Annotated in this window: 53 protein-coding genes and 1 other RNA gene (2 of these 54 cut by a window edge); 38 read left to right on the top strand and 16 right to left on the bottom strand. The window is 65.5% G+C overall.

Going from position 1 to position 56,594, the window contains the following annotated elements; genetic code table 11:
- Positions 1-261 carry the 5' end (the start) of an ATP-dependent helicase gene (locus UNPF46_RS01865; protein WP_142248842.1) on the bottom strand. The gene continues 2,319 nt to the left of window position 1, outside the view, so the window shows 261 of its 2,580 coding nt (coding positions 1-261); the start codon lies at positions 259-261; the stop codon falls past the left edge of the window.
- A gap of 238 nt (positions 262-499) precedes the next feature.
- On the opposite strand from UNPF46_RS01865, the gene UNPF46_RS01860 reads away from it, so the two are divergent.
- Positions 500-673 carry a DUF1328 domain-containing protein gene (locus UNPF46_RS01860; RefSeq protein WP_018319670.1) on the top strand — a complete coding sequence of 58 codons (174 nt, stop codon included), beginning with the start codon at positions 500-502 and terminating at the stop codon, positions 671-673.
- Positions 674-676: 3 nt separating this feature from the next.
- Here UNPF46_RS01860 and UNPF46_RS01855 read toward each other — a convergent pair whose 3' ends face one another.
- On the bottom strand, positions 677-1,183 hold the full coding sequence (locus UNPF46_RS01855; protein ID WP_100180675.1) for a thioesterase family protein: 507 nt from the start codon (positions 1,181-1,183) through the stop codon (positions 677-679).
- A gap of 85 nt (positions 1,184-1,268) precedes the next feature.
- Here UNPF46_RS01855 and UNPF46_RS01850 point away from each other — a divergent pair, with 85 nt between their 5' ends.
- Both UNPF46_RS01850 and UNPF46_RS01845 read left to right on the top strand, forming a co-directional pair.
- Positions 1,269-2,693: an FAD-binding oxidoreductase gene (locus UNPF46_RS01850; RefSeq protein ID WP_142248841.1), complete on the top strand. Its 1,425-nt coding sequence runs from the start codon at positions 1,269-1,271 to the stop codon at positions 2,691-2,693.
- 51 nt (positions 2,694-2,744) lie between these two features.
- Entirely contained in the window at positions 2,745-3,101 is a 357-nt protein-coding gene (locus UNPF46_RS01845; RefSeq protein ID WP_142248840.1) for a hypothetical protein, read from the top strand.
- Between the two features lie 50 nt (positions 3,102-3,151).
- Here UNPF46_RS01845 and UNPF46_RS01840 read toward each other — a convergent pair whose 3' ends face one another.
- Positions 3,152-4,627, bottom strand: coding sequence for a caspase family protein (locus UNPF46_RS01840; protein ID WP_142248839.1), 1,476 nt, complete (start codon positions 4,625-4,627; stop codon positions 3,152-3,154).
- Between the two features lie 430 nt (positions 4,628-5,057).
- Between UNPF46_RS01840 and UNPF46_RS01835 the strand changes: the two genes are divergently transcribed.
- Genes UNPF46_RS01835 through UNPF46_RS01825 form a run of 3 tightly spaced genes read left to right on the top strand, consistent with a single transcriptional unit; the run spans position 5,058 to position 8,940 of the window.
- A complete protein-coding gene (locus tag UNPF46_RS01835; protein ID WP_142248838.1) occupies positions 5,058-6,089 on the top strand; it encodes a TRAP transporter substrate-binding protein in 1,032 nt (343 codons plus the stop codon).
- Between the two features lies 1 nt (position 6,090).
- The gene (locus UNPF46_RS01830; protein WP_142248837.1) at positions 6,091-7,950 is read left to right on the top strand and encodes a TRAP transporter large permease; all 1,860 of its coding nucleotides are present in this window, start codon (positions 6,091-6,093) and stop codon (positions 7,948-7,950) included.
- Between the two features lie 12 nt (positions 7,951-7,962).
- The gene (locus tag UNPF46_RS01825; protein WP_142248836.1) at positions 7,963-8,940 is read left to right on the top strand and encodes an NAD(P)-dependent oxidoreductase; all 978 of its coding nucleotides are present in this window, start codon (positions 7,963-7,965) and stop codon (positions 8,938-8,940) included.
- 224 nt (positions 8,941-9,164) lie between these two features.
- On the opposite strand, the gene UNPF46_RS01820 is transcribed toward UNPF46_RS01825, so the two are convergent.
- A complete protein-coding gene (locus UNPF46_RS01820) occupies positions 9,165-10,331 on the bottom strand; it encodes an ABC transporter substrate-binding protein (protein ID WP_142248835.1) in 1,167 nt (388 codons plus the stop codon).
- Between the two features lie 326 nt (positions 10,332-10,657).
- Between UNPF46_RS01820 and UNPF46_RS01815 the strand changes: the two genes are divergently transcribed.
- The 4 genes from UNPF46_RS01815 (at position 10,658) to UNPF46_RS01800 (ending at position 18,275) form a co-directional block, all read left to right on the top strand.
- The gene (locus tag UNPF46_RS01815) at positions 10,658-13,048 is read left to right on the top strand and encodes a bifunctional diguanylate cyclase/phosphodiesterase (RefSeq protein ID WP_245448505.1); all 2,391 of its coding nucleotides are present in this window, start codon (positions 10,658-10,660) and stop codon (positions 13,046-13,048) included.
- A 224-nt stretch (positions 13,049-13,272) separates the two neighbouring features.
- Positions 13,273-14,580, top strand: coding sequence for an MFS transporter (locus tag UNPF46_RS01810; RefSeq protein WP_142248834.1), 1,308 nt, complete (start codon positions 13,273-13,275; stop codon positions 14,578-14,580).
- Between the two features lie 153 nt (positions 14,581-14,733).
- The gene (locus UNPF46_RS01805) at positions 14,734-17,316 is read left to right on the top strand and encodes an EAL domain-containing protein (protein WP_142248833.1); all 2,583 of its coding nucleotides are present in this window, start codon (positions 14,734-14,736) and stop codon (positions 17,314-17,316) included.
- A gap of 110 nt (positions 17,317-17,426) precedes the next feature.
- A complete protein-coding gene (locus UNPF46_RS01800) occupies positions 17,427-18,275 on the top strand; it encodes a hypothetical protein (protein ID WP_142248832.1) in 849 nt (282 codons plus the stop codon).
- Between the two features lie 74 nt (positions 18,276-18,349).
- Here UNPF46_RS01800 and UNPF46_RS01795 read toward each other — a convergent pair whose 3' ends face one another.
- Positions 18,350-18,961 (bottom strand): TetR/AcrR family transcriptional regulator, encoded by a 612-nt coding sequence (locus UNPF46_RS01795; RefSeq protein WP_142248831.1) that lies wholly within the window; start codon positions 18,959-18,961, stop codon positions 18,350-18,352.
- Between the two features lie 133 nt (positions 18,962-19,094).
- Here UNPF46_RS01795 and UNPF46_RS01790 point away from each other — a divergent pair, with 133 nt between their 5' ends.
- The 4 genes from UNPF46_RS01790 to UNPF46_RS01775 all read left to right on the top strand — a co-directional run bounded on the left by UNPF46_RS01790 (position 19,095) and on the right by UNPF46_RS01775 (position 25,806).
- Positions 19,095-20,327, top strand: a complete 1,233-nt coding sequence (locus UNPF46_RS01790) for a cytochrome P450 (RefSeq protein ID WP_142248830.1) — start codon at positions 19,095-19,097, stop codon at positions 20,325-20,327.
- A 143-nt stretch (positions 20,328-20,470) separates the two neighbouring features.
- Positions 20,471-24,085 carry an AsmA family protein gene (locus UNPF46_RS01785; RefSeq protein WP_142248829.1) on the top strand — a complete coding sequence of 1,205 codons (3,615 nt, stop codon included), beginning with the start codon at positions 20,471-20,473 and terminating at the stop codon, positions 24,083-24,085.
- Between the two features lie 315 nt (positions 24,086-24,400).
- Positions 24,401-25,519 (top strand): DUF2336 domain-containing protein, encoded by a 1,119-nt coding sequence (locus tag UNPF46_RS01780; RefSeq protein WP_174719247.1) that lies wholly within the window; start codon positions 24,401-24,403, stop codon positions 25,517-25,519.
- A gap of 44 nt (positions 25,520-25,563) precedes the next feature.
- On the top strand, positions 25,564-25,806 hold the full coding sequence (locus UNPF46_RS01775; RefSeq protein ID WP_142248828.1) for a hypothetical protein: 243 nt from the start codon (positions 25,564-25,566) through the stop codon (positions 25,804-25,806).
- A 123-nt stretch (positions 25,807-25,929) separates the two neighbouring features.
- On the opposite strand, the gene UNPF46_RS01770 is transcribed toward UNPF46_RS01775, so the two are convergent.
- Positions 25,930-26,427, bottom strand: coding sequence for a GNAT family N-acetyltransferase (locus UNPF46_RS01770; protein WP_142248827.1), 498 nt, complete (start codon positions 26,425-26,427; stop codon positions 25,930-25,932).
- A gap of 217 nt (positions 26,428-26,644) precedes the next feature.
- Here UNPF46_RS01770 and soxC point away from each other — a divergent pair, with 217 nt between their 5' ends.
- The 4 genes from soxC to UNPF46_RS01750 all read left to right on the top strand — a co-directional run bounded on the left by soxC (position 26,645) and on the right by UNPF46_RS01750 (position 29,279).
- A complete protein-coding gene (soxC, locus tag UNPF46_RS01765; RefSeq protein WP_142248826.1) occupies positions 26,645-27,916 on the top strand; it encodes a sulfite dehydrogenase in 1,272 nt (423 codons plus the stop codon).
- Positions 27,903-28,451, top strand: coding sequence for a c-type cytochrome (locus UNPF46_RS01760; RefSeq protein ID WP_100180658.1), 549 nt, complete (start codon positions 27,903-27,905; stop codon positions 28,449-28,451). The genes soxC and UNPF46_RS01760 overlap by 14 nt, the downstream gene beginning before the upstream one ends.
- A 76-nt stretch (positions 28,452-28,527) precedes the next feature.
- Positions 28,528-28,929 carry a DUF302 domain-containing protein gene (locus UNPF46_RS01755; RefSeq protein WP_502705475.1) on the top strand — a complete coding sequence of 134 codons (402 nt, stop codon included), beginning with the start codon at positions 28,528-28,530 and terminating at the stop codon, positions 28,927-28,929.
- Between the two features lie 32 nt (positions 28,930-28,961).
- Positions 28,962-29,279, top strand: coding sequence for a hypothetical protein (locus tag UNPF46_RS01750; RefSeq protein ID WP_142248824.1), 318 nt, complete (start codon positions 28,962-28,964; stop codon positions 29,277-29,279).
- Positions 29,280-29,344: 65 nt separating this feature from the next.
- Here UNPF46_RS01750 and UNPF46_RS01745 read toward each other — a convergent pair whose 3' ends face one another.
- From UNPF46_RS01745 to ssrA, 8 genes are all read right to left on the bottom strand, one after another.
- Positions 29,345-29,962 carry a class I SAM-dependent DNA methyltransferase gene (locus UNPF46_RS01745; RefSeq protein ID WP_142248823.1) on the bottom strand — a complete coding sequence of 206 codons (618 nt, stop codon included), beginning with the start codon at positions 29,960-29,962 and terminating at the stop codon, positions 29,345-29,347.
- Positions 29,963-30,152: 190 nt separating this feature from the next.
- On the bottom strand, positions 30,153-32,024 hold the full coding sequence (gene feoB / locus UNPF46_RS01740; RefSeq protein ID WP_142248822.1) for a ferrous iron transporter B: 1,872 nt from the start codon (positions 32,022-32,024) through the stop codon (positions 30,153-30,155).
- A gap of 61 nt (positions 32,025-32,085) precedes the next feature.
- Complete coding sequence (locus tag UNPF46_RS01735; protein WP_097663043.1) at positions 32,086-32,361, bottom strand: FeoA family protein; 276 nt, start codon at positions 32,359-32,361, stop codon at positions 32,086-32,088.
- A 124-nt stretch (positions 32,362-32,485) separates the two neighbouring features.
- Complete coding sequence (locus UNPF46_RS01730; protein ID WP_063202285.1) at positions 32,486-32,737, bottom strand: ribbon-helix-helix domain-containing protein; 252 nt, start codon at positions 32,735-32,737, stop codon at positions 32,486-32,488.
- Positions 32,734-32,922 carry a DUF4169 family protein gene (locus UNPF46_RS01725; RefSeq protein WP_018640859.1) on the bottom strand — a complete coding sequence of 63 codons (189 nt, stop codon included), beginning with the start codon at positions 32,920-32,922 and terminating at the stop codon, positions 32,734-32,736. Before UNPF46_RS01725 ends, UNPF46_RS01730 begins: the two co-directional genes overlap by 4 nt.
- Positions 32,923-33,203: 281 nt before the next feature.
- Complete coding sequence (fumC, locus tag UNPF46_RS01720) at positions 33,204-34,652, bottom strand: class II fumarate hydratase (RefSeq protein ID WP_100181554.1); 1,449 nt, start codon at positions 34,650-34,652, stop codon at positions 33,204-33,206.
- 89 nt (positions 34,653-34,741) lie between these two features.
- The gene (locus UNPF46_RS01715; RefSeq protein ID WP_100180653.1) at positions 34,742-35,260 is read right to left on the bottom strand and encodes an SspB family protein; all 519 of its coding nucleotides are present in this window, start codon (positions 35,258-35,260) and stop codon (positions 34,742-34,744) included.
- A gap of 112 nt (positions 35,261-35,372) precedes the next feature.
- Positions 35,373-35,738: a transfer-messenger RNA gene (ssrA, locus tag UNPF46_RS01710) on the bottom strand.
- Between the two features lie 96 nt (positions 35,739-35,834).
- Here ssrA and UNPF46_RS01705 point away from each other — a divergent pair.
- The 12 genes from UNPF46_RS01705 to UNPF46_RS01650 all read left to right on the top strand — a co-directional run bounded on the left by UNPF46_RS01705 (position 35,835) and on the right by UNPF46_RS01650 (position 46,571).
- Positions 35,835-36,440, top strand: coding sequence for a chromate transporter (locus tag UNPF46_RS01705; protein WP_142248821.1), 606 nt, complete (start codon positions 35,835-35,837; stop codon positions 36,438-36,440).
- Positions 36,437-36,967 (top strand): chromate transporter, encoded by a 531-nt coding sequence (locus UNPF46_RS01700; protein ID WP_100180651.1) that lies wholly within the window; start codon positions 36,437-36,439, stop codon positions 36,965-36,967. Before UNPF46_RS01705 ends, UNPF46_RS01700 begins: the two co-directional genes overlap by 4 nt.
- A 94-nt stretch (positions 36,968-37,061) precedes the next feature.
- On the top strand, positions 37,062-37,823 hold the full coding sequence (locus UNPF46_RS01695) for a tripartite tricarboxylate transporter TctB family protein (RefSeq protein ID WP_100180650.1): 762 nt from the start codon (positions 37,062-37,064) through the stop codon (positions 37,821-37,823).
- A 7-nt stretch (positions 37,824-37,830) separates the two neighbouring features.
- Positions 37,831-39,345 carry a tripartite tricarboxylate transporter permease gene (locus UNPF46_RS01690; RefSeq protein WP_100180649.1) on the top strand — a complete coding sequence of 505 codons (1,515 nt, stop codon included), beginning with the start codon at positions 37,831-37,833 and terminating at the stop codon, positions 39,343-39,345.
- Between the two features lie 136 nt (positions 39,346-39,481).
- The gene (locus tag UNPF46_RS01685) at positions 39,482-40,462 is read left to right on the top strand and encodes a tripartite tricarboxylate transporter substrate binding protein BugD (protein WP_100181553.1); all 981 of its coding nucleotides are present in this window, start codon (positions 39,482-39,484) and stop codon (positions 40,460-40,462) included.
- A 169-nt stretch (positions 40,463-40,631) separates the two neighbouring features.
- Positions 40,632-41,426: a thymidylate synthase gene (locus UNPF46_RS01680; protein ID WP_142248820.1), complete on the top strand. Its 795-nt coding sequence runs from the start codon at positions 40,632-40,634 to the stop codon at positions 41,424-41,426.
- Positions 41,427-41,485: 59 nt separating this feature from the next.
- Entirely contained in the window at positions 41,486-41,971 is a 486-nt protein-coding gene (locus UNPF46_RS01675; protein ID WP_100180647.1) for a GNAT family N-acetyltransferase, read from the top strand.
- Positions 41,971-42,483, top strand: coding sequence for a dihydrofolate reductase (locus tag UNPF46_RS01670; RefSeq protein WP_142248819.1), 513 nt, complete (start codon positions 41,971-41,973; stop codon positions 42,481-42,483). Before UNPF46_RS01675 ends, UNPF46_RS01670 begins: the two co-directional genes overlap by 1 nt.
- Positions 42,484-42,635: 152 nt before the next feature.
- On the top strand, positions 42,636-43,772 hold the full coding sequence (gene hflK, locus UNPF46_RS01665; RefSeq protein WP_100180645.1) for an FtsH protease activity modulator HflK: 1,137 nt from the start codon (positions 42,636-42,638) through the stop codon (positions 43,770-43,772).
- Positions 43,769-44,653, top strand: coding sequence for a protease modulator HflC (hflC, locus tag UNPF46_RS01660; RefSeq protein ID WP_100180644.1), 885 nt, complete (start codon positions 43,769-43,771; stop codon positions 44,651-44,653). Before hflK ends, hflC begins: the two co-directional genes overlap by 4 nt.
- 73 nt (positions 44,654-44,726) lie before the next feature.
- Positions 44,727-44,933, top strand: a complete 207-nt coding sequence (locus UNPF46_RS01655) for a DUF2065 domain-containing protein (RefSeq protein WP_142248818.1) — start codon at positions 44,727-44,729, stop codon at positions 44,931-44,933.
- Between the two features lie 144 nt (positions 44,934-45,077).
- Positions 45,078-46,571 (top strand): Do family serine endopeptidase, encoded by a 1,494-nt coding sequence (locus tag UNPF46_RS01650; protein WP_142248817.1) that lies wholly within the window; start codon positions 45,078-45,080, stop codon positions 46,569-46,571.
- 182 nt (positions 46,572-46,753) lie between these two features.
- On the opposite strand, the gene serB is transcribed toward UNPF46_RS01650, so the two are convergent.
- A complete protein-coding gene (gene serB, locus UNPF46_RS01645) occupies positions 46,754-47,659 on the bottom strand; it encodes a phosphoserine phosphatase SerB (protein ID WP_142248816.1) in 906 nt (301 codons plus the stop codon).
- 11 nt (positions 47,660-47,670) lie between these two features.
- Between serB and miaA the strand changes: the two genes are divergently transcribed.
- The 8 genes from miaA (at position 47,671) to UNPF46_RS01605 (ending at position 55,999) form a co-directional block, all read left to right on the top strand.
- Positions 47,671-48,627, top strand: a complete 957-nt coding sequence (gene miaA / locus UNPF46_RS01640) for a tRNA (adenosine(37)-N6)-dimethylallyltransferase MiaA (protein ID WP_142248815.1) — start codon at positions 47,671-47,673, stop codon at positions 48,625-48,627.
- Positions 48,628-49,128: 501 nt separating this feature from the next.
- Positions 49,129-50,904 (top strand): acetolactate synthase 3 large subunit, encoded by a 1,776-nt coding sequence (locus tag UNPF46_RS01635; RefSeq protein WP_142248814.1) that lies wholly within the window; start codon positions 49,129-49,131, stop codon positions 50,902-50,904.
- A gap of 24 nt (positions 50,905-50,928) precedes the next feature.
- Entirely contained in the window at positions 50,929-51,471 is a 543-nt protein-coding gene (ilvN, locus tag UNPF46_RS01630; RefSeq protein ID WP_028137987.1) for an acetolactate synthase small subunit, read from the top strand.
- A 3-nt stretch (positions 51,472-51,474) separates the two neighbouring features.
- Positions 51,475-52,170 carry a class I SAM-dependent methyltransferase gene (locus UNPF46_RS01625; protein ID WP_100180638.1) on the top strand — a complete coding sequence of 232 codons (696 nt, stop codon included), beginning with the start codon at positions 51,475-51,477 and terminating at the stop codon, positions 52,168-52,170.
- A gap of 46 nt (positions 52,171-52,216) precedes the next feature.
- The gene (locus tag UNPF46_RS01620) at positions 52,217-53,092 is read left to right on the top strand and encodes an EamA family transporter (RefSeq protein WP_142248813.1); all 876 of its coding nucleotides are present in this window, start codon (positions 52,217-52,219) and stop codon (positions 53,090-53,092) included.
- Positions 53,093-53,111: 19 nt separating this feature from the next.
- On the top strand, positions 53,112-53,714 hold the full coding sequence (locus tag UNPF46_RS01615; RefSeq protein ID WP_174719246.1) for a LysE family translocator: 603 nt from the start codon (positions 53,112-53,114) through the stop codon (positions 53,712-53,714).
- Positions 53,715-53,847: 133 nt separating this feature from the next.
- On the top strand, positions 53,848-54,867 hold the full coding sequence (gene ilvC / locus UNPF46_RS01610; RefSeq protein WP_100180635.1) for a ketol-acid reductoisomerase: 1,020 nt from the start codon (positions 53,848-53,850) through the stop codon (positions 54,865-54,867).
- A 283-nt stretch (positions 54,868-55,150) separates the two neighbouring features.
- Positions 55,151-55,999, top strand: a complete 849-nt coding sequence (locus UNPF46_RS01605) for an SDR family oxidoreductase (RefSeq protein WP_181769745.1) — start codon at positions 55,151-55,153, stop codon at positions 55,997-55,999.
- A 107-nt stretch (positions 56,000-56,106) separates the two neighbouring features.
- Here the strand turns inward: UNPF46_RS01605 and UNPF46_RS01600 are convergent, their stop codons facing one another.
- Positions 56,107-56,594: the 3' portion of a hypothetical protein gene (locus tag UNPF46_RS01600; RefSeq protein WP_142248811.1), read on the bottom strand. 133 nt of this gene lie beyond the right edge of the window; only the last 488 of its 621 coding nucleotides appear in the window; its start codon lies off the right edge, out of view; the stop codon is at positions 56,107-56,109.

Raw genomic sequence — 56,594 nt, 5'->3', positions numbered from 1 at the left:
CAGGATCTCGGCGGGGCGGGCGCGGCCCTGGCTCAGGATATGGGCGATGCGCGTCGTCAGCACGCGGGTCTTGCCGGTGCCGGCGCCGGCCAGCACCAGGACCGGGCCGTCCAGCGTCTCCACCGCCTCGCGCTGCTCCGGATTGAGCCCGGACAGATATTTCGGGCCCACCGAGGCGCGCGCACGCGCGGCGATGCCGCCGGCTGCGGGCTGGTGGTCTGGTACGGCTGTGATCTTGCTCGGCTCGGTCATGCGAATCATTTGCCCCACGATGGCACCGCAGGGAGGCGGAAGGGAGCCTTCTAACAGGGATTGGTGCCTATATGGGGCGACGAGAACGGGTTTTCCACGTGCGTGGCGGCCCGAATTTGTTCCTGAGGCCTGCGCGAATTTCGCCGCCATGCGTGCGGGAACCATCGTTCCCACGTCGAGATTGTCTGGGCAGGTGGCGCGGGGAGCCGCGCCAGATGCAAACAGACATCAGGACGAGGGTTTGACCATGCTAGGCTGGGTTGTGACGTTTCTGGTTATCGCACTGATCGCCGGCATCCTGGGCTTCGGCGGCATCGCCGGCGCCTCGATCGAAATCGCCAAGATCATCTTCTTCATCGCCGTGGTCCTGTTCCTGGTCTCGGCCGTGGTCGGCCTGGCCCGCGGCCGCAACAGGGTCTAGCGGTTACCGCTTCGAGGGCATCGCCACGTTCCGGCCGATGCCCTCGGGGCGCGCCACGGCGCTGTGGGCCTTGGTGACCGCAGCGATACGCTCCCGAATATCGGGCGGAAACGGCGCGACGCGGCGGGCCTTCATGTCCATGTGCAGCGACATGTTCTCCGACGTCGCCGACAGCCAACCTTCCTCCGCGTGCCGCATCTCCTCGAACGTATGCAGCCGCTTGTCGTCGGCCTCCAGCAGCCAGACCAGGATCTGCACGGGATCGCCGAGGTGGATTTCGCGCAAATACCGCACATGGCATTCGGCGGTGAAGGTCGAGCCGCCTCGTTCCTTCATGTAAGTCGGTCCGATGCCGAGCTCGCTCCAAAGCTGGTCGATCGCCCGGTCGAACATCACGTTGTAATAGGCCATGTTGAGGTGGCCGTTATAGTCGATCCATTGCGGCTCGATCTGCATGATCGAGGCGCGGAACGGCTCAGGCGTCGGGGCGGTGGCGGCACTCTCCGGCATGCTTCATTCCCTAGCTATGCGTCCGGTCGCTTGACTTGACCGGCTTTATGTCCTTTGCCACGGTTCTTCTGTCGGGAGGAATTCCGTGGGTACGACCATCACCAATAATCCGCCGCGGCCGGAGCCGAAAGCCCTCGCGAGCGCGCTGGAGCAGCTTGCCGCACGCTTCGGCAACCGTCTCATCACCTCGCAGGCCGTGCGTGAGCAGCACGGCCATACCACCACCTGGATCCCCAACCAGCCGCCTGATGGCGTGGTGATGGCGCAGGAGACCGCCGACATCCAGGACGTGGTGCGGATCTGCGCCAAGAACCGCGTCCCCGTCATCCCCTTCGGCACCGGCACCTCGCTCGAGGGCCAGGTCAATGCGCCCGCCGGCGGCATCTCGATCGATCTGCGCGACATGAACAAGGTGCTGGCAGTCCATGCCGAGGACCTCGACTGCGTGATCCAGCCCGGCGTCACCCGCAAGGCGCTGAACGAGCATCTGCGCGACCAGGGCCTGTTCTTCCCGATCGATCCCGGCGCCGATGCCTCGCTCGGCGGCATGGCCTCGACCCGCGCCTCCGGCACCAATGCGGTGCGCTACGGCACGATGCGCGACAGCGTGCTGGCGTTGAAGGTGGTGCGCGGCGATGGCGAGATCATCACGACGGGCACGCGCGCCAAGAAGTCGTCCGCGGGCTACGATTTGACGCATCTGTTCGTCGGCGCCGAAGGCACGCTCGGCATCATCTCGGAATTGACCATCCGCCTGCGCGGCATCCCCGAGACGATCGCGGCCGGTGCGGTGTCGTTCGAGACCGTGCACGGGGCCTGTCAGGCCGTGATCCTGGCGATCCAGACCGGCATTCCCGTGGCGCGCATCGAGCTGCTCAATGCCGCGCAGGTGAAGGCCTGCAACGCCTATTCGAAACTGACGCTGCCGGAGACACCGCTGCTCCTGATGGAATTCCACGGCAGCGAGATCGAGGTCGGCGAGCAGTCCAAGGCCTTCGGCGAGATCGCGAGGGACTGCGGCGGCGGCGATTTCTCCTGGACCACCAAGCCGGAGGACCGCACCAAGCTGTGGCAGGCGCGGCACGACGCCTATTGGTCCGTGAAGGCGCTGCGCCCCGGCGACAGCATCGGCGTGGTCGCGACCGACGTCTGCGTGCCGATCTCGCGGCTCGCCGATTGCGTCAGCGAGACCGAGGAGGATCTCAAGCGCCTCAATCTGCTGTCGCCGATCGTCGGCCATGTCGGCGACGGCAATTTCCACTGCTCGCTGGTCTGTGACACCAACGACGCCGCCGAGATGGCGCGCGGCGAGGAGTTCATGCACCGCCTCGTCGAGCGCGCGCAGTCGATGGACGGCACCTGCACCGGCGAGCACGGCATCGGCCAGGGCAAGCAGAAATACCTCAAGGCGGAACTCGGCCCCGAAGCGCTCGATGCGATGCGGGCCCTGAAGAAGGCGCTCGATCCGCTCAACATCTTCAACCCCGGCAAGATCGTGCCGGAGGCGTAGCGCGCAGGCCGAGCGCCGTCTATGCTCGCTCCGTCAGCTACGGAGCGGGCAATGCGCTGGTTCGCGCAAAAGACGCGACAGGACATCTGGGACGAAGCGATCGACGCTCCGCTCGGCGACATCGAAGCCGCCGCGCGCATTCGTGCGATCTGCGATGCCGCCTCCGCGAGCGCGGCAGCTTCCGCGCGGACCGGCGAGCGCGAGCGCTATGACCGTGCGGCCCGCGTCGCGATGGAAATCGCGATGAAGATCTCCGACGAGCTGATGCGTGACGATGCGGTGCGCCGGATCGTCGATCTCTGCATGAAGGCCAATGATCTCAAGACGGCGCAGATCCTGTTTCGCGCGATCCAGGCCGCCTGGGTCCGGGAGGCCGTCCAGCGGGATCATCCGGCGGTGTCGGAGTAGATCCGGCTCGCGGTGCGTGCGAGCCGGTGCGATGTCGATGCTGGGCCGGCTCAGTACCTGCGGTTGTAGTCGCCGCGATAATGATCGCCGCCGCCGCGGCCGCCAATTCCCATGCCGATGCCGATACCAATGCCGACGCCTTGCATGACGGCGCCGGGCGGCGGGCCGGGGGGCGGCGCGCGCTCGTAGATCACTTCGTCCGGCGGCGGCCGGCGCTTCGGCGGCGTCTCGACCACCTTGCGCTTGGGCGGCGTGTCGTCGACGCGTTTCTTGATCACGGGCGCGACGCTGGGATTGATCGGCGTTGCCGGTGCCGCTGGCGTCGAGCACGGGCAGGTCGGGGCCATCGCGACGGCGACCGGGGTCGCCACGGCGGCGACGGGCACGCCATAATTGCGGTTCTGCACGCGCAAGAGCAGCCGGCGCGCGGTCGCAGCGAGGTCGCTGTTGTCCCAGTTGGCGAGATAGGCCTCGAACGAGGCGCGGGTGTTGATGGCGGTGGCACGCTCCCAGGCCAGCATCTGGCGCCGCCGTTCCAGCACGGTGCGCACGCGCGGCGTGCGGGTGTCCTGCGCGTACAGCTCGATATAGGCCTGATACGCCTCGACGGTGTCGTCGGTGATCACGAGCTCATAAGCCACCATCGCAGGCTTGCCCTGCAAGGTCTTGCGCCAGTCCTCGACGCTGCGCGTGCCGCCGGCGAGCGCCATCGCGGATGCGCCGGGAAGAGCGGGCGTGCTGCCGCTGCTCTCGCCGAAGAACTTGAAGTCGGTGGTGAGCGAGGAACTTTCCCAGGGGATCTGCCGGCCGTCAGTCGATTGCGCGACGGCGACGCGGATGCGCTTGAACACCTCCTCGATCGGCAGATTGGGCTGCTTGGCGATGGTCAGCGCCGCCGTGGTGTAGGGGCTGTCGATGCCGGAGCCGTCCTCGGCTTCGGCGCCGGGCGAGGTCGAATAGGAAATGAAGGAGCCGGGCGCGCCGGCCTTGGTGTCGACGATCGCAAGGCCGTGGCCGGCGCCGCTCAGTGCGGGGAACGGGTTGTTGCGGCAGGCGTCGAGCATGAAGATGCGTGCCCGCGTCGGCAACGCGCCGAGCGTGTTGAGCAGGTCGTTCAGGCGCACGCCCTGGAGCGGAATGTCGGCCTCGCGCTTGGGATCGAGATCGACCGGAACGAGATAGTTCTCGCCGTCGATCTGCAGCCCATGGCCGGCATAGAACACCAGCGCGACGGTGTCGGCGCCACTGGCGCTGACCTTGCCGGCGAAATCGGAGATCGCCGTGCGCATCTCGCTCTGCGCAAGATTGGCCGCCGTGGTGACGTTGAAGCCGGCATTGCCAAGCAGCTCCGTCATGCCCTTGGCGTCGTTGGCGGCGTTGGGCAGCTCGGGCACCGTGCGATAGGCGGACTGGCCGATCACCAGCGCGAGCCGCGCCTCGGCGGCGGCGTCGGTAGGGGTCGTCAACTGGGTGAGGGCCAGAATGCCGGAGGCTAGAAATAAACTGGAAAAAACTGGACGGCGCATGGTGTCACCTCCATAGGCAATGCGTGCGATGATGCCACTTTTTCTAGAGGGCCGCCATGAGTCTGTCTGTGCCCTAAATCACGGTTCGGCTGCGGCAAAATGGGGCAGGTTGTCTGTCGGAGCCGGATCCTGTCGTTCTGTGCTCATCCATGTGAATTGCGCATTGATCCATACGACAATTGGATTGATGTGGCCTTTTGCGCGACTGCGCTCGTTGCGACGGATGTCGCCGCAGGTCGATCGTCATCGCAAATCCCAAGGGAATCCTCGTCATCAGCCGTGCTTGCGGGCTAACGCTGCGCGCGCTGTACGGTTCGATGGCTGCCGGGCTGCCGCGCTTGCCTGTGCCGTCGCTTTGGCCATACAGTTCAGGCAACAGGCTGCGGCAACGACCGCGCCGTACAAAAAATAAAGTGGGAGAAGCCGCACCATGACCATTGTGCCTGCGAGCCGTCGCGCGTTCATCAAGTCATCGGCGGCGGTCACCGCCGGTCTCGTGCTCTCTCCCGCCATCGTCGGCCGCGCCGAAGCCGCGACGCTGAAGCTGAAATGCTCCTCCTCGCTGCCGAACGATCCCAAATTCGCCAACGGCCGTGTCTACTACGACAATCTCGTCAAGAACCTGAAGGCCAACGGGCTTGGCGAGCAGATCGAGGTCGCCTTCTTTCCCGACAACCAGCTCGGTCAGGAGATCGACGTCATCAACTCGGTGAAGCTCGGCGTCATCGATCTCATGGTGTCGGGTTCCTCGATCTCGGCCAATCTGGTGCCCCTGGTCGGCACCTACGATCTCGGCTTTCTGTTCTCGAGCTTCCCGCAACAGACCAAGGCGTTCGACGCCGGCGCGGCCAAGCCGATCGAGGACGCCCTTCTCAAGGGCGGCAACATCCGCATCATCGCCTGGGCCTATAATTTCGGCTCGCGCAGCGTGCTGGCGAAGAAGCCGGTGAAGACCCCGGAGGATCTCGCCGGCCTCAAGATCAGGACGCTGCCCAATCCCGTCATCACCGAATGCCTGCGGCTGATGGGCGCCGCCGCGACCCCGCTGGCGTTCGGCGAGATCTACACGGCCTTGCAGGCCGGCGTGCTCGATGGTCTCGAGCACGATCCGCCGACCATCCTCGCCAGCAAGTTCTTCGAGACCGCGAAATTCTACGCGCTGACGCAGCACAATTTCTCGCCGCTCGCGATCTACTTCAGCGACATGACCTACAACCGCATGGACCCGAAGCTGCGCGAGGGCTTCCTCGATGCGGCGAAGAAGGCTGCGGTCGACACCCGCGCCCACGGCCTTGCGGTCGAGAAGGAAGCGCTGGCCGCTCTGACCGAAAAGGGCGTGACGGTCGCCGAATGCGACCGCGAGGCCTTCAAGAAGCGCGTGGCGCCGCAGATCGAGAACTTCATCAAGGCGCGGCCGGAGTCCAAGGCCGTCATCGACATCATCCGCGCGACGCAAGCTTGAGATGACGATCACAGCCGCCGTGCCCGTCTCGGGCGGCCGCCATGGCAGTGTCGCCCTGCTGCTTCGCTTCAGCGACGCGATTGCGGCCATCCTGCTCGCCGCCGATCTCGTGGTGGTCTGCGTTTCCGTGCTGCTGCGTTTCTTCTTCAACGCGCCGGTCGAGTGGTCGGACGACGTCGCGCGCGGGCTGATGGTCGGTTCGGCCTTCTTCGGCGCGGCGAGCGCGCTCGCGCGCGGCGAGAATGTCGGCGTCTCCTTCTTCCGCGATCTCTTGCCGATGCGGCTGCGCGCGCTGGTCGATGCCGCCAGCGCATTGCTGATCGTGCTGATCTCCGGCTACGTCGCCTACAACGCCATCAAGCTGGGCTCGCTCACCGCCGGCCAGACCACCGGCTCCGGCCTGCCGCTGGAATTGACCTTCTACCCCATGGGCATCGGCGCGCTGTTCATGACGGTCTTCGCAATCGACCATCTCTGCGCGCGCCCGTTCCCCGATATCGTCCGCGGCCTGATCGCGATCGTCGTGGTGACCGGCCTCTATCTCGCCTGGGACTACCTGTCGCCATCCTCGGTGCCGTCGGCGGGCACGCTGATGCTGATCGGCTTCTTTGCGACGCTGTTCGGCGGCTTGCCGATCGGCTTTGCATTGGCGCTGGCCGCGCTCGTTTTCATCTGGGTCGAGGGCGCGCTGCCCGGCGTCATCTTCGCCCAGCAGATGGCGCGCGGCATCGACAATTTCGTGCTGCTCGCGATCCCCTTCTTCATCCTGGTCGGCTACCTCATGGAAGCCAACGGCATGTCGGTCCGCCTGATTGAGCTGTTGCAGCGCGGGGTCGGGCGCATGCGCGGCGGGCTGAACGTCGTGATGGTGGCGTCGATGGTGCTGTTCTCCGGCATCTCGGGCTCGAAGATGGCGGATGTCGCCGCGGTCGGCTCGGTGCTGATCCCTGCGGCCCGCCGCTCCAGGCAAAATCCGGGCGGCGCGGTGGCGCTGCTCGCTGCCTCCGCGGTGATGGCGGAAACGATTCCGCCCTGCATCAACCTGATCATTCTCGGCTTCGTCGCCAACCTGTCGATCGGCGGCCTGTTCGTTGCCGGCCTGTTGCCCTCGGCGCTGATGGCGGCTGTCCTGATCGCGGTGTCCATCATCTTCGGCAAGCGGCCGGACAGGGGCGAGGAGGTCGAGCCGCAGATGCCGGTGTCGGGCCTGTGGAGCGGCGCGATCGCATCCTTCGGCCTGATCTTCATGATCTTCTTCGGCTTCAAGAGCGGCTTTGCCACGGCGACGGAGATTTCGGCCTTCGCCGTGGCTTATGCACTCGTTGTCGGCAGCGTGGTGTTTCGCGAGCTCAGCTTCAGATCGGCTGCGCATAGTTTCGTCCAGGCGGCGACCCGCGCCGGTCTCGTGCTGTTCATCGTCGCCGCCGCGCAATCGCTCGCGTTCACGCTGACCCTGCAGCAGGTGCCGCATGCGGTCGGGGATTTCATGCTCGGATTGTCAAAGACCTCGGGTGTCTGGCTGTTCATCCTGCTGGCGATCGCCGTGCTGATCGTGATGGGCTCGGTGCTGGAAGGCGCGGCCGCGCTGATCATCTTCGGGCCGCTGCTGCTGCCGGTCGCGGTGCAGCTCGGCGTCGATCCCCTGCATTTCGGCGTCGTCCTGGTCATCGCCATGGGCATCGGCCTGTTCGCGCCGCCGCTCGGGCTCGGGCTCTATGGCGCCTGCCTCATCGGCAACGTGCCGATCGAGCAGACCGTGAAGCCGATCATGGGCTATCTCGGCCTCCTGTTCCTCTGCCTGCTCGTCATCGCCTTCGTGCCGTGGCTGTCGACCGCGCTGCCGCGGGCATTCGGCTACTGAAGGAGTTTTGTCGTGAAGGTCCTGCTCGCGCACACGCCGGAGATGCGGCGCAATTACTACGGCGATCGCAGCCTGAACGGCCTGCGCGCGGCCGCCGAGGTGATCCTGCACGAGGGTGACGATCCGCTCGATGCCGCCGGCCTCGTCCGCGCCGCCGATGATGCCGACATCATCGTCGCCGATCGCATGACCGAAGGGCGCGGCGAGATCTTTGCGCAACTGCCGCGCTTGCGGGCCTTCGTCCGCTGTGCCGTCGACATCCGCAACGTCAATGTCGAGCAGGCCTCGAAGGCGGGCGTGCTCGTGACCCGCGCCGGGCCGGGCTTCGTTCAGGCGGTCGCCGAGCTCGCACTCGGCTTCATGGTCGATCTCTCCCGCGGCGTCTCGCGGACCACGGCGGACTACCAGGCCGGCCGCAAGCCGGAGGCGCGGATGGGGCGCCAACTCGCCGGCAGCAGGATCGGCATCATCGGCTATGGCAGTATCGGGCGCTATCTCGCCGAGATCGCGAAGGTGCTGCGCATGGAGGTGCTGGTTGCCGATCCCTTCGCCGATGTCGGCGACAGCGCGATCAGGCACGTCGGCCTGGACGAGCTGCTCGCTGCGTCCGATTACGTCGTCTGCCTCGCCATCGCCAACGAGCAGACCGAGAACCTGATCGGCGAGGCGGCCCTGGCGCGCATGCAGAAGCACGCGTTCTTCATCAATCTCTCGCGCGGCAATCTCGTCGACGAGGCCGCGCTGGCGCGTGCGCTGCTGGAGCATCGCATCGCCGGCGCCGCGATGGACGTCGGCCGCGCGCCCGACCAGATGCCGACGCCCGAGCTGGCGAAGCTGCCGAACGTGATCGCCACGCCGCATGTCGGCGGCCTGACGCCGCAGGCGATCGAATATCAGTCGCTGGAGACCGTGCGTCAGGTCGAGGCCATCGTCAAAGGCGAGGTTCCGCCGGGCGCCGTCAACGCCGACCGCTGGACGCGGCGGCCCTAAAGCCGATCCCAGCCGACAGCACCGCTCTCTCCGTTCCCTCCCCCCTTGTGGGGGAGGGGCAGGGAGGGGGTGCCACACGGGGATTCTCTCCGTCACGCACTGACCGGTGCATCGCTAGCAACAAGCACCTTTTCCTGGGCCACCCCTCTCCCTAGCCCTCCCCCACAAGGGGGGAGGGAACGCACTTCCGTCGGGGCGCTGGTGGAGTTTCATCGGAACAGACACTACAGCCGGTCCACCGCCTTGAACGTTCCGTCCTTCTGGATCACCGTCAAAAACACTTTCGGGGGCGTATCGATCATGCGCATGCCGACGGTGACGATGCTGCCGCTGATGTCGAAGCGCCCGACATCGTTGATGGCGCGGAGCAGGCCCGCGCGGGTCGGTTTCGGCCCGGCCATCTCCAGCGCCGCGGCCGTGAGCCGGCCGGAGAGATAGCCTTCCAGCGACACGAAGTCCGGCGTCAGCGTCGGGTCGAACGCCTTCTGCGCCGCCTGGTAGTCGGCGACGAGCCTGAGCGAGCGATCCCATGGAAACGGCACGACCTGGGAGACGATGACGCCTTCACCCTCGGGGCCGAGCTCCTTGGCAAGCGCATTGGCGCCGACGAAGGAGACGTTGACGAAGGTCGGATAGAAGCCGCTGCGGTGCGCCAGCTTGATGAACTCGGCGCAGGGCCCGTAGGTCCCGACCATCACGATGGCCTCGGGTTCGGCGCGCTTGATCGTCCGCCAGGCGGCCGTGACCGCGCGGGTGTTGCGCTCGAACGTGCCTTCGGCGGCGAGCTCCAGGCCGCGCTTGGCGAGCGCGCGCTTGACGCCGACCAGACCGTCGCGGCCGAAGGAATCGTCCTGGTAGAAGATGGCGATGCGGGTGAAGTGGCGATCCTCGGTGAGGTGCTTGATCCACGCTTCGGCCTCCGCGCCATAGCTCGCGCGGATGTTGACGACGTTCGCGAGCTCGAGGTCGCGCAGAAATTCAGCGCCGCTGAACGGACCGATGAAGGGAACGTTCCTGGCGCTGGTGATCGGAATTGTCGCCATCGCGGTCGGCGTGCCCACGGCGCCGATCAGCGCAAACACCTTGTCGTCCTCGATCAGATGCAGCGTCTGCGACACCGAGCGGTCGGGATCATAGCCGTCGTCACGGCTGATGAGCTGAAGCTTGCGGCCGTGGACGCCGCCTTTGGCATTGATCTCGGTGAATGCCGCGACGATGCCTTGCCGCATTCGCTGTCCGAGCGCGGAGGAGGGGCCTTCCAGCGCGGCGGCCTGGCCGAACAGGATCGCATCCTCGGTGACGCCGGCCTCGTCGCCTTTCGCCGGGAGCATCGCTGTGGCCAGCAATGCGATGGTCAAGGCGAGATAGGTCGCGGATCGCGATCGTGTCATGAGAATGATTGCCGGATGCTCGATGCCGTTGCAGGAACGATAGGTCTGCGAGGCTGAACAGGAGGCTAACTCCGTGCCGTGGGGAGGCTCCGTAAGACTTCGGGGAAAACCGGCAACTTATCTCCAGACTCCGGTAATTCGCAGGGCAATCGTTAACTAAGCCGAGCAATGCGGAGCCGCCGGGTTCCGAAATTGTGCAGTTCTTAACCGCGGCCTTGTTCCGATAGCCGCGCCGGTACCTCAACCAGAGGTTCGGTTCGTCGCGGATAGGGGACGGCGGCTTCAAGATGGGCGATCGCGATCGGAACGATCAGGATCGGAGACGCATGACCGGATGGTGGCGTGTCGCGCCGCTGCTCGGACTCTATCGCCCTGCGCTCGTCGCTATCGCCGTCGGTCTTCTGTTCTCGGTTGCGGGCGCGGCCGCCGTGGCGCGGTGGGAGGATCGCGTCAACAGGATCGAGTTCGAGAACGCGGCCGAGACCGAAGCGATCGTCATGCAGAACGGCATGGGCGAATACATCTCCCGGCTGGTCGCGCTGCGCACGCTGTTCGAATCGACCAACGACGAGGTCACCCGCAGCGAATTCGAGACCTTCAGCGCCCGCCTGTTCGAGCGCCATCCCGGCATGCTGCGCATTGCCTGGCTGCCCCGCGTCAACCGCAAGGAGCGCGCCGAATACGAGGCCGCGGCGATCTCCGACGGCGTCTCCGGCTATCGCATCAAATCGCTGCAGGGTGAGGGCTTCGCGACCGCGCCGCAGAGCGATGAGTATTTCCCGGTGTTCTACTCGACCCAGCCGAAGACCTCGACGGTCTACGGCATGGACTATGCCACCGTTCCGGAGCGCCGCGCGGTGCTGGAGCGCGCCCGCGACAACGACAGGATTGCGGCCCTTCGCACCCGCCTGTTCGAGCCGAAGGAGGGCGGCCGGCTGCCCGACGTTCTCGTTGCCATTCCCGTCTACGCCAAGGGTACCTCGCGTGAGACGGTTGCGGACCGGCGCCGCAATCTCGCCGGCTTCGTGGTCGGCGTCTTCGACCTGCCCCTGCTGATCCAGGGCATTCGCGTGACCACCGGTGCAAGCCCGGCGGTCAGCATGAACGTCTATCCGCCCTTCACGGCGCAGATCGTCAGCCTGGAGCAGATGCTGCCGGATTATTCGTCGTCGGCCACGGCGCCGCGGTCGATGCGGGATGTCGCGCGGGCGCTGCACTGGTCGGGCAGCCTCAAGATCGGCGATACCGATTGGCAGGTGCGTGCGGTGCCGACCGCCGGCGGTCCGCTGGAGACGACTTACGATCGCGCCGGCGCGGTCCTGGTCGTCGGCATGCTGCTGACGCTGTCGCTCTCGACCTATCTCATGCTGGCCAGCCGGAACTCGCGGCGGCTGTCGCTGGCCAACCGGCGGGTGCTCGAGCTCGCCCAGACCGACACCCTGACGGGACTGCCGAACCGCGCCTACTTCCTCACCCGGCTCGACGAGATGAACAGCCAGCTCGGCGTGCGGGGCCTGCCGTTCTCGATCCTGATGCTCGACCTCGACCGCTTCAAGAACGTCAACGACTCGCTCGGCCACGGCGCCGGCGATGCGCTGCTGCGCCAGGTGGCGCAGCGGCTGAAATCCTCGGTGCGCGCGAGCGACGTACTGGCGCGGCTCGGCGGCGACGAGTTCGCCATCATCCAGGAAGCTGGCGAGGATCAGCGTGCCTGCTCGACCGAGCTCGCGGCGCGGATCGCCAAGCTCCTGACCGAACCGTTCCACCTGCCCGGTCACCGCGTCGAGATCGGCACCAGCATCGGCATCGCCATCGCGCCGGATCACGGCAGCGATCAGGAGCAGCTCCTGAAGAAGGCGGACCTTGCGCTCTATCGCTCGAAATCGGCGGGCCGCAACTGCTTCACCATCTACGACGAGGCGATGTCGGCCGAGCTGGAGGCCCGCAACACCCTGGAGGGGGATCTGCGCGATGCCATCGCGCAGTGCCAGCTGGAGGTGCATTACCAGCCGTTCATCGACGCGCTCAGCGGTGCGCGGCGCGGCTTCGAGGCCCTGGTGCGCTGGCGCCATCCGACGCGCGGCCTGATCCCGCCGGACCAGTTCATTTCGCTCGCGGAGGAGACCGGGCTGATCGTGCCGCTCGGCGAATTCGTGTTGCGGCGCGCCTGCGCGGATGCAGCCGGCTGGCCCTCGGACCTCGCCGTCGCAGTCAACCTGTCGCCGATCCAGTTCAAGGAAGCCGAGCTGTTCGAGGTAATCTGCGCGGCGCTCACCGATTCCGGACTGTCGCCGCAGCGGCTCGAGATCGAGATCACGGAATCCGTGCTGCTGGAGCGCGGCGTCGAAAATCTCGCCTTCATGCAGCGCCTGAAGCAGCTCGGCATCGAGCTCGCGCTCGACGATTTCGGCACCGGCTATTCGTCGCTGAGCTATCTGACGACCTTCCCGTTCGACAAGATCAAGATCGACAAGTCCTTCATCAGCAACCTCACGCATCAGCCGCGCAGCTCCGCCATCATCTCCTCGATCGTGACCCTGGCGCGCGGGCTCGACATGTCGGTCACCGCCGAGGGCGTCGAGACCCGCGAGGAATACGAGCGGCTGAAGGCGCTCGGCGTCAATTTCGCCCAAGGCTATCTGTTCGGCCGCCCGCAGCCGATCGAGCGGATCCTGTTCGACGCTCCCGTCAAACGGTCGCGGCGCGACGCCGCCTGAGCGCATCGCCTTCGCGCACCCGGAATAAGAGGTCGTCATGCCCGGGCTTGTCCCGGGCATCCACGTTCTTGGTGCCAAGTAGCGAGACGTGGATGGCCGGGACAGGCCCGGCCATGACGCTGTGGAAGCGTCTGCATCTCGGTCAGCGGTCACGCGCGAAAATCGCTTGACCCGGATGGCCCCGGATGGTCGGTAGAACCATCTAGGGGTGAAACAATCACATCATGCGGCTTCCGTTCTTCTACGGCTGGGTCGTGGTCGCCGTGACCTTCGTCACCATGGCGATCGGCGTCAACGCGCGCACCGCCTTCTCGCTGTTCTTTCCGCCCATCATCTCCGAATTCGGCTGGGAGCGCGGCGTCACCGCCGGTGCGTTCTCCTTCGGCTTCGTGGTGTCGGGGGTGGTCAGCCCGCTGATCGGCCGCCTGATGGACCGCGCCGGTCCGCGCGCGGTGATGGAGCTCGGTGTGGTGCTGATGGGCGGCGGGTTGCTGCTCGCGCCGCTCACCAGCGCGCCCTGGCATCTCTACGTCACCATCGGCGTCATGGTCGGCGCCGGCTCGGTGTGTCTCGGCTATTCCGGCCAGTCGCTGTTCCTGCCGAACTGGTTCATCCGCAAGCGCGGCTTCGCCATCGGCATCGCCTTCGCGGGCGTCGGCATCGGCTCGGTGACTCTGCTGCCATGGGTGCAGCACATGATCGAACAGACCGGCTGGCGCACCGCCTGCACCGCGATGGGCCTGCTCATCCTCGTCGTGCTGGCGCCGGTTAATTTGCTGCTGCACAAGCGCCCGCAGGACATCGGCCTCGAACCGGACGGCGATGCCGCTCCGGCTGCGGGCGGCGCGCAGCCGGTCTCCAACGTCGTCGATCCCGATTGGGTCAATACCGACTGGACGCTGAAACGCGCCGTCGCGACCGCACGCTTCTGGTGGATCGCGGTCGGCTATTTCTCCGGCCTGTACATCTGGTACGCGGTGCAGGTGCATCAGACGAAATTCCTGCTCGACATCGGCTTCAGCTCGTCCGTCGCGGTGTGGGCGCTCGGCATCGTCAGCCTGCTCGGCATTCCCGGCCAGATCGTGCTGGGCCATGTCTCCGACCGCATCGGACGGGAGTGGGTCTGGGCGATCAGTTGCGCGGGCTTCGTCATCTGCTTCGCCGCGCTGATCGCCTTGAAGTATCAACCCTCGCTCTGGCTCGTCTACGCCATGGTGTTCGCGCAAGGAGCGCTCGGCTACGGCCTCACCTCGATCATGGGCGCGGTGGTGTTCGAGATCTTCCAGGGCAAGCACCAGGGCAGCATCTTCGGCACGATCATGCTGGCGGCGCTGGCGGGCGGTGCGGCCGGACCGTGGGTGACCGGCCTGCTCTATGATCGCGCCGGCGACTACACACTCGCCTTCGGCATCGCGATGGTCGTGAGCGGATTGTCGGCGCTCGCGATCTGGCGGGCATCGCCGGGGAAGGTGCGGGCCGTCGCCGGCCGACTGCCCAAGCTCGAGGCGGGAGCCGGCGGAGCAAGCCCGTAGAACTTCCTGCCAAATGCCGTGGCACTTCTTCGCGCAATCTTAAGCATCCCGCATCTTGGTAGGCCGCTACCGGAGTGCGCCAACTTCTTGGACACCACCGCAGCGCTAGGCTCGTGACATTGTCATATCTTTGAGATGTTCCTGGGTCGAATGATGTCCGCTCGCGATTGCCATGCGATCGAAATGCCGGAAGTCCTGTTGGCTGCGCTCGATCAGGCGGACGACGGTGTCGTCATCGCCGGTGAGGATGGCCGTATCGTCCACTTCAATGCCGCGGCCGAGCGGATCTGGAAGCTCGCCCGCGCCGACGTGCTCGGCGCCGACGTCGGCATTCTCACCCTCAAATGCCTTCAGGCCGATCGGGCCGCGGAGTTTCGCGATGAGATCAGCCTCGTACGGCGCGACGGCAGCCGGGTCCGCGCGGCCATATCGCTGTCGTCCATCGTGCGCGAGGGCGCGACCTACCGCCTCGTATTCGCGCGCGACGTCACCGGCGAAGCCGAGCGCCGCGTTAGAATCGGGCTTCTTCATGCCGTCTCCGACCAGACCAACCGGGCCGTGATCATCGCGGACACCGACCAGAACATCGTCTACGTCAACTCGGCCTTCACGACGCTGTTCGGCTACACCAGCACCGAGGCCGAGGGCCGCCGTGCAGGTGAGCTGATCGCCGGCTGCCACACCGACCGTAAGGCGGTCGCCAAGCTGGTCCAGCACCTGATGCGTGGCGGCCGCCGCTGCGAGGTCGAATTGCTCGCCTACGACAAGGACGGCGAGGAGATCTGGGTCTGCGCGCGGATCGACGCGTTCCGCGACAAGAAGGGCCGGGTCAAGCACATCTTCGCGCTGCTCGAGGACATCACCGAGACCAAGCAGCTGCGCTCGCTGCAGCAGCTCATCATGGGCTCGCTCGCGGACGAAGTGCCGATTACCGACATCGCCGACAGGCTCTGCCGCCGCGTCGAGGAGATCGCGCCCGATGTGGTCTGTTCGCTGCTCCACGTCGACGCTGCCGGCCTGATCCACCCGCTCGGCGGGCCCTCTCTGCCCGAGGATTATTCCCGCGCGCTGGACGGTGTTGCGATCGGCCCCAATGTCGGCTCCTGCGGCACCGCTGCCTTCTACGGCGAGCCGGTGCTGGCGACGGACCTCGAGACCGATCCGCGCTGGCAGCCCTACAAGGCGATGCCGCTCGCGATCGGCCTGCGCGCCTGCTGGTCGACCCCGGTCAAGGCCAAGGACGGCCGGGTCATTGCGACCTTCGCCTTCTACTACCGGGAGCCCCGCGCGCCGAGCAATTGGCACCGGCGCATCGTCGACGCCTGCGTCAACCTCGGCGCCTTCGCGATCGAGCGCAAGGAAGCGCGCGCCGAGATCGCGCGGCTCGCCTATCACGACATCCTGACCGGGCTGCCGAACCGCGCGCAGCTGCGCAACCTGATCACCACGGCGATCGATGCCTGCCCGACCGGCAGCCACGTCGCGCTGGCCTTCCTCGACGTCGATCATTTCAAGGACGTCAACGATACGCTCGGTCATGCCGCCGGCGACGAGCTCTTGATCCAGCTCGCCCAGCGCCTGCGCGAGCAGATCGGCCCAGAGGACATGCTGGGACGCCTCGGCGGCGACGAATTCGTTATTCTGCTGCCGCAACGCAATGCCGAGAGCGCCGAGCGCGTCGCGGCCGGGATCACCGAAGCGCTGGCCGCGCCCTTGCGGCTCGGCTCGAAGCTGATGCAGATGTCGGCCAGCATCGGCATCAGCCTCTATCCTGATCATGCGACCGACATCGACACGTTGATGCAGCAGGCCGACGCCGCCATGTACATGGCCAAGCAGGCGGGACGTTCGACCCATCGCATCTTCAGCGCCGAGATGAACGGGCTCACCGAGCAGCGTCTGGCGCTGATCGCAGCGCTCCGCCGCGCCATCGCGGAAGGCGCGCTGAGCCTCAGCTACCAGCCGCAGATCCGCAGCAGCGACGGCGCGATCCACGGCGTCGAGGCACTGGCCCGCTGGCATGATGCCGTGCTCGGCGACGTCTCTCCGGCAAAGTTCATCCCGCTTGCCGAGGAATGCGGTCTGATCGAGCAGATCGGCCTGTGGTCGGTGCGCGAGGCCTGCCGGCAGATGGCGAACTGGCGCCGCGCCGGGCTCAACATTCCCTGCGTGTCGGTGAACCTGTCGCCGATCAATTTCCGCAGCGTCACGCTGGCGGCGCGGCTCAAGGACATCCTTTCCGAATACGATCTGCCGGCGGACGCCTTGATGCTGGAGATCACCGAAGGCGCGTTCATGCAGGACAGCGTCGCCGCGCTCGAGACGATGAATGCGATCCGCGAGCTCGGCGTCGGCCTCTCCGTGGATGATTTCGGCACCGGCTATTCCAGCCTCAGCCGCCTCGCGCATCTGCCGATCCGCGAGCTCAAGATCGACCGCAGCTTCATGCGCGACATCGAGCGTGACGCTGGCGCACTTGCCATCGCCACCGCCGTGGTGCGCGTCGGCCAGGGCCTCGGCATGACGGTCGTCGCCGAAGGCGTCGAGACCGAGGGCCAGCGCAGGACGCTGGCCGAGCTCGGCTGCGACGTCGTGCAGGGTTTCCTCTACGCCCCCGCGCTTGCTCCCGTCGCCTTCGAGCGCTGGCTGATCGAGCACTGCGCCGAGCAGGCGAGGGCGATGCTGGGACGGCTGGAGGTGGCGGCGGGCGGGGATGCGGTGAGGCGGTCGGCGTAGGGCGCTTTCAAACCTTCGTTAGCGCGCCAGACGGCCGCACCGACAGTAGCTATCCGCCGGCCGGTAATGCTAGGATTGCAGCTGCAGTCCTTGCAATTTTTGGTTGGATCGTGGAATTCCTTCGGAATCGCGCCAAGACGTTCGTTGTTCTCGGCTGGGTCTTCTTTGCGGTGTCGATCCCGATATGCCTGTCTATCAGCGTGGGCGCGGGAATCAGTAGATTTTATTTTCCAACGCATCCGGGGGCTACGCTGAATGCGTTTGACGCTAGAGCCTCTAATCTGGTTCTCGTTGCTGGTGCTCTTGCCGCTGTGGCATCGTCGATCGCACTTGCCCTGAAATTCCGTGCCACCGCGTCCCTTTTGGTTCTTGTGACTTGGGGCGCGGCCGTTGCTGGCACACAGGTGGCTCGCTCGTTTGTGAAGCCCGGACCGGAATACTTCGAACGGCACGTCGGTTCGGAAGTCTTCTTCGTGCCTTGGCAATACGTTCCAGCGGGACCAGGAGCGTCCGTCAGAGAAATCTCAAACGAGAATGGTTTCTCTGCCGCACTCTGTCTGCCCAGTCTCAAGGGGCGGGCCGAGAATGATTGCACCTTCATTCGGCAGCTCAGTGTGTTGCCAGACGGGGAAAGCATTGCTGATTTCGATTTGGAGAATTGGCGCAAGCATCGGATCGAAATGAGTCCCGGTCCAGATCGCAGCGGGTACCAATCTTTTAGTTTGAGCTACACGGCGCAACCTGGCGGGCCTACGCGAATCCAACATTACCTCGCCCGCCTCAACCCCGACGGACAGCTTACGCGACTTGTCGTTTGCCGGCTCGAGGACGAAAAGTCCTGCAGGCACCACGCGCTGGTGGGTAAGTATTGGCTTGGGTACGACGCAGGCCTTTCAGAAGCTGACGATGCGCTCGACCGCAAGCTGGCGGCCCTAATCGAGTTGTGGCGGCGCAAGTAGCATACGGCCGGATCCGGCAGACGGGGTCCCGGGCCTCGCCGCTCGAACGTCTGGTCGAAGCGGTTGCCCTATCCTCACCCCGACGCCAGCCCCGTCCTCCGCCGCAGATCCGAGATCGCGCGCAAGAAGCTGTCGGCCGGCGTCGTCTCCGGATCGATCAGCCGGTGCAGCCGAAAACCGTCTTCCAGCGCCAGCACCACCGATGCCATCCACGACGGGTTGAGATTGCTGTTCCTGCCGTTGCTCTTCAACGTCGCCTCGACGATGTCGGCGATCAGCTTGCGCCGCGCGCGCAGGCGTTTCGCAAGGTCGGGCCGGCGCTTCTCGGCGCGCGCGACGAACAGGATCATCTCCATGTGCAGCAGCGGCGAGCGGCCGAGCGGATCCTGCTTGCTGCGGTCCATCGTCTTCAACGCCGCGATGAAGTCGTCGAGATTGTCGTGCTGGGCGAGGATGTCCATGTTGCGCCGGATCGATTGCTCGACATGGTCCTCGAGCATGGCGATGATCAACTCGTCCTTGCTCTTGAAGTTCGAATAGAACGCGCCGCGGGTGAAGCCGGCGGCCGCGGCGATCGCCTCGATGCTGGCGCCGCCGATGCCGTCCTCCTCGAACACGCGCGCGGCCGCCTCGAACAATTTGTCGCGCGTATCGTCCCTGGTCGGCCTGGTTCTCACCCTTGACATCGGAGCAGGGTAGGGCAGAATGCAACTCGATACAACAATGTATCGAGTTTAAGAATTCCAGGGATGGTTACGCCGGGCCGTTGGGGCTGTGCTCGTCGTATTCGGGTCATGCGGCAACCGATTCGAGGTCACCATGAACGAGCACGTGCAAGGCGCCGGCGGCGCACCGCTGTTCAACCCGTTGTCGCCGGATTTCATCCGCGATCCCTATCCGCATTACGACCGGCTGCGCACGGTCGACCCGATCCATGTGACGCCGTTCGGCCAGTTCGTCGCCAGCCGCCATGCCGACGTCAGCCTGGTGATGCGTGACAAGCGCTTCGGCAAGGATTTCGTCGACCGCTCCAAGCGCCGCTACAGCGACAAGATCATGGACGAGCCGGTGTTCCGCAGCATGAGCCACTGGATGCTGCAGGCCGATCCGCCCGACCACACCCGCCTGCGCGGCCTCGTCGTGAAGGCCTTCACCGCGCGCCGGGTCGAGGACATGCGGCCGCGCATCCAGCAGATCGTCGACCAGGCCATCGATGCCGTGATCGACCGCGGCCACATGGACCTGATCGAGGATTTCGCCTTCCGCCTGCCCGTCACCATCATCTGCGAGATGCTCGGCATCCCCGAGGACCATCGCGAGGTGTTCTACAAGAGCTCGCGTGACGGCGGCCGGCTGCTCGACCCCGTGCCCCTCACGCCGGAGGAGATCAAGAAGGGCAACGAGGGAAACCTGATGGCGCAGATGTATTTCCAGCAGCTGTTCGAGCTGCGCCGCAAGAATCCCGGGGACGATCTCACCACCCAACTCGTGCAGGCCGAGGAGGATGGCAACAAGCTCACCAATGAGGAGCTGACCGCCAACATCATCCTGCTGTTCGGCGCCGGCCACGAGACCACCGTCAATTTGATCGGCAACGGCCTGCTCGCACTTCACCGCAATCCCGACCAGCTTGCGCTGCTCAAGGCGCGTCCCGAGCTGATGGAAGGCGCCATCGAGGAATTCCTGCGCTACGATTCCTCGGTGCAGATGACCGGACGCGTCGCGCTGGAGGATATCGAGGATCTCGGCGGAAAGAGGATCCCCAGGGGCGAGACCGTGCTGTGCCTGCTCGGCTCGGCCAACCGCGATCCGGCGGTCTATCCCGATCGCCCCGACCGGCTCGACGTCACGCGCCAGAATGTGAAGCCGCTGTCGTTCGGCGGCGGCATCCATTTCTGCCTGGGTGCCCAATTGGCGCGCATCGAGGCCGAGATCGCCATTGCAACGCTGCTGCGGCGGCTGCCCGATTTGCGCATCGAAGACGTCGAAAACCCGGAATGGCGGCCGACCTTCGTGCTGCGCGGCCTCAAGCGGCTGCCGGCGAGCTGGTGAGGCGCCCCACCCGTTAACCTCCGCGCGCAACAGTCGCTGTGACTTCGCCACACTTCCCCCTATATAAGGGGCTGTTCCGGCACGCCTGAAGTCCACGAAGGCCAGGGTTTGGTCCGGGTGCCGGTTTGGCCGAGGGGAGACCCGTGCAGACGACGCTGCTCGGATTGGCGATTGCCTTCATCATTGCGCTGCTGGCCGCGCTGATCGGGCCTTACTACGTCGACTGGAACCAGTTCAGGCCCCAGTTCGAGGCGGAGGCTGGCAAGATCATCGGCGTACCGGTGCGGGTCGCGGGTGAGCTCGACGCGCGGCTGCTGCCGGCGCCGACGCTGCGGCTGCGCCAGGTCACCTTCGGCGGCAACAACGATCTCGGCCGCCTGCGCGCCGACAAGCTCGACGTCGAGTTCAGCCTCTCCTCCCTGATGCGCGGCGAATGGCGCGCCACCGAGCTTTCGGTGGGCGGCATGGCGGTGGATCTCGGCCTCGATGCGCGCGGGCGGGTCGATCTGCCCTCCACCGCGAGCGGCACCTTCAATCTGGCCTCGCTCGCCATCGAGCGGCTGAACCTCACCGGCCGCATCGCCCTGCACGATGCCGCCAGCCGCTCGACGCTGGAGCTGAACGACATCACCTTCTCCGGTGACGTCCGCTCGCTCGCGGGCTCGGTGCGCGGCGACGGCGGCTTCACCGCCAACGGGGTGCGCTATCCGTTCCGCGTCTCGTCCGGCCCGAGCGCCGACGGCAACGCCACCCGCCTTCACCTCAACATCGATCCCGGCGAGCGCGCCATCCTCGCCGATCTCGAAGGCGTGCTCGCCTTCGACAATCGCCTGCCGAAATTCGACGGCGCGCTGACGCTGGCCGTGCCTGCGGTGAGGAAGGCCGGCGAGACGGGGCCGACGCCCTGGAAGCTCACGACCAAGCTCAAGGCCGATCCCGCCGGTGCCAAGTTCGAGCAGATCGACGCGAGCTTCGGCACCGAAGACACCGCGCTGAAGCTTGGCGGCGTCGGCGATATCAGGTTCGGTGCCTCGCCGCTGCTGCGCGCGGTGCTGTCGGCGCGCCAGGTCGATGCCGACAGGCTGACGGCCAAGGACGACGCCGAGCCGCTCCGTATCCTGCCGGCGCTGCGGGCGGGACTCGCCGCCATTCCGCAGGCGCCGATCCCGGCGCAGATCGAGTTCAACTCCGACCAGATCATGCTCGGCGGCCGTCCGCTGCAGAACATCACGGCCGAGCTTCACACCGACGGCAGGTCCTGGACCTTTCAGCGGCTGGAGCTGCGCGCCCCCGGCATGACGCAGCTCTCGCTCAACGGCGCGACGCCGGGCGCCGACAGTTTCAGCGGCCGTCTCAGTGTGGAATCGTCGGACCCCGATACGCTGGTGGCCTGGCTCCAGGGCCGCAGCGAGATCAACCGCCGCAGCACGCGGCCGCTGCGCCTCGCCGGCGACGTCACGATCGCAGCCAATCATCTGGCCGTCGACAGGCTGAAGGCCGACATCGAAGGCGGCACTGTCGAGGGCCGCATCGCCTTCGTGCAGACCGGCGCGAGCAAGGGCTCGCGGATCGACGCCGACCTGAAGGCCGACCGGCTCGATCTCGACGCCGCCGCAAGCTTCGTGCGCGCGCTCGCCGGCCCGCAAGGCGAATGGCCGGAAGAGGCGAAATTCTCGCTCGACGTCGGCCGCGCCATCTCTGCCGGACAGGAACTGCGGCCGTTCGCGGCCAGGCTTGCCTACAGCCCCGCAGCGCTGTCGCTGGAGCAGCTGCGCTTCGGCCAGGCCGGCGGCGTCACCACCGAGGCGAGCGGCAGCTTCGACCGCGCCAAGGTCACCGGAAAGCTCGCGCTGAAATCCTCCGCCAATTCGCTGCGCGAGCTCACGGCGCTGCTCGAGCCGTTTGCGCCCGCGGTGCGCGCGCGGTTCGATGCCTTGCCGTCGCTGCCCGGCGCCACGCGCCTCAAGCTCGACCTCAGCCTCGACAGGAATGCCGAGCATGCCGATCGCAGCAATGCCCGCGCCGTGCTCGATCTCGACGCGCCGCAGCTCAAGGCGACCGCGACGCTGGCCGCGCAGACGCCGGCCGCCGCCATTGGCGGCATCGACCTCGATCGCCTGCGGAGCAGCGACTTCACGCTGGATTCGAAAGTCTCGACGCCGCAGGCCGGCGCCCTGCTGGCGCTGCTCGGGCTCGATCGCTTGGTGGCCGCAGGCGAGGGCGCTTCGCAAGTCGAGGGCAAGCTGACCGGGGCCTGGCGGCGGCCGCTGCAATTGAATGCAAAGCTCAGCGGCGGCGGCCTCGATGCCGACGCGCAAGGCAGCGTCGAATTGTCGGAGCCGAAAGCCAGCGTGAACTTGCGCGTGCGCAACGTCAATCTGGCGCCGCTGCTCGGCACCAGCCTGACCGACAAATCGGCGCAGAACGTCAGTCTGTCCTCCCGCGTCGGCCTCTCCGGCAACCGCCTGACCTTCGATGATCTCGACGGCAATGCGGCCGGCTCGCACCTGCGCGGTCATCTCGCTGTGACGCTCGATCAGGATAGAAGCGTCGACGGCGAAGTCGGTCTCGATACGCTCGATCTTGCGCCGGCGCTCGCGATGGCGATCGGCGCAGCCGGGCATGATACGGGCGAGCCGTTGAGTGCAGGGCTCATCACCGGCTGGCGCGGCCGGGTCGCGTTCCAGGCGTTGCGCGGGACGTTGCCCGGCGGCCTCGAGCTGCGCCCCTTTGGCGGCACGATCCGCAGCGACGGCCAGTCGCTCGCGCTCGATGCGCTGAAGGGCGGCCTCGGCGGCGGCGAGATGTCCGCGAGCCTCGATGCGCGCAACGGCGCCAATGGGCTGGCGTTGAGTACCCGCATCGAGCTCAGCAACGTCGATGCGGCGACGCTGCGCTACCGCGATCTCGCGCTGCCCAAGGGCCGGGCCTCGGTGCAGATGGCGCTGACCAGCCAGGGCCGCAGTGTCGCAGCGCTCACCGGCGCGCTCGCCGGCAACGGCACGGTGACGCTGGACTCCGCGGAAATCAGCGGCCTCAATCCGCGCGCCTTCGAGATCGCGATCCGCGCCAGCGATGGCGGCCAGGTCAGCGACGACAACCGCTTGCGCCAGCTGGTCGAGCCCGCGCTTGCCGCCGCACCGATCGCGGTGGCCTCGGCGCAGATCCCGTTCACGATCCGCGACGGCCGTCTGCGCGTCGGCGCGACGCCGCTGGAAGCGAAGAACGCCCGCGCCATCGTCTCCGGCGGCTACGACATTCCCGCCGACCAGGCCGACATCCGCGCCAGCCTGACGCCGATCATGACCGGCCTCTCCGGCGCCCCGCCGGAGATCCAGCTGTTCGCGGCGGGGCCACCCGACAAGCTCAATCGCACCATCGACCTTGCGCCGCTGTCGTCGTGGCTCGCGGTGCGCACGATCGACCGCGAGACGCGCCGGCTGGACGCGATCGAGCGCGGCGAACCGCCGCCGGCGACCGCGGCGCTGCCGACGCTGGTGTCTCCGGAGGCCGCGCCCGAGCAGGCTCCCGCCAACGTGCCGCTGCCGGGCCAGGATCCGCGCCGCATGCCGTCGAAGCCGAAAGCCGCACCGACGCCGAAGGCCCCGCAGGCCGCGCCCGCCGCACCGAGCCCGCCGCTCGCCAGCCAGCAGCTCGCACCGCTGCCCCCGGCCATCGACGTGAAGCCGGCCCCGGGCCCGCCGCCCGCAAAACCCAAGCCGAAGCCGCCGCTGGTGCTGACGCCACAGAATCCGTGAGGCGCCCCCGTCATGCCCGGGCTTGTCCCGGGCATCCACGTTCTTATCACCGTGCGGCAAGTCGTGGATGGCCGGGACACGCCCGGCCATGACGCCGGAGAGGCATCGGTGCTTACAAGCCTGTTCGGCGCACCTTTCGCAGCCCCTAACCCATTCCCTCGCATTTGAATGAATTCTGCCCGGCAAAACTGATTTGCCGATTTTACCGAATTCTCGCGTTTGATCTCTAGCTTCAGTTCCCAGAGGAATCCGCTGTCCCGCCACGAGCGGCAGGACGGCTCGCCAAATAGCTCGCCAAGAACTGGGGTGATCGAGATGAACGGGGCGAAATCGCTTCTACAGGATCTGGACGACGCGATCGCGCGCGGCAGCGACGAAAGCCGGGCGAGGGCGTTGTGGCATGCGACCGACATTCTGATCACCGGCCGCTACAGCGACGACGAGATCAGCATGTTCGGCGACGTCATCGGACGGCTCGCCGACGAAATCGAGGTCGCCGCGCGGGTGCAGCTGTCGGAGGTGATGTCAGCGTGCGATCATGCGCCGTTCAACGTCATCGAAAAGCTCGCCCTCGACGACGAGATCGAGGTCGCCGGTCCCGTGCTGCGCGACTCCAACCGCATCGACGAGAAGATGCTGGTCGAGAGCGCCATGACCAAGGGGCAGTCGCACCTGCTCGCGATCTCCCAGCGCAAGTCGATCGGCGAAGCCGTGACCGACGTGCTGGTCAAGCGGGGCAACCAGGAGGTCGTGACCTCGGTCGCCAAGAACGAGGGCGCGCGCTTCTCCGGCTCGGGCCTTCTGCACATGGTTCGCCGCGCCGAGGGCGATTCGATCCTCGCCGAGCAGCTTGGCCTGCGCAAGGACGTGCCGCGGCACATCTTCCAGCAGCTCATCTCGAAAGCCTCGGAGGACGTCCGCCGCCGCCTCGAGTCCGAGCGGCCCGAGATGATGGCGCAGATCCAGAGCTCGGTGACCGAGCTCACCGGCGATCTTCAGTCCAAGTTCGGTCCGTCCTCGCGCAGCTATTTCGTCGCCAAGCGCGTGGTGACGACGCAGTACCGGCAGGGCAACCTGAATCAGGATTCCATCTCGAATTATGCGCGGCAGCACCGCTTCGACGAGGTACAGATCGGCCTGTCGCTGTTGTCGTCGCTGCCGGTCGACGTGATCGAGCGCGCGCTGATGGACCGCAACCGCGAGATGATCCTCGTCCTGTGCAAGGCGCTCGACTTCTCCTGGGATACGACGATGTCGCTGCTGTTCCTCGGCGCCAAGGATCACCTGATCACGGCGCGCGACCTCCAGGACAACGAGCGTGAGTTCGGCCGGCTCAAGATCGAGACCTCGCGCAGCATCTTGAAGTTCTACCAGTCGCGCAAGACCGGCACGGGCGCCGATGCGGGCCGTCAGCCCGAGCTCCAGGTTCACTGACACCTGCACCAAGGACCTGCACTAAGGACAGGGGAGTATCTGCAATGTTGCCTCAATTCGGCACTGCCGTTCGCAAGAAGAACCTCAACAGCGCCGTCACCGCCGATCTCGGCGGCGGCGCGCCGGACAAGGCCTCGGTGGACGCGGCCTGGCTCGTGCTCGAAGCCGCCAACGATCTCGGCGACCACGCCGCGATCGAAGCCTGCCGCCGCGTCATCGACGCCGAGCTCACCGGCACGGTGGCCGGCAGCGCGGACGTCGATCTCGTGCTGGGATATTTCCGGTAAGGGCTTTGTAGGGGGAAGGCGCACTTGCGCCGTGCCCACCATTGATCCCGCTCATCGCAAGCCGTGGGCATGCTACGCTTCGCTCACACTGAGAGCTGCGAGTGTGCCACGCCGCTCCTTCTTTCACTGCCGGATGCGGTACATCACACCATCAATGCCATTACGCTTCGTGCTCTTCTCGAGAAGGTAGTTCAACTTCTCCAGCACGCGGCGAGACGCGCCGTTCTCGACATAGACGAGGCCGATCAGGGACGGCAGCATGAGCCGTGACAGCCCGATCTTCGTCAACGCGGTCGCGGTTTCGCTCGCAAATCCCCGACCCCAGAATTCGCGTTTGAACGCGTAGAAAATCTCGATCTCGTCCACGTCGTCGACCAGGATATGGCGGATGCCCGCCCGTCCCGCGAACGCCCCCTCGCGCGTTCGCAGTGTCCAGAGGCCGAACCCGTGCCGGTCCCAATGCGCCATGTTGACGTCGAGGTAAGCCTTCGTCGTCTCCGCCGAACGCACGCCGCCGAGATAACGCGACACTTCGGGATCCTGGTGGAGCGCGACGAGGTCGGCGAGGTGACTTTCATTCAGCCTCCCGGCGGTCAGTCGGTCTGTGACGAAGTGGTCCATGGAATCAGACGGCGGCTTCAACGTTGGTTGCGACCTCGCGTGCGGCGCCGTCATCGGGCGCCAGATATTCCCCAATTGGGCCATCGCGCGAACGAGAGGACCGGTCCCTCATGGCTTCTAACACAACCTAACAGGCAATCTTCGCAGCGTTCGGTCAATGTCACCCCATGAAAGTGGTCGAATTTCGAAAAGGCACGACGACCGACGGGGAGATATCATGACGTCCAAGACATCGAGTGAAAGGCTGCCACGATCCGCGGACGTTTCTCGCCGCGGCTTCGTGGGTGGCTTGTCGGCGGGCCTCCTGGGGGTCGCTGCGAGCGAGGTTGCCCGGGCAGAGACACTGGCCGACGTCCCTGATCGCGCGCCAGGCGCCGATCTCAGCGCGCACAGCGAGCGCTCCCGTTTCGCCAGGCTCGACCGCATTCCCGAGGCTACACCGGGCAAGCGCAACATCGATCCGAGCGATGCCATCAACTCCAAGACGCCGCACCAGAAGCTGGTCGGCAATATCACGCCGACCGATCTGCATTACGAGCGCAGCCATTCCGGCGTGCCCGACATCGATCCCGCGCAGCATCGGCTGCTCGTTCACGGCATGGTGCGGAAGCCACTGGTGTTCAGCGTCGAAGACCTGAAGCGGATGCCCTCGGTCACTCGAATCGTGTTCATCGAATGCACCGGCAATGGATGGGAAAACTGGAAGAAGGCCGATCCGGACCTGACGGTGCAGAACACGCATGGCCTCGTCAGCACCAACGAGTGGACCGGCGTGCCCCTGAAATTCCTGATCGACCTCGTCGCCAAGGACAAGGGATCGACCTGGATGCTGGCGGAGGGTGGAGACGGTGCAGGCGTCGACCGCAGCATCCCGCTCACCGACGAAATCGTGAACGAGGCTTTCGTCGCCTATGGACAGAACGGCGAGCCGCTGCGACCCGCGCACGGCTTTCCGATGCGGCTGGTGATGCCTGGCTTCGAGGGCAACCTCAACATCAAATGGCTGCGCCGCCTCAAATTCGGCAACGCGCCGTGGATGACGCGCTGGGAGACCGCGCGCTACACGCAGTTGCTGGCGAACGGCAAGGCACGGCAATTCCAACTGAGGATGGAGACCAATTCGGTGATCACGCAGCCGTCCGGCATGATGCAGATTCAGCCGGGCTACAACCGCATCTCGGGTCTCGCCTGGAGCGGCCATGGCAAGATCGCCAAGGTCGAGATCTCGACCGACGGCACCCGGACGTGGAAGCAGGCGCAATTGGCTCAGCCGGTATTGTCCAAGGCGCAGGTGCGTTTCCAGATGGATTGGGACTGGGACGGCAAGCCGACCAGGATTGTCAGCCGCTCGACCGACGGGCAGGGCAACGTCCAGCCGGACCGGCAGACCTTCATCGCCGCGATGGGGACCAATGCCCTGTTTCACTACAATGCCCAGCAGACCTGGAGCATCGACGAGGCCGGGAGGGTCCGCAATGTCCTCGCATGACAAGATGTTTCTCGCCGGCATCCTCACATTCGGCCTGCTCGCCGCACCCGCGTTGGCGTTCGACTTCGGCCGTCCGGCAACGCCTGCCGAGATCAAATTGTGGGACATCGACGTCGGCCCGGATGGCAAGGGCCTGCCCGACGGCAGCGGCACGGCAGTGCAGGGCAGGCAGATATTCGCTGACAATTGCGCGGCCTGTCATGGCGACAACGGCCAGGGCGGCATCAAGGATCGTCTGGCCGGCGGACAGGGCACGCTTGCCTCGAACATGCCCGTCAAGACCGTCGGCAGCTTCTGGCCCTATGCGACGACCTTGTTCGACTACATCCATCGCGCAATGCCCTATCCGACCCCGGGCTCGCTCAGCACCGACGAGACCTATGCCGTCACCGCCTACATCCTGAGCCTCAACGGCATCGTTCCAGCCGACGGCAAGGTGGACAAGGAAAGTCTGCCGAAGATCAGGATGCCCAATCGCGACGGTTTCGTTCCACAACCGGAATTCGATCCCGCCAAGCTGTTCCGCAGGAAGTGAGCGGGCGATGAAGCTTCCGATATTGATCAGGATTCTCGTTCTGATCGCAGCGACATGTTCATGGGAGACACAGGCAATGGCCGCAGACGGACTCATCACCATCAGGAGCGGTTTCGGGCCCGAGGACACGATGAAACGGCTGGAGGCTGAAGTGAAGGCCAAGGGCCTCACCGTGTTCGCCCATATTGATCACGCGGCCGGTGCCGCCGCGGTCGGCCTGCCGTTGCGGCCGACCGATCTCATCATCTTCGGCAACGCCAAGGGCGGCACGCCCTTGATGCAGCAGGCGCAAACCGCCGGCATCGACCTGCCGCTGAAGGCGCTGGTCTGGCAGGACGAGCAGGGTGCGACCTGGCTGTCCTACAACGATCCCGCCTATCTCGCGGAGCGTCATGGCGTCGGCGAGCCGGCGAAGGCTGCCGTCGCGGCGATGACCGGCGCTCTGCATGCGATCGCGACCAAGGCCACAGCGCCCTAAGCGTGAGGTGACGGCCGCGCGAGGAGAGGTTCATGAACGACACTGACGGACAACCGGCGTCATCCACGCCGCAAGGTGGCAAACTCACCAGATGGCTGGTCGTTGGGGGGCTATGCGCGATGCTCGTCGCTGCGAGCGTTCTCGGTTATCTCGGCTGGACCAGCACCGATACCAGCGTGCCCGCATCAGGCTATGTCGCGCTGGTGCTCGGCGTCGTGTTCTCGCTGGTCGTCGGCGTCGGCCTGATGGCGCTGGTGTTCTACAGCAGCCGCAAAGGCTATGACGAGCCCGCCGTGCTGATCGAGGAGCCGGAGAGCGAACCGGACGATGGCCAGGCCCGCTCGCGCTGACGGGGAAGTCTACGCAGCTGTGAACAACTGAGTCCCTCGTAACCGCGTCGCGGTGGTTTCGCCGCTCAAGCCGTCTCTCGTTGCCGCAGGCGTCCGATCCAGATCGTGAGCCGGCCGCAGTCCGGGTCTTCCACCACATGGTCGACGACGTCAAAACCATTGCTGTCGAGCAATTGGCGATATTCCGCCGGGGCGAGGCTGGCATGGTAGAGCGGCTCACTCTCGAACGTTCCGATGGCCTCTCCGGCTGATGGACCGCTCGTGAACATCAGCGCTGCACCATCGGCGGCGTGCCGACCAAAGATCGGAAACATCTGGCGCTGTTGCTCGGGAGCCAGATGGAAAAAGCTGTTCCAGGCGAGCAGGCCATCGAATGTTTCGTTCAGTTCCAGGGATCGCATGTCCGAAACATGCCAGGTCGCGCCGGGAAAATGGCTCTTTGCGATGTCGATCATTTCCGGAGCGGCATCGATGCCGGTGACGTCGCATCCGGCCTTGAGCAGATAGCGCGCGATCGGCTCTCCAGTGCCGCAACCGATATCGAGCACCCTGGCTCTTGCAGGAAAATGCGCGATGAAACGGTCGAGCCATTTTCGTTCCGTCAGATCTCGCCCGCGCAGGCGCGCCCACGCAGTGGCGTGTCGGCGATACAGTCCAACGATGTTGTCCGCATCAGAGTTCATTTTCGTTCCGCCTGACGCAGCCGCTCGCGACACAGGCAGCTGTCGCTCGCGGGCCGTCGTCGCTGTTTTGGGCGATGGGTCAATCGGGTTGCCGTCAACGCCCGACGACGCCCCCCGCAAGCCATTGATTTTACAAGCCCCGTCTACTGTGCATGGGGTTGTTTTCGCATTTTTTGTTGTGGGAGGGCCGCTAGCCGGCCCCTAACGCCACCGCGACATTGTAGGTGAGCAGGCTCGCGGCATAGGCCAGCACCAGCATGTAGGTGAAGGTCACGGCCATCCAGGTCCAGCTGCCGGTCTCGCGCCGGATCACGGCCAGCGTCGAGGCGCATTGCGGGGCGAAGATGTACCAGGCCAGCATCGACAGGGCGGTGGCGAGCGACCATTTCGTCGCCAGCACCTGGCCGATCTGCTCGGCCGCTTCCTTGCCGCCCTCGATCGCGTAGACGGTGCCGAGCGCTGCGACCGCGACCTCGCGCGCCGCCATGCCCGGGATCAGCGCGACCGCGATCTGCCAGTTGAAGCCGACGGGCGCGAGCAGCGGCTCCAGCGCCTTGCCGATGATGGCGGCGAGGCTGAAGTCGATGGCGGGCTCGGTGGCACCCGCCGGCGGCTGCGGGAACGAGGCCAGGAACCAGATCAGCACCATCATCGAGAAGATCGTGGTGCCGGCGCGCACCAGGAACATCTTGGCCCGGGTGTAGATGCCGATCACGATCGATTTCAGCCGCGGCATCTTGTAGTCCGGCAGCTCCAGCATGAACGGCGCCGGCGCATAGTCGCGCAGCATGAAGAACTTGATCAGGAACGAGACGGCAAGCGCGCTGAGGATGCCGGCGGCGTAGAGGCCGAACATCACGAGGCCCTGCAAATTGATGAAGCCCCAGACGTCCTTGGCCGGAATGAAGGCGGAGATGATCAGCGTGTAGACCGGAATGCGCGCCGAGCAGGTCATCAGCGGCGCGATCAGGATCGTGGTCAGCCGGTCGCGCTTGTTGTCGATCACGCGCGTTGCCATGATGCCGGGAATGGCGCAGGCGAAGCTCGACAGCAGCGGAATGAAGGCGCGGCCGTGCAGTCCGGCGCCGCCCATGATGCGGTCCATCAGGAACGCGGCGCGCGCCATGTAGCCGAAATCTTCCAGCAGCAGGATGAACAGGAAGATGATGATGATCTGCGGCAGGAACACGATGACGCTGCCGACGCCCGAGATCACGCCGTTCTGAAGGAAGCTCTGCATCAGGCCGGCGGGCAGGGTGGCGTGCACGAACTCGCCGAGCATATCGAAGCCGGAGTTGAGCAGCTCCATCAGCGGCTGCGCCCAGGCGAACACCGCTTGGAACATCACGAACAGGATCAGCGCCAGCACGACGAGGCCGCCGACGGGATGCAGCACGACCGCGTCGATCCGCGCGGTCCAGGTGTCCGGACGGCTCGGCAGGCTGACGCAGTCGGCAATGATGCGATCGGCCTCGCGCTGGGTCGCGCGCAGCTCGGCGACGCTGAGCGCGCGCCAGCTGTTCGCCTCCGCCTCGGCGGCGAGCTTGGCCGAGATCTCGTCGGTCAGCTTCAGGAGGTCGGCGGTGCCGCCCTTGCGCACCGCGATCGAGGTGACCACGGGCAGGCCGAGCTCCTTGGCGAGCCGGTCGACATCGACCGTGATGCCGCGGCGGGCGGCGATGTCGAACATGTTGAGCACCAGCACCATCGGCCGTCCGGTGCGCTTGAGCTCGAGCAGCAGGCGGATGGTCAGCCGCAGATTGGTGGAATCGGCCACGCACAGCACGAGATCGGGCACGGCCTCGCCGGAGGCCTTGCCGAGCACGAAGTCGCGGGTGATCTCCTCGTCCGGGCTGCGGCCACGCAGCGAATAGGTGCCGGGCAGGTCGACCACCGAGACCTGGCGTCCCAGGGGCGTGACGAAGAAGCCCTCCTTGCGCTCGACGGTGACGCCGGGATAGTTCGCGACCTTCTGCCGGCTGCCGGTCAGGGCGTTGAACAGCGAGGTCTTGCCGCTGTTGGGCGTACCGACCAGGGCGAGATGCAGCAGGGGTAATTCCATGTGATCAAAGGCCTGGCAACGGCTTGGCAAGGGACTCGGGATGAGGCGTCCGGTCGCGGTCTTAAGCGACGATGATGGCCATGGCTTCGCGGCGGCGGACGGCGATCGTGATGCTGTCGACCCGCACGGCGATCGGGTCGCGCCCGACCAGCCCCTCATGCAGGACCTCGACCCGCGCGCCCTCGACGAAGCCGAGCTCGATCAGGCGGCTTTCGAGCTCGATGTCCGAGAGCGCCGAGCCCGCCTGGCGAGCCGAAAGTTGTTGGATGACGCCGGTATAGCCTCGCTGGGCCAGACCCAGCGGCATGTGCGGGCGCGTGTCATTGGTGTCGGTCATGCCCTGTATTTTCAACGCAAGGCAGTGAGGTCAAGCGCGCGCGCTCGCTGAAACCGCACCTTAGAGCGATTTTAAAGTACGGGTGGCGGAGCGCCGTCGAAGGCGCCCCCCGCGTTTGGGTTGGCTACTGGGCCGGGACCTTGTCCGGCTGGGGGGCCATGGCCCGGCTCTTGAAGTAGTCCAGGACGAACAGGCGGATCGCCGACGACAGATTGCCCTGCTGGCGGTTGTTGTCGATCTCGCCGACCAGCTCGGACAACGTCATGTTGCGCAGGCCGGAAATCTCCTTCATGCCGTTCCAGAACGCCTCTTCCAGGCTGACGCTGGTCTTGTGCCCGGCGACGACGATCGACCGCTTCACGACGGGCGACTTCATGGCTGCTCCTCGCGATCGATCTGGTGCTGATCCAGGTGCGCCTTCGCCTTGTCCGCGCGCGTCTCCTCCGCCGACCGTTCCGCCTTCGTGCGACCGAACTTCGTCCGGTTGGCGTCCGCCTGTTTCGCCGAGGCTTCCCGCTCGGCGCGCTTCCTGAAACGATTCAGGTTGATGACGTTCCCCATGCCGCGTCTCCATCATCCGATCCTCTTCAGGCTGGACGAAACATTCCGAAACAGGGTGCCGCGTTGCACCCCAAAAGACTTGATCGCCATTCGCTCGTCCTCGTCAATCGGGCCCTGAGGCCATCAAACGATGAATTTGACCCCCGTCGAGGGGCGGAATGACTGCGTAGCACGCCGTTCCGCCGGAACATTGACGGTAATCAAATCCCGCCCCCAAAGCCGCACATTTCTGGGGCGCCTGGCGTCCGTATCATTACGGATGGCAATCGGAATTCGGAATTTTATCCCGGGCTGGTCATCTTTTCAGGGCGCACCAGGCGATCGAACTCCTCGGCCGAGACGAAGCCGAGCCGCAGCGCCTCCTCCTTCAACGTGGTGCCGTTGGCGTGGGCCGTCTTGGCCACCTTGGCGGCGTTGTCGTAGCCGATCTTCGGGGCGAGCGCCGTCACCAGCATCAGCGAGCGCTGCATCAGCTCGTTGATGCGCTTTTCGTCGGCGCGGATGCCGCTGACGCAATGCTCGGTGAAGGATCGCGCGGCGTCCGCCAGCAGGCGGATCGAGTGCAGCATGTTGTAGGCCAGGACGGGCTTGTAGACGTTGAGCTCGAAATGGCCCTGGCTGCCGGCGACCGTGATCGCCGTGTGATTGCCGAACACCTGGCAGCACACCATGGTCATTGCCTCGCACTGCGTCGGGTTGACCTTGCCCGGCATGATCGAGGAGCCCGGCTCGTTCTCCGGCAGGATCAATTCGCCGAGGCCCGAGCGCGGGCCCGAACCGAGCAGGCGGATGTCGTTGGCGATCTTGAACAGGCCCGTCGCCACCGAATTGATGGCGCCGTGGGCCAGCACATAGGCGTCGTTCGAGGCCAGCGCCTCGAATTTGTTGGCGGCGCTGGTGAAGGGCAGTTTCGTGATTGCGGCAACGTGCTTTGCGAACAGTTTTGCAAAGCGCGGCTTCGAGTTGAGCCCGGTGCCGACGGCGGTGCCGCCCTGCGCCAGCGGATGGAGGTCCTTCACCGCAATCTTGAGCCGGGCGATGCCGCTCTCGACCTGCGCGGCATAGCCGGAAAATTCCTGGCCGAGCGTCAGCGGCGTCGCATCCTGGGTATGGGTGCGGCCGATCTTGACGATCCCAGCGAACGCCTTCTCCTTCTTGCGCAGCGCGCCAAGCAGCTCACCGAGGGCGGGAACGAGATCGGCGTGGATGCGGCTTGCGGCCGCGATGTGCATCGCGGTCGGGAACGAATCGTTCGACGACTGGCTCATGTTGACGTGGTCGTTGGGATGCACCGGCTTCTTGGCGCCGAGCTCGCCACCCAGGAGCTCGTTGGCGCGGTTGGCGATCACCTCGTTGAGGTTCATGTTGCTCTGCGTGCCGGAGCCGGTCTGCCACACCACGAGCGGAAAATGATCGTCGAGCTTGCCCTCGATCACCTCGCGCGCGGCGCGAATGATGGCGCCGGCGCGGCGCCGGTCGAGCAGGCCGAGCTCGAGGTTGGTCTGTGCGGCGGCGAGCTTGACGATGCCGAGCGCGTGCACGAGGGAGATCGGCATGCGATCGGTCCCGATGCGGAAATTCTGGCGCGAGCGTTCGGTCTGCGCGCCCCAATAGCGATCGGCGGGGACCTCGATGGGACCGAAACTGTCGGTCTCGGTGCGGGTCGCGGGGCGGGCGGTCTTTGAGGTCGTGGGCTTGGAGCGGGAAGCTTTGGCCATGAGCACATCCATTCCGCCGCGCGAGGTGCCGCGCGGCCTCTTCATGTGCTCTTCTATATAGGCAGTCTGGCCGGGCGCGACCGTTTCGCGGCCAACCTAGATCATTTCTTGCGGAAACGATCGAGCCGCACCACTTCGGCGCCGCCCTGGTTCGGCGGGGTCGGCTCTTCCGCGGTCTCCGCCTTTTCAGCGGCAGCGGCGGGCACCGATACGGCCGAAGGGGCAGGGGCCGCCGGCAAATTCTCCGGCGCGACCTCGGCGACATCGGACGTGTCGAACTGGAGGCCGAACTTCACGGACGGATCGAGGAAGCTCTTGATGGCGCTGAACGGCACCACCAGCCGCTCCGGAATGCCGCCGAAGGACAGGCCGACCTCGAAGCGGTCCTCGAGCACGGTCAGGTCCCAGAATTGATGCTGGAGGATGATGGTCATCTCTTCCGGATATTGCGCGAGCAGCCGCGACGACAGCTTCACGCCCTCGGCCTTCGACACGAAGGTGATGAAGAAATGGTGCTCCCCCGGCAGGCCATGGGCCGCGGCATCGGTCAGCACCTTCCGCAGCACGCCGCGCAGCGCGTCGCGGGCCAGCACATCGTATCGGATATGATCGGTCGCCATGGTGGTCCTGTTGCATCCCCGAAGCCGAACCAGCCGGCTCGACTCGCCAAGCCGCAATAATATCGCGCCTGACGGGTGAGCAGGAGTCCCCGCCGGGGAAGAAATGAAGCTAAGTGGAGGCTTCTGTTGCCAGGTGCCTCCGAACCCCGCCTAGCGGAGCTTAACCCGCTAGGACTTTAGAGTGGTCTTTCAAACTGCGTTACGCAGCCTGAGCAACCGGAGCAAAGTTGTCGTTGGCAACTATTGCAGTAGCCCGATAACGGCGGAACAATACCGGGAAAAAGTTCGCCCTTTACGCCCTCGTCGATCCTATTTCGCCCCCGCCAAAACCCGCTTTGGGCTAGCCCACACATGGGCTTTGGTGGAGGCGCCGGGTACCGCCCCCGGGTCCGAATGGTTTATTGCGACGACCGTTTATTTCCATAGCCGGCGAACCGGCATCCTCAATATAGGGGGCAAAGGTTTAGAAAAACAGAGGTTTCGAGCGGGAAGGTCCCGGTTCCCTTTGGATAGGTTCGACGTGACCCTGCGCCCGACCTTGGCCGCACCGCAGGCCACGTTCTAAGCTCCTGACATGTCCCCGGATTCCGCACCGGCCGCCCAAGAGCCGGATATCCCCACCGCGCACGCCGCTCCGCCCGGCCTGCTGGACCTGTTTCTGGCCTTCGCCCGGATGTCGCTGGCCGGTTTCGGCGGCGTTTTGGTGTTTGCCCGGCGGGCCATCGTCGAGCAGCACCGCTGGATGACGGCAGACGAGTTCAACGAGACCTTCGCGCTCTGTCATTTCCTGCCCGGGCCCAACATCGTCAACCTGTCGGTGGTGTTCGGGGCGAGGCTGCGCGGCATTGCCGGCGGGGTTGCCGCTTTTGCCGGACTGCTGCTGCCGCCGACGCTGATCATGACGGTGCTCGCGATCGCCTACGCCCGTTTCGGCGACCTCGACGTGCTGCGCCGCAGCCTCGCCGGCATCTCCTGCGCGGCGGTGGGGCTGTTGATCGCGGTGGTCTTCCGCATGATGACGCCGCTGCTGAAGCGGATGGATCCCCTCGCACTGATCCTGATGCTCGGTGTTTTCCTCGCCATCGGCGTGCTTCGCCTGCCGCTTCCGGCGGTGCTGCTGGTCGCGATCCCCATCAGTATCGGCGCCACTTATTTCCTGCGGCGGAAAGTAGCAGCATGAATGCCGAGAACCCGATCTGGGCGCTGATCTCCACCTTTGGACTGATGTCGCTCTTTGCGGTCGGCGGCGCTGCGGCGGCGGTGCCCGAGATGCACCGCATCGCGGTCGAGGTCCATCACTGGATGACCGACAAGCAGTTCTCCGATGCCTATGCGATTGCGCAGCTCTCGCCAGGTCCAAACGTGCTTATCGTGACGTTAATCGGCTATGCGGTCGCCGGAATTCCCGGCGCGCTGGCAGCAACGCTGGCGATGTGCCTGCCGACGGCGCTGCTTGCCTATTATGTCAGCCGGCTGCTGAACAGGCCCAGCCAATCGCGCTGGCCCGGCCTGATTCAGGCTGCACTGGTTCCGCTCTCGATCGGACTGATGGCCGCGAGTGCTCTGATCCTGGTCCAGTCGACCGATCGTACGATTGCTGCACTGCTTCTGACCGCAATGGTTGCGGTGATCGCATCCGTCTCGCGCATCAATCCACTCTGGCTCCTGCTCGCCGGCGGGCTGTTTGGTTTTGCTGGCATTGTGTGATGAAAATGGCTAGGCAGTGATCGGGCGGGGGATCCATTTCCAGCCGATTTAGAACAACAGTGCTCGTGACTTACAGGTCGCGGAGGAGACATGCATGGCCGATACGATGGGCCACTCGGCGACTGCCACTCGAAACACATCGGTGGCACTCGGCTTCTGTCTGCTGGCGATAGCGCCGCAGATTTTCGAATTCATCTGGTCGATAGGGACGATTTTCGGCTGGGGCGCGGGCCGCGGCCCGGCCGCGGTGGTGGTTGCCCACGCCACGGCGCTGTTCGCCGGTGCGCCCGGCGCGCTGATCGGCGCGGCCAGCGGTGACACCAAGAAGGCGTCGTCCGAGGTGCTGCTTGCGCTGATCTACTCCTATCCGCTCCTTGCGGTGGCGATCGTCACGCTGTTCATGACCATCAGGTCGGCCCAGGACTATGTCGGCGGCGTCATCCTGATGGCGCTGGCCCTGTTCGCGCTCTGGGCTTCCAGCGATCTGCAGGGCATGCGCGGCTTCTCCTTCGGCGCCGGCACCGCACCGCGGATGTTCGGCGGACTGCTGGTCGCCTTGTCCGCGGGCATCGCCCTGACCGGTCTTCTGACCGACGGGCCGGGGATGTCCCATTATGCCTGGCGCGGACCGCTGTTCGTGATGGCCGCGATCCTGTTCTTCGCGCTGTCGATCCGCTCGCTCGGCCTCGTGGTCACGGCCTTTGCGAGCTTCATGATCGCGGCGACGGGATCGAACGAGACGCGTTGGGTGGAGGCTGCCATCGTCGGCGCCTGCCTGACGATCGGCTGCGCCATCCTCTTTCCCTACGTGCTCGGGTTGCCGATGCCGATGTTTCCGCGCTTCCTGAACCAGTGAGGGTGTAATGGATATCTTTGCCAACCTCGCTCACGGTTTCGTCGTCGCGCTCTCCCCGATCAACCTCCTGATGTGCCTGATCGGTGCGCTGGTCGGCACGCTGGTCGGCGTGCTCCCGGGCATCGGCACCATCGCCACGGTCGCGATGCTGCTTCCGATCACCTTCGGACTGCCGCCGGTCGGTGCGCTGATCATGCTCGCCGGCATCTATTACGGTGCACAGTATGGTGGTTCGACTACCTCGATCCTGGTCAATATTCCAGGTGAGGCGACATCGGTCGTCACCGCCATCGACGGTCACCAGATGGCCAAGCAGGGCCGCGCCGGCCCGGCGCTGGCGATTGCGGCGATCGGCTCGTTCTTCGCCGGCTGCGTTGCGACGATTTTGATTGCAGTTCTCGGTGCGCCGCTGACCAAGCTCGCGCTGGCGTTCGGTCCGGCCGAGTATTTCTCGCTGATGGTGCTGGGCCTGATCTTCGCGGTCGTGCTGGCCAAGGGCTCGGTGCTGAAAGCGATCGCGATGATCGTGTTCGGCCTGTTGCTCTCCATGGTCGGCTCGGACATCGAGACCGGCGCCTCGCGCATGGCCTTCAACATTCCGGAGCTCGCCGACGGTCTCGGCTTCGCGACGGTGGCGATGGGTGTGTTCGGCTTCGCCGAGATCATCCGCAATCTCGACGCCGGCGCCGAGATGAACCGCGACCTCGTGCAGCAGAAGATCACCGGCCTGATGCCGACCAAGAAGGATCTGATCGACTCGGCGCCGCCGATCCTGCGCGGCACCGTGCTCGGCTCGATCCTCGGCATCCTGCCCGGCGGCGGCGCGGTCATCGCCTCGTTCGCGGCCTACACGCTCGAGAAGAAGCTGGCGAAGGACCCGAAGCGGTTCGGTCGCGGCGCGATCGAAGGCGTGGCGGCACCGGAAAGCGCCAACAACGCCGCGGCGCAGACCTCCTTCATCCCGCTGCTGACGCTCGGTATCCCGCCGAACGCGGTGATGGCGCTGATGGTGGGCGCGATGACCATCCACGGCATCGTGCCGGGCCCGCAGGTGATGCAGAAGCAGCCCGACCTCGTCTGGGGCATGATCGCCTCGATGTGGATCGGCAACCTGATGCTGATCATCATCAACCTGCCGCTGGTCGGAATCTGGGTCCGCCTGCTCCGCGTGCCGTACCGGCTGATGTTCCCCTCGATCGTGATCTTCTGTGCGATTGGCATCTACTCGGTGAACAACGCACCGGTCGACGTCATCCTCGCCGGCGTGTTCGGTCTCGTCGGCTATTGGCTGATCAAGCACGATTTCGAGCCGGCGCCGCTGCTGCTCGGCATGGTGCTGGGACCGCTGATGGAAGAGAACCTGCGCCGTGCGCTGCTGATCTCGCGCGGCGACTGGAGCGTGTTCCTGACGCGGCCGCTGTCGGCGGTGCTGCTCGCGATCGCGGCAGGCCTGCTGCTGCTCACGGTGCTGCCGGCGCTCCGGTCGAAGCGCGACGAGGTGTTCACCGAATCCGAGAACTGAGCGACGCGCCCAGCGTCGTCGCCGCGCCCTGCGTCGGCGCGCCGCATCCGGAAGTCGGATCGACTCGTGTTACGGCTTCGTGAAATGAAAATGCCGGCCTTTGGGCCGGCATTTGTTTTTGTCCAAGGGGATCGACATGACCTTGATTCGCGCGCTCACGGGCGCATGTGCGGCAGCGCTCGCATCGCTGGGCATCCTCATTGCGCCGGCCGAGGCGCAGACCTATCCGACGCGCAGCATCACCATGATCGTGCCATTCGCGGCCGGCGGGCCGACCGACGTGGTCGCGCGCATCGTCACCGGGCACATGGCGCAGACGCTCGGACAGAGCATCATCATCGAGAACGTGGTCGGCGCCGGCGGCACCACCGCGACCACGCGCGCCGCGCGGGCGGCCAATGACGGCTACACGCTGATCACCGGGCATATGGGCACCCATGCTGCCTCCGTGCCGCTCTATCCGAAGCTCGCCTATCACCCCGAGAAGGATTTCGAGCCGATCGCGCTGCTCGCGGGCACCCCGATCCTGATTCTGGCGCGCAAGGACTTTCCGCCGAAGGACCTGAAGGAGTTCGTCGCGTATGTGAAAGCCAACGCCGAGAAGGTGAACGCTGCCCATGCCGGCGTCGGCTCGGTCTCGCACGTCTCGTGCGAACTGCTGCACTCGATCCTCGACATCAAGCCGGTCGGTGTGCCCTTCAACGGCACGGGCCCCGCGATGAACGCGCTGGTGGCGGGGCAGGTCGACTACATGTGCGACCAGATCGTCAACGCCGTGCCGCAGATCAATGCCGGCACCATCAAGGCCTATGCGATCGCAACGCCGGAGCGCAATCCGTCGCTGCCCAACGTGCCGACCACCGCGGAAGCCGGCCTGCCGAAATTCCAGGCCCAGGCCTGGAATGCGATGTTTGCGCCGAAGGGAACTTCGCCTGCGATCGTCGCCAGCCTGAACGCCGCCGCCAGCAAGGCGCTCGACGACGAGACGGTGAAGAAGCGCCTGCTCGAGCTCGGCAGCGTCATCCCCACCCCCGCGGAACGCACGCCGGAGGCGCTGGCCACCCTCGTCAGGAACGAGATCGCGAAGTGGACCCCGGTGCTCAAGCCGGCAACTTAACCAGCACTTTCAAGTCGATAGGTGAGGGGTGGGACGCAAGTTCCGCCCCTTGTCGTTTGCGCCGGGATGCTCATTTTTCAGGGTATAATCGGTGCAGGTAGCGAATCGCTGCTGTCGTACCGCAGGGGGCGCCGCTAAGTTCGCCGCCTCCCCAAAGGCTCAGTCGCACATGCACCAGTATCAGGACCTGCTCGAGCGGATTCTTTCAGACGGCGCCGAGAAGACCGATCGGACCGGTACCGGCACGCTCTCGGTGTTCGGCCATCAGATGCGCTTCAATCTGTCGGCCGGCTTCCCGATGCTGACCACCAAGCGGCTGCCGCTGAAGGCGATCGTGCATGAGCTGTTGTGGTTCCTGAAGGGCGACACCAACATCAAATATCTGCGCGACAACGGCGTCACCATCTGGGACGAGTGGGCCGACGCCAATGGTGATCTCGGCCCCGTCTACGGGCATCAATGGCGCTCGTGGCCAACGCCTGATGGCGGCAGCATCGACCAGATCGCCAAGGTCATCGACATGATCAAGCGCACCCCGGATTCGCGCCGGCTGATCGTCACCGCCTGGAATCCGGCCGACGTCGACAGGATGGCCCTGCCGCCGTGCCATCTGCTGTTCCAGTTCTATGTCGCGAACGGCAAGCTGTCGTGCCAGCTCTATCAGCGCTCGGCCGACGTCTTCCTCGGCGTGCCCTTCAATATCGCGTCCTATGCATTGCTCACCATGATGGTGGCGCAGGTCACCGGCCTGAAGCCCGGCGACTTCGTGCATTCGTTCGGCGACGCCCATCTCTATTCCAACCATCTGGAGCAGGCCCGGCTTCAGCTCAGCCGCGCGCCGCGTGCGCTGCCGGTGATGCGGATCAATCCTGAGGTGAAGGACATCTTCTCCTTCCGCTATGAGGATTTCGAGCTCGTCGGTTACGATCCGCATCCGCACATCAAGGCGGAAGTCGCGGTCTAGCGATGATCCGGAAAAGTTTGCAGCGGTTTTCCGATAAGATCATGCGGGCACTTTAAACGATGTCGCTCAACATCCGCCGTGCGCAGCCGGGAGAAGCCGGGCTCGTTCTGTCCTTTGTCCGCGAGCTCGCCGACTACGAAAAGCTCGCGCACGAGGTGGAGGCGACCGAGGCTGACATCGCGGACGCACTGTTCGGCGAAAGGCCGCGGCTCTATTGCGCGATCGCCGAGTGGAACGGTGAGGCCGTCGGCTTCGCGGTCTGGTTTGCGAATTTCTCCACCTTCAGCGGCCGCCACGGCATCTATCTCGAGGACCTCTATGTGCGGCCCTCACATCGCGGCAAAGGTCTCGGCAAGGCGCTGCTGGTCTATCTCGCGAAGGAGTGCGTCGACAACGGCTGGGCGCGCCTGCAATGGGCGGTGCTCGACTGGAATGCGCCGTCGATCGCGTTCTACAAATCGCTCGGCGCCGTCATGATGGACGACTGGACGCTGTGCCGCGTCACCGGGCCTGCGCTGACGCGGCTTGCCGGGAGCTCTGCCTGATGGAGATCGTCTTCGTCGTCGCGATTGCGGAGAACGGCGTCATAGGCGCGGGCAATGCGATGCCGTGGCGATTGAAGGTCGATATGGCGCGCTTCAAGGCGCTGACCATCGGCAAGCCCGTGATCATGGGTCGCAAGACCTTCGAATCCCTGCCCCGCCGTCCGCTGCCGGCCCGCACCAATATCGTCATCACGCGCGATGCGGCCTATCGCGCCAATGGGGCCATCGTCACGACATCGGCCGCGGATGCGGCCGCGGTTGCGCGCGGCGATGCCCTGCGGCGTTGCGTCACCGAGATCGCCGTGATCGGAGGCGCCGAGATCTTCCGGCAATGGCTTGATCGCGCCGATCGCCTCGAGATCACCGAAGTGCATGCGCGGCCCGAAGGCGATACGCATTTCGACATCGACAGGGCGGAGTGGGACGAGGTGGAACGTATCCGCCATCCCGCCGGCCCCGACGACAGCGCCGACTACTCCTATGTGACATATCGTCGGCGGCGCGGCCATTAACCGCTTTCGCCAATGTTTACATTGACTTTTTCGTGCCCGAGCATAGCTCGGAGGACGACGAAGGCTGCGTTGTAAGGGACCTGCCTGTCCCCTATAAAGCGGACCGGACAAAGCGGGCGGGGGCAATTCCACCCTGCCGAGGAGAGCGTCGAATGCCGTGGAAGAATCAGGGCGGTGGCCCATGGGGCTCGGGTCCAAAGGGACCATGGGGCTCAGGCCCGCAACCGGTCGGGCCGAGGCCGCCGGATCTGGAAGACCTTCTGCGGCGTGGCCAGGATCGCCTCCAGCAGATCATGCCGGGCGGCTATTTCTCCGGCATCGGCATCACGCTGATCGTGCTGCTGATCGTCGCGTTCTGGCTGCTGTCGGGCTTCTTCCGCGTGCAGTCCGAAGAGCTCGGCGTCGTGCTGCGCTTCGGCAAGCATGTCCGCACCGTGCAGCCGGGCCTGAACTATCATCTGCCCTATCCGATCGAGACCGTGCTGCTGCCGAAGGCGCTGCGCGTCAACACCATCTCCATCGGCATGACGCTGATCGACGATCCGGCGCGGCGCGGCCGCTCCATTCGTGACGTGCCGGAAGAGAGCCTGATGCTGACCGGCGACGAGAACATCGTCGACGTCGATTTCACCGTGCTGTGGCGCATCAAGCCTGATGGCGTCGGCGACTTCCTCTTCAACATCCAGAATCCCGAAGGTACCGTGAAGGCGGTCGCCGAGAGCTCGATGCGCGAGGTGATCGGCCGCTCGCAGATCCAGCCGATCCTCACCGGTGCGCGCAACGTCACCGAACAGGGCGTGCAGGAACTGATCCAGAAGACCCTGGACAGCTACGGCGCCGGCATTCAGATCAGCCAGGTGCAGATGCAGAAGGTCGATCCGCCGGCGCAGGTGATCGACGCCTTCCGCGACGTCCAGGCGGCGCGCGCCAATCTCGAGCAGTTGCAGAACGAGGCACAGACCTACGCCAACCAGGTGGTGCCGCAGGCGCGCGGACGTGCGGCGCAGATCATGCAGGCCGCCGAAGGCTACAAGGAGCAGGCGGTTGCCGAGGCCAAGGGCCAGAGCTCGCGCTTCCTGAAGGTTTACGAGGAATACAAGAAGGCGCCCGACGTGACGCGTGAACGGATCTATCTGGAGACGATGGAGCGCGTGCTCGGCGGCGCGGACAAGCTCGTCTATGACGGCGGGCCCTCGGGCCAGGGCATCGTGCCTTACCTGCCCCTCGGCGAACTGACGACCAAGCGGCCGCCTGCCACCGGTCCGCAGTCGAGCGGAGGCAACCGATGAGGTCTCCGGTCACAGGTATCGTCACGCTGCTCGGGCTCCTGCTCGTCGTGATCGTCGGCTACATGTCGTTGTTCACGGTTGCGCAGACCGAGCAGACCATCGTGCTGCAGTTCGGCCGCCCCGTCGACGTCGTCACCGCGCCCGGCCTGCACTTCAAGGCGCCGTGGAACTCGGTGATCAACATCGACAAGCGGATCCTCGATCTGGAGAACCCGTCTCAGGAAGCGATCGCGTCCGACCAGAAGCGGCTCGTGGTCGACGCCTTCGCACGCTATCGCATCAAGGACGCGCTGCGCTTCTATCAGAGCGTCGGCTCGATCCAGGCTGCGAACATCCAGCTCACCACGCTCCTGAACGCGGCGCTGCGCCGCGTGCTCGGCGAGGTCACCTTCATCAACGTGGTGCGCGACGACCGCGAGAAGCTGATGCAGCGCATCCGCGACCAGCTCGATCGCGAGGCCGACGGCTACGGCATCCAGGTCGTCGACGTCCGCATCCGGCGCGCCGATCTGCCGGAGCAGAACAGCCAGGCGGTCTATCAACGGATGAAGACGGAGCGCGAGCGTGAAGCGGCCGAGTTCCGGGCACAGGGCGGCCAGAAGGCGCAGGAGATCCGCTCCAAGGCTGACCGCGAGGCGACCGTGATCGAGGCGGAAGCCAGGTCGCAGGCCGAGCAGACCCGCGGCGTCGGCGACGCCGAGCGCAACCGCCTGTTCGCGGAAGCCTACGGCAAGGACGCGGACTTCTTCGCCTTCTACCGGTCGATGACGGCCTATGAGAACGGGTTGAAGTCGAACGACACCCGCTTCCTGCTGCGGCCGGACTCGGATTTCTTCCGGTACTTTAGCAACCCGTCCGGCAAGACGCCGGCGAAACCTTAAGCTAGACAACGGGCGGCGAATCTCGCCGCCCTTTGTTCAGACAAGAACACCACAAACGGGAGGTTCCCATCCGATGAGGTCCATTGCGTTCGCCGACTTCCTCATCGGCCTGGGCATCCTGTTCGTGCTGGAAGGCCTGATGTTCGCAGCCAGTCCGAACTGGATGCGCAAGGCCATGAAGAGCGCCATCGCCACGCCGGACAACATCCTGCGGGTGGTCGGGATCGGTTCGGCCGTCGCCGGCCTCGTCCTGATCTGGGTCATGCGGCGTCCGGTCTAAATCTTGCGCCAACGTCAAAGTGAAGGCGAAAGACCGGTTTTCGCCGTATTGTCGGGGTGTTGAGACCCGTTAAGCTCCGCGCTTGCGCCGTCCCCCCGTTCGAGCGCAGTCTGGACGGCGAATCCTTATTCTCTGGAGATACCAATGACCGCTGCCACCATTGCCCCGACCCGCTTGCGTTTAGGGCTGGCTGCGCTCGCCGTCGGTGCTTTCACTGCGCTTGGCACGCCGGCACAGGCGCGCGGACCGGAGGGCATCGCCGACGTCGCCGAGAAGGTGATCGACGCGGTCGTCAACATCTCGACCTCGCAGACCGTCGAAGCCAAGGGCGGCGGCGGCAACGCCATGCCGCAATTGCCGCCCGGCTCGCCCTTCGAGGAGTTCTTCGACGACTTCTTCAAGAACCGCAAGGGTCCCGGCGGCGGCAGCAAGGGCGGCGATAACAACCCGCCGCGCAAGACCAACTCGCTCGGAAGCGGCTTCATCATCGACACGTCAGGCGTCGTCGTCACCAACAACCACGTCATCGCGGACGCCGACGAGATCAACGTCATCCTCAACGACGGCACCAAGATCAAGGCCGAGCTGGTCGGCGTCGACAAGAAGACCGACCTTGCCGTGCTGAAGTTCAAGCCGACCAAGCCGCTGATCGCGGTGAAGTTCGGCGATAGCGACAAGCTGCGTCTCGGCGACTGGGTGGTCGCGATCGGCAACCCGTTCAGCCTGGGCGGCACGGTGACGGCCGGCATCGTCTCGGCCAAGAACCGCGACATTTCCTCGGGTCCCTATGACAGCTACATCCAGACCGACGCCTCCATCAATCGCGGCAATTCCGGTGGTCCGCTGTTCAACCTCGATGGCGACGTCATCGGCGTCAACACACTGATCATCTCGCCCTCGGGCGGCTCGATCGGCATCGGCTTCGCCGTGCCGTCGAAGACGGTCGCGGGCGTCGTCGACCAGCTCCGTCAGTTCGGCGAGCTGCGCCGGGGCTGGCTGGGCGTGCGCATCCAGAGCGTCACCGACGAGATCGCCGAGAGCCTCAGCATCAAGCCGCCGCGCGGCGCGCTGGTTGCCGGCGTCGACGACAAGGGGCCGGCCAAGCCCGCCGGCATCGAGCCCGGCGACGTCGTCGTCAAGTTCGACGGCAAGGACGTCAAGGATCCCAAGGATCTGTCCCGCGTCGTCGCCGACACGGCGGTCGGCAAGGAGGTCGACGTCGTCATCATCCGCAAGGGCCAGGAAGAGACCAAGAAGGTCACGCTCGGCCGCCTGCAGGATCCCGACAAGGTACAGACCGCGGCGAAGACCGACGAGCCGGCGCCGGAGAAGCCGGTGACGCAGAAGGCGCTCGGCCTCGATCTCGCCGCGCTGAACAAGGATCTGCGCACGCGCTACAAGATCAAGGAGAGCGTCAAGGGTGTCGTCGTCACCAATGTCGATGCCAACTCCGACGCCGCCGAGAAGCGCCTCTCCGCTGGCGACGTCATCGTCGAGGTCGCGCAGGAGGCGGTGTCGAGCGGCGCCGATATCCAGAAGCGGGTCGACCAGCTCAAGAAGGACGGCAAGAAGTCGGTGCTGTTGCTGGTCTCGAACGGCGACGGCGAGCTGCGCTTCGTGGCGCTGAGCGTGCAGTAGAGGCCGCACGGTCCCGCAGCGCGGCACGGTCTCGTAGGGCGGGCAAAGCGACTTGTCCGCCGTAGCTCGAAGAGCGAAGGCGGAAGCGTGCCCACGCCTTTCCATCGTTGCGACAAACAGTGGTGGGCACGGCGCAAATGCGCCTCTGCCCACCTGACCGCTGCGGAGTGTGCAGGGAGAGGTTAAGCCGCCACGAACTCGTTCCGCCGATAGCCCTGCGCATAGAGCAGCGCGGTGAGATCGCCGTGGTCGATCCGTGCAGCCGCCGCCGCGGCCACCGCCGGCTTGGCGTGATAGGCGACGCCGAGGCCCGCCGCCTGGATCATCGCGAGATCATTGGCGCCGTCGCCGACCACGACGGAGTCGATGTCGTCGAGATCGAACGACTCCATCAGATCCACCAGCGTCGCGAGCTTCGCCGCGCGTCCCAGGATCGGCTCCTTCACCTCGCCGGTGAACTTTCCGTCGCGCACGACGAGCTGGTTGGCGCGGTTCTCCTGGAAGCCGAGCTTGGCGGCGACCGCGCTGGTGAACAGCGTGAAGCCGCCGGAGACGAGGCAGGTATAGGCGCCGTGGGCGCGCATGGTCGCGACCAGTTCACGGCCGCCCGGGGTGAGCGTGATGCGCTTGGCCAGGACTTCGTCGACCACGCTGGCGGGCAAATCCTTCAGCAGCGCGACGCGCTCGCGCAGTGCCGGCTCGAACTCGATCTCGCCGCGCATCGCACGCTCGGTGATGGCCGCGACATGGGCCTTCATCCCGACCAGGTCGGCGAGCTCGTCGATGCATTCCTGGCCGATCATGGTCGAATCCATGTCTGCCAGAAAAAGCTTCTTGCGCCGGGCCTCGACTGGTTGCACGACGATGTCGATAGGCAGGTCGCCGCGAAGCTCGCGCAGCCGCTGCTCGATGGCGTGGCGGTCGGCTTCGAGGTTATTGTCGGCGCCGAAGGGGATATCGACCGCAACCCCGTCGAACAGCCAGTGCGCGGGAGCGGCCTGCGGCAGCACCGCGCGGGCGCCGTCGACGATGGTGGTGTCGAGCGCGGGATTGTCGGGATTGCAGATCAGCGTGGCGACGAGGGACATTTGAGGTTTTCGTGAGCGAGAGGCAAGTCGGCAGAAGGCCTGTTGGCGAGGCCGTGCTTATCGCAGGCCCGACCGCCAGCGGCAAGTCGGCCCTGGCGCTCGAGCTGGCCCTCAGCGCGGGCGGCGTCGTCATCAATGCCGATTCCATGCAGGTCTACCGCGATCTGCGCATCATCACGGCACGGCCGACACATGACGAGGAAGCCCGCGCTCCACACCGTCTCTACGGCCACGTCGATGCGGCCGTGAACTTCTCGGCGGGCGCCTGGGTGGCTGACGCGGCAAAGGCGCTCGACGAGGCAAAGGCGGAAGGCCGCCTGCCGATCTTCATCGGCGGCACCGGATTGTATTTCAAGGCGCTGACGGTGGGGCTCTCCGTGGTGCCGCCCATTCCTGCCGAGGTGCGAGAGGCCGTGCGCACGCGGCTGGAGCGGAACGGCCCGGAGGCGCTGCATGCGGAACTCGCACGCCGCGATCCGCACGCAGCCGAGCGACTGAACCTGCGTGACCGCACCCGGATCGCGCGCGCGCTCGAAGTGGTCGAGGCGACGGGCCGCTCGCTGCTCGACTGGCATCGGGAGGGCCAGCCGCCGCTGCTGCCGAGAGACAGTTTTCGCGGGGTGTTTCTCGCCCCCGACCGCGACGCGCTCTATGCGCGGATCGATGCCCGTTTCGATGCCATGCTCGGCGGCGGCGCCTTGAGGGAGGTCGAGCACCTCGCCGCGAGACACCTCGATCCGCTCCTGCCGGCCATGAAGGCCCACGGCGTCCCGGCCCTGATCCGGCATTTGCGCGGCGAACTCAGCCTGGACGAGGCGGCCACGATCGGCCGCGCCGATACCCGCCACTACGCCAAGCGCCAATTCACTTGGTTCCGGCACCAATTGCCGGAGTTCGAATGGGTCAAGCCGGCCGAGGCGAGGGGATGGCTGGCGGCCGTCGTGAGTGCGGCGCGGGACCGGGGATGACAACCTCCCTCCGTCGTCATTCCGGGGCGCGCGTAGCGCGCGCCCGGAATCCATAACCCCAGGCTCCCGTGTGGCGACGGCTCTTGGGCCACCATCTCACGAGCCAACGCGTCCTATGGCGATGGATTCCGGGCTCGATGCTTCGCATCGGCCCGGAATGACGGTGGGCTGACCCGCTTTTCTGTCCGGGTTCTCGAATTTACCTCTCGCCGAACCCGGGGAACACCGCTACACTGCCAAAATCGCGCGGGAACGGCCGCATTGCCTTGACATCCGGGCTTTGGCCGCTATGTTTCGCGCAACCTTTGGGAAGCCGAGCGCCTGCCATGCGTAACATTATTACCAAACTCCTTATCGCCGTCGTACCCAGGCACACCGCCGGGGGTGGCTAACTGCCATCCACATGACAGGCGGTGTGCATGGGCCCTCTTCGGGGCCTTTTTTATTTCCCGAACCCGACACGTACGAAGCCGCTGACAACAGCGCATCCGGAGCAAGCCAATGAGCGACAAGAGCCACGATCCGAACCAGATGACCGGCGCCGCGATGATCGTCCGCGCGCTCATCGATCACGGCGTGACCGACATTTTCGGCTATCCCGGCGGCGCGGTGCTTCCGATCTATGACGAGATCTTCCAGCAGAGCGAGGTCCAGCACATCCTGGTCCGCCACGAGCAGGGTGCGGGCCATGCCGCCGAGGGCTATGCGCGCTCGACCGGCAAGCCGGGCGTCGCGCTGGTGACCTCCGGCCCCGGCGCCACCAACATGGTGACGCCGCTGACCGATGCGCTGATGGACTCGATCCCGCTGGTCTGCATCTCCGGCCAGGTGCCGACGCATCTGATCGGCAACGACGCCTTCCAGGAATGCGACACCGTCGGCATCACGCGTCCCTGCACCAAGCACAACTGGCTGGTGCGCGACGTCAACGATCTCGCGAAAGTGCTGCATGAGGCGTTCTACGTTGCGACCACGGGCCGTCCGGGCCCGGTGCTGGTCGACGTGCCCAAGGACGTGCAGTTCGCGACCGGCACCTATCATCCGCCGCGCAAATCCGACGTGCACCGCTCCTACGCGCCGCGCGTGAAGGGCGATGCTTCGCAGATCCGTAAAGCGGTCTCGCTGCTCGCGGGTGCCAAGCGCCCCGTGATCTACAGCGGCGGCGGCGTCATCAACTCCGGCCCCGAGGCGACGAAGCTGCTGCGCGAGCTGGTCGAGTTCACCGGCTTCCCGATCACGTCGACGCTGATGGGCCTCGGCGCCTATCCGGCATCGGGCAAGAACTGGCTCGGCATGCTCGGCATGCACGGCACCTACGAGGCCAACATGACCATGCATGATTGCGACGTCATGCTGTGCGTCGGCGCGCGTTTCGACGACCGCATCACCGGCCGCGTCGATGCATTCTCGCCGAACTCGAAGAAGATCCACATCGACATCGATCCGTCCTCGATCAACAAGAACATCCGCGTCGACGTGCCGATCATCGGCGATTGCGGCAACATCCTCGGCGACATCCTGCAGGTGTTCAAGGCGGAGGCGAAGAAGCCCGACATCAAGTCGTGGTGGCAGCAGATCGCGCAGTGGCGCGCCCGCAACTCGCTCTATTACAAGAAGAGCAACGACGTCATCCTGCCGCAGCATGCGATCCAGAGCCTGTTCGAGGCGACGCGCGGCAGGGACACCTACATCACGACCGAAGTCGGCCAGCACCAGATGTGGGCGGCGCAGTTCTACGGCTTCGAGGAGCCGCATCGCTGGATGACCTCGGGCGGTCTCGGTACCATGGGCTACGGCCTGCCGGCGGCGGTCGGCGTGCAGGTGGCCCATCCCGACAGCCTCGTCATCGACATCGCGGGCGATGCCTCGGTGCAGATGACGATGCAGGAGATGTCGACGGCGGTGCAGTACGAACTGCCGATCAAGATCTTCATCCTGAACAACCAGTACATGGGCATGGTGCGGCAGTGGCAGCAGCTGCTGCACGGCAACCGCCTGTCGCATTCCTATTCGGAGGCGCTGCCGGATTTCGTCAAGCTCGCGGAAGCCTATGGAGCGGTCGGCCTTCAGGTGCACAAGCCCGGCGATCTCGACGGCGCCATCAAGGAGATGATCTCGGTCAAGCGTCCGGTGCTGTTCGACTGCCGCGTCGCGGCGCTCGAAAACTGCTTCCCGATGATCCCGTCCGGCAAGGCGCACAACGAAATGCTGTTGCCGGAGCAGGCCAATGACGAGGCGACCGCGAAGGCGTTCGCCGGCGGCAAGGCGCTGGTGTGACGAGAGAGATTTGAGGGGACGACAATGAACCAGCCCGCTTCCGCCTACTTCATCGAAGAGCGCCATGACCCGAACGAGACGCACACGCTTGCGGTGCTCGTGCAGAACGAGCCCGGCGTGCTCGCGCGTGTCATCGGCCTGTTCTCGGGCCGCGGCTACAACATCGAAAGCCTCACCGTCTCCGAGACCGAGGCCCAGAAGCATCTGTCGCGCATCACCATCGTCACCACGGGCACGCCGATGGTGATCGCGCAGATCAAGAACCAGCTCGACCGCATGATCCCGGTCTACCAGGTCGTCGACATGACCCAGACCCGGCGTTCGATCGAACGCGAGCTCGCGATGGTGAAGGTGCGCGGGCAGGGCGAGCACCGGGTCGAAGCACTGCGGCTCGCGGATGCGTTCCGCGCCCGGGTGATCGACGCCACCACCGAGAGCTTTGTGTTCGAGATCACAGGCAACACCGACAAGATCAATCAGTTTATCGACCTGATGCGCCCGCTCGGCCTCGTCGAGGTGTCGCGCACCGGCGTTGCCGCGATCGGCCGCGGGCCTGAAGGGATGTGAACCATGCTGGCGCGCGACTGGTATTACAACGAGCGGAACCGGATGGGGATCGGGCCCGCTGTGGCCTCCATCTACGACGCCCATGACGATGCCGATCTGCGGGCGCGCGCCGCACTGAAGATGCTGGGAGTCCAGCGCGGCTGGCGCATCGCCGACATCGGCTGCGGCAACGGCGTGCTGGCGACCGAAGCGGCGCTGATGGGTGCCGAGGTCGATGCCATCGACATCTCGCCGGCGATGCTGGCGCTCGCCGAGATCTACGCGCGCGATCGCAAGGCGCCCGTGCGCACCCAGTCTGCCGGCCTGCTCAGCTTCGCCTATCGGCCGGAATCCTACGATCTGATCGTCAGCGAGTTCACGCTGCACCATTTGCCGGATTTCTGGAAGGCGGTGGCGATGTCGCGGATCTTTCGCGCACTCAAGCCGGGGGCGACGTTTTACCTGCGCGACATCGTCTACGCGTCGATGCCGGATGCGATCGAGCGCGACGTCGAGCAATGGGCCGACTTCCAGATCAAGAACCACGATTTCGCACGCGAGAGCGTGGTGACGCATATGCGCGACGAATATTCCACCTTCGGCTGGGTGATGGAGCGGATGCTGACCGACGTCGGCTTCACGCTGGTCTCGGCCGATTACCACGCGCCGATGCACGGCACGTATCTGCTACGGAAACCAAGAGCCGGCGAGCAAGGCTAGACCAACAACAACAGGGCTGTCCGGCAGGGCAGAACCGGGAACAACAATGAAGCCGGCCGATATCCTCATCGCCATCCTGGTGGCGATCATCTGGGGACTTGCCTTCGTGGCGAGCCGGATCGCGCTCGACGAGTTTTCGCCGGAGCTGATGACGGCGATGCGCTTCGGCATTGCGGCGGTGCCGTGCCTGTTCATTCCCAAGCCGAAAGTCGCCTGGTCGCTTCTGATCGCGATCAGCCTCACGCTGTTCCTCGGCCAATTCCTGAGCCAGGCCTACGGCATCGCCCATGGCGTGCCGGTCGGGCTGACCAGCGTCGTCGTGCAGAGCCAGGCGCTCTTCACCATCGGATTCGCCGCGATCGCCTTCGGCGAGCGGCCGACGCCGGTGCAGACGCTCGGCGTCGTCATCGCGGCCGCGGGCCTGCTCATGATCTGCGGCACGGTCGGTTATGATTTCAGCGTCGGAGCGTTCGCGGTGCTGATGATCGCCCCGATCTGCTTTGCCGTCGGCAATCTTCTGCTGCGCGGGGCTCGCGGCGCGCCGATGTTCGACCTGTTTGCCTGGCTCTGTCTCACGGCCGCAGTGCCGTTGTTTGCACTCACGCTGGTTGTCAACGGACCGGTGCCGACTGTGCAGTCGCTGATCCACATGTCGCTCAAAGGTCTCGTCTGTCTGCTGACGATCGGCGCGATCTCAACCAGCATCGCCTATTGGCTCTGGGGCCGGTTGTTGCGCGACTATCCCGCCGCGCAAGTGGTGCCGTTCGCGCTGCTGGTCCCGTTCATCGGCTCGGCCGCTTCCAGCATCGTGTTCGGCGAGCGGTTCGGACCCTTGCGGCTCGCCGGCATGCTGACCGTGATCGGTGGTATCGCGGTGATGGTGCTGGCGCGGCGCCCCCAAGTCCTGCCCAAGGCAGCGTGAAAGGCCGCGTGAGGTGAACATGTCCCAGTCGCTGTTCTATGCCTTCCTCATCTTCATGGTCGTGATGTATTTCACGCCCGGGCCGAACAACATCATGCTGCTGTCCTCGGGCCTGACTTACGGCTTCCGGCGCACCATCCCGCACATTGTCGGCATCGTCCTCGGCTTCGCCTTCATGGTCGCCGCCGTCGGCCTTGGGCTCGGCTCGGTATTCCTGGCCTATCCGATCCTCCAGACCATCCTGAAATATGCCGGTGCCGCTTACCTGATCTATCTGGCCGCCGCGATTGCCATGTCCGGCCCGACCAGGCCTGGGGAGGGGGATGGCCGCGGTCCCATGACCTTCTGGGGCGCGGCGATGTTCCAATGGATCAACGCCAAGGGCTGGGTGATCGTGATCGGCACCATCACCGCCTATGCGGCCATCGCCCAATTCCCGCTCAACATCGCGATCCAGACCCTGATCAGCCTGCTCGTCGGCACGGTATCGACCGTGGTCTGGGCCCTGTTCGGCTCGGCATTGCGGCCGGTCCTGACCTCGGAGCGGCTGGTCCGCGCCTTCAACATCCTGATGGCGCTCCTGCTGCTGGCCTCCCTCTACCCCGTTTTCATGGATGCATGATGTCGCGGATTTCCATGCAGAAACGGGTTTCCCTACGGGCTGAAAATGCTCTAGACAGCCCCCGAAATCCGCAAATTTCACCCTTCGGACACTGACCATTGGCCGATTTCGGCCCTGAACGAGGAAACGACCCATGCGTGTTTATTACGATCGCGACGCCGACCTGAACCTGATCAAGGGCAAGAAGGTCGCCATCGTCGGCTATGGCAGCCAGGGCCATGCCCATGCGCTCAATCTGAAGGATTCCGGCGTCAAGGACGTCGCCATTGCGCTGCGCAAGGACTCGGGCTCGGTGAAGAAGGCGGAAGCCGCCGGCTTCAAGGTGATGGAAGTCGCCGAAGCCGCCAAATGGGCCGATCTCGTCATGATGCTGACCCCGGACGAGCTCCAGGGCGACATCTATCGCGAGCACCTGCACGACAACATGAAGAAGGGCGCCGCCCTCGTGTTCGCGCACGGCCTCAACGTTCACTTCAACCTGCTCGACCCGCGCGCCGACCTCGACGTGCTCATGATCGCGCCGAAGGGCCCCGGCCACACCGTGCGCTCGGAGTATCAGCGCGGCGGCGGCGTGCCCTGCCTGATCGCGATCGCCAAGGACGTCTCTGGCAACGCCCATGACCTCGGCCTGTCCTACGCCTCCGCCGTCGGCGGCGGCCGCGCCGGCATCATCGAGACCACCTTCAAGGAAGAGTGCGAGACCGACCTGTTCGGCGAGCAGGTGGTGCTCTGCGGCGGCCTGGTCGAGCTGATCAAGGGCGGCTACGAGACCCTGGTCGAAGCCGGCTACGCGCCGGAGATGGCTTATTTCGAGTGCCTGCACGAAGTGAAGCTGATCGTCGACCTGATCTATGAAGGCGGCATCGCCAACATGAACTACTCGATCTCCAACACCGCCGAGTACGGCGAGTACGTCACCGGCCCGCGCATCATCACGGACGAGACCAAGAAGGAGATGCGCAAGGTTCTCGCCGACATCCAGGGCGGCAAGTTCGCCCGCGACTGGATGCTCGAGAACAAGGTCAACCAGACCTCGTTCAAGGCCACCCGCGCCAAGCTCGCCGCGCACCCGATCGAGGAAGTCGGCGCGAAGCTCCGCGACATGATGCCCTGGATCAAGAAGGGCGCGCTGGTCGACAAGAGCAAGAACTAAGACTGCGTTTCCCAGACACGGCGCGCATCACGCGAGTGTTGCGCTGCTGGTCCGGAGGCACAGAGCTTCTGCACCAAGATTCGAGCGAGGCCGCAAATAGCGGTCTCGCTCTTTTCATTTCGTGTGTCTCATAGTCGCTGATGCAGTTCAGCATACGACGAACCGGCGTGTGAACTGCTCTCTCTCGCAGTGCATCGCGGCGCGGTTTCCGGGGCGGGGCGGCATTGCGCCTGGACTCATTTCTCCTACATGATCCCCCGGGGGAACTTTTGGGGGAATGACCATGCGATCTGTCGTCGTCACAGGTGCGTCCACCGGCATCGGCTGGGCCACTGCAAAACTCCTGATCGGGCGCGGTTATCGCGTGTTCGGCAGCGTTCGCAAGCAGGCTGATGCCGACCGGCTCAAGGCGGAGTTCGGCGCGAATTTCACGCCATTGCTGTTCGACGTCACCGACGAGGCCGCGGTCCTCGCGGCAGCGCGAGACGTGCGCGCGGCGCTGAATGGCGAGACGCTGGCGGGCCTCGTCAACAATGCCGGCGTCGCCGTCGCCGGCCCCGTGCTCGAATTGTCGGCCGACGATTTCCGCCGCCAGATGGACATCAACGTTATCGGCCCGGTGATCGCGACGCAGGCGTTCGGGCCGCTGCTCGGTGCCGATCCGTCGTTGAAGGGGCCGAAGGGGCGGATCGTGATGATCAGCTCGGTCGCCGGCAAGAACGGCAATCCGCTGTCGGCACCCTATTGCACCTCCAAGCACGCCATCGAGGGGCTGTCCGAAAGCCTGCGCCGCGAGCTGATGCTGTTCGGCATCGACGTCATCATCGTCGCCCCCGGCGCGGTGAAGACGCCGATCTGGAGCAAGGCCGAGGAGATCGACCTGTCCGTCTACCAGAACTCGCCCTATCTGCCGGCGCTGAACAAGGTGATGGCCTTCATGATGGATCTCGGCGCCAAGGGCCTGCCGGCCGAGCGCATCGCCGAGATCGTGTTCGAGGCGCTGACGGCGGCGAGCCCGAAGGTGCGCTATCAGATCACGCCCGATCCGATGCGCCACCTGATCACGGCCGTGCTGCCGAAGCGGACGCTCGACCGCATCATTGCCAAGCGGCTCGGATTCCTGCCGCAATAAAGCATGATCCGGAGAGTGCGAACCGGTCTTCCGGAAAGATCATGCGTAAACAACAATCTAAAGCGATGACGATTGATCCAAATCTCATCGCGCTTTAGGCGCGCGCTTCAGCCCGCCGCAACAGTCTGGCCGCGCGGATGGCGGGCCATCGCGATCATGCGCAGCGCCATCACGATCAGCAGCGGAATGAGGAACGCCGCGTAGAGCGGCATCGCCGGCACGCGCTTGCCGAACGAGACCATGAACTGGAGCCAGAGATAATAGCCGCCGGCGAGATGCAGCGTCCGCCAGGCGCGCGGCCCGATCAGCGCGACGGTGCGGTCGAACGAGGTCGCGCTCATGGCGATGATGAATGCATAGCCGATGCCGCCGAAGATGTAGGAGGCGGGCGAGGTGGCCTCCGCGAAGCCGGCCGGATCCATCTGGGCGAAGGCGATGATCGCGACGGCATGGATGGCGTGGGAGGCGGCGAAGCTCAAGCCGAGATAGCGACGGTTGCGGCGCTGCCAGCGCGTCCAGGCGTTTGGCCAGAGGCGCGCGAGTGCCGCGGCGCTGAAGGCGAGGCAGTACAGTGTGAGCGAGCTGCGTGCCGTGA

Origin of the sequence: Bradyrhizobium sp. UNPF46 (genome assembly GCF_006658625.1) — a bacterium.
In the GTDB taxonomy this organism is placed as follows: Bacteria; Pseudomonadota; Alphaproteobacteria; order Rhizobiales; family Xanthobacteraceae; genus Bradyrhizobium; species Bradyrhizobium nitroreducens.
Note: the sequence above shows the minus strand (reverse complement) of the source record. Positions and strands in the feature narration are given on the sequence as shown.

Coding starts and splice junctions, on each gene's coding strand:
- UNPF46_RS01860 (WP_018319670.1), top strand. CDS start 500: ATGCTAGGCTGGGTTGTGACGTTTCTGGTTATCGCACTGATCGCCGGC.
- UNPF46_RS01855 (WP_100180675.1), bottom strand. CDS start 1,183: ATGCCGGAGAGTGCCGCCACCGCCCCGACGCCTGAGCCGTTCCGCGCC.
- UNPF46_RS01845 (WP_142248840.1), top strand. CDS start 2,745: ATGCGCTGGTTCGCGCAAAAGACGCGACAGGACATCTGGGACGAAGCG.
- UNPF46_RS01840 (WP_142248839.1), bottom strand. CDS start 4,627: ATGCGCCGTCCAGTTTTTTCCAGTTTATTTCTAGCCTCCGGCATTCTG.
- UNPF46_RS01835 (WP_142248838.1), top strand. CDS start 5,058: ATGACCATTGTGCCTGCGAGCCGTCGCGCGTTCATCAAGTCATCGGCG.
- UNPF46_RS01830 (WP_142248837.1), top strand. CDS start 6,091: ATGACGATCACAGCCGCCGTGCCCGTCTCGGGCGGCCGCCATGGCAGT.
- UNPF46_RS01820 (WP_142248835.1), bottom strand. CDS start 10,331: ATGACACGATCGCGATCCGCGACCTATCTCGCCTTGACCATCGCATTG.
- UNPF46_RS01815 (WP_245448505.1), top strand. CDS start 10,658: ATGACCGGATGGTGGCGTGTCGCGCCGCTGCTCGGACTCTATCGCCCT.
- UNPF46_RS01810 (WP_142248834.1), top strand. CDS start 13,273: ATGCGGCTTCCGTTCTTCTACGGCTGGGTCGTGGTCGCCGTGACCTTC.
- UNPF46_RS01805 (WP_142248833.1), top strand. CDS start 14,734: ATGTCCGCTCGCGATTGCCATGCGATCGAAATGCCGGAAGTCCTGTTG.
- UNPF46_RS01795 (WP_142248831.1), bottom strand. CDS start 18,961: ATGTCAAGGGTGAGAACCAGGCCGACCAGGGACGATACGCGCGACAAA.
- UNPF46_RS01790 (WP_142248830.1), top strand. CDS start 19,095: ATGAACGAGCACGTGCAAGGCGCCGGCGGCGCACCGCTGTTCAACCCG.
- UNPF46_RS01780 (WP_174719247.1), top strand. CDS start 24,401: ATGAACGGGGCGAAATCGCTTCTACAGGATCTGGACGACGCGATCGCG.
- UNPF46_RS01775 (WP_142248828.1), top strand. CDS start 25,564: ATGTTGCCTCAATTCGGCACTGCCGTTCGCAAGAAGAACCTCAACAGC.
- UNPF46_RS01770 (WP_142248827.1), bottom strand. CDS start 26,427: ATGGACCACTTCGTCACAGACCGACTGACCGCCGGGAGGCTGAATGAA.
- soxC (WP_142248826.1), top strand. CDS start 26,645: ATGACGTCCAAGACATCGAGTGAAAGGCTGCCACGATCCGCGGACGTT.
- UNPF46_RS01760 (WP_100180658.1), top strand. CDS start 27,903: ATGTCCTCGCATGACAAGATGTTTCTCGCCGGCATCCTCACATTCGGC.
- UNPF46_RS01755 (WP_502705475.1), top strand. CDS start 28,528: ATGGCCGCAGACGGACTCATCACCATCAGGAGCGGTTTCGGGCCCGAG.
- UNPF46_RS01750 (WP_142248824.1), top strand. CDS start 28,962: ATGAACGACACTGACGGACAACCGGCGTCATCCACGCCGCAAGGTGGC.
- UNPF46_RS01745 (WP_142248823.1), bottom strand. CDS start 29,962: ATGAACTCTGATGCGGACAACATCGTTGGACTGTATCGCCGACACGCC.
- feoB (WP_142248822.1), bottom strand. CDS start 32,024: ATGGAATTACCCCTGCTGCATCTCGCCCTGGTCGGTACGCCCAACAGC.
- UNPF46_RS01735 (WP_097663043.1), bottom strand. CDS start 32,361: ATGACCGACACCAATGACACGCGCCCGCACATGCCGCTGGGTCTGGCC.
- UNPF46_RS01730 (WP_063202285.1), bottom strand. CDS start 32,737: ATGAAGTCGCCCGTCGTGAAGCGGTCGATCGTCGTCGCCGGGCACAAG.
- UNPF46_RS01725 (WP_018640859.1), bottom strand. CDS start 32,922: ATGGGGAACGTCATCAACCTGAATCGTTTCAGGAAGCGCGCCGAGCGG.
- fumC (WP_100181554.1), bottom strand. CDS start 34,652: ATGGATGTGCTCATGGCCAAAGCTTCCCGCTCCAAGCCCACGACCTCA.
- UNPF46_RS01715 (WP_100180653.1), bottom strand. CDS start 35,260: ATGGCGACCGATCATATCCGATACGATGTGCTGGCCCGCGACGCGCTG.
- UNPF46_RS01705 (WP_142248821.1), top strand. CDS start 35,835: ATGTCCCCGGATTCCGCACCGGCCGCCCAAGAGCCGGATATCCCCACC.
- UNPF46_RS01700 (WP_100180651.1), top strand. CDS start 36,437: ATGAATGCCGAGAACCCGATCTGGGCGCTGATCTCCACCTTTGGACTG.
- UNPF46_RS01695 (WP_100180650.1), top strand. CDS start 37,062: ATGGCCGATACGATGGGCCACTCGGCGACTGCCACTCGAAACACATCG.
- UNPF46_RS01690 (WP_100180649.1), top strand. CDS start 37,831: ATGGATATCTTTGCCAACCTCGCTCACGGTTTCGTCGTCGCGCTCTCC.
- UNPF46_RS01685 (WP_100181553.1), top strand. CDS start 39,482: ATGACCTTGATTCGCGCGCTCACGGGCGCATGTGCGGCAGCGCTCGCA.
- UNPF46_RS01680 (WP_142248820.1), top strand. CDS start 40,632: ATGCACCAGTATCAGGACCTGCTCGAGCGGATTCTTTCAGACGGCGCC.
- UNPF46_RS01675 (WP_100180647.1), top strand. CDS start 41,486: ATGTCGCTCAACATCCGCCGTGCGCAGCCGGGAGAAGCCGGGCTCGTT.
- UNPF46_RS01670 (WP_142248819.1), top strand. CDS start 41,971: ATGGAGATCGTCTTCGTCGTCGCGATTGCGGAGAACGGCGTCATAGGC.
- hflK (WP_100180645.1), top strand. CDS start 42,636: ATGCCGTGGAAGAATCAGGGCGGTGGCCCATGGGGCTCGGGTCCAAAG.
- hflC (WP_100180644.1), top strand. CDS start 43,769: ATGAGGTCTCCGGTCACAGGTATCGTCACGCTGCTCGGGCTCCTGCTC.
- UNPF46_RS01655 (WP_142248818.1), top strand. CDS start 44,727: ATGAGGTCCATTGCGTTCGCCGACTTCCTCATCGGCCTGGGCATCCTG.
- UNPF46_RS01650 (WP_142248817.1), top strand. CDS start 45,078: ATGACCGCTGCCACCATTGCCCCGACCCGCTTGCGTTTAGGGCTGGCT.
- serB (WP_142248816.1), bottom strand. CDS start 47,659: ATGTCCCTCGTCGCCACGCTGATCTGCAATCCCGACAATCCCGCGCTC.
- UNPF46_RS01635 (WP_142248814.1), top strand. CDS start 49,129: ATGAGCGACAAGAGCCACGATCCGAACCAGATGACCGGCGCCGCGATG.
- ilvN (WP_028137987.1), top strand. CDS start 50,929: ATGAACCAGCCCGCTTCCGCCTACTTCATCGAAGAGCGCCATGACCCG.
- UNPF46_RS01625 (WP_100180638.1), top strand. CDS start 51,475: ATGCTGGCGCGCGACTGGTATTACAACGAGCGGAACCGGATGGGGATC.
- UNPF46_RS01620 (WP_142248813.1), top strand. CDS start 52,217: ATGAAGCCGGCCGATATCCTCATCGCCATCCTGGTGGCGATCATCTGG.
- UNPF46_RS01615 (WP_174719246.1), top strand. CDS start 53,112: ATGTCCCAGTCGCTGTTCTATGCCTTCCTCATCTTCATGGTCGTGATG.
- ilvC (WP_100180635.1), top strand. CDS start 53,848: ATGCGTGTTTATTACGATCGCGACGCCGACCTGAACCTGATCAAGGGC.
- UNPF46_RS01605 (WP_181769745.1), top strand. CDS start 55,151: ATGCGATCTGTCGTCGTCACAGGTGCGTCCACCGGCATCGGCTGGGCC.